The sequence below is a fragment of the Bacillus multifaciens genome, assembly GCF_030756675.1.
GTDB classification, from domain to species: Bacteria; Bacillota; Bacilli; order Bacillales; family Bacillaceae_G; genus Bacillus_A; species Bacillus_A multifaciens.
This window is the reverse complement of sequence record NZ_JAVBXD010000033.1, coordinates 1-57,671: the sequence shown is the minus strand read 5'-3', so window position 1 is coordinate 57,671 and position 57,671 is coordinate 1. Positions and strand designations below refer to the sequence as shown.

51 protein-coding genes, 5 tRNA genes and 1 pseudogene are annotated in these 57,671 nt (G+C 35.4%); 38 read left to right on the top strand and 19 right to left on the bottom strand.

All coding sequences use genetic code 11. The features are described 5' to 3' along the window. Positions 1 to 95 precede the first annotated feature (95 nt). The 6 genes from Q9306_RS18660 (at position 96) to Q9306_RS18635 (ending at position 3,110) form a co-directional block, all read left to right on the top strand. A tRNA-Gln gene (locus Q9306_RS18660) sits at positions 96 to 170 on the top strand. A 5-nt stretch (positions 171 to 175) separates the two neighbouring features. Next, a tRNA-Gly gene (locus tag Q9306_RS18655) sits at positions 176 to 250 on the top strand. 10 nt (positions 251 to 260) lie between these two features. After that, positions 261 to 334: transfer RNA gene (locus Q9306_RS18650), tRNA-Cys, on the top strand. Positions 335 to 340: 6 nt separating this feature from the next. Next, positions 341 to 422: transfer RNA gene (locus tag Q9306_RS18645), tRNA-Leu, on the top strand. Positions 423 to 573: 151 nt separating this feature from the next. Continuing rightward, positions 574 to 1,551, top strand: coding sequence for a tyrosine-type recombinase/integrase (locus tag Q9306_RS18640; protein WP_306201163.1), 978 nt, complete (start codon positions 574 to 576; stop codon positions 1,549 to 1,551). Between the two features lie 836 nt (positions 1,552 to 2,387). Continuing rightward, entirely contained in the window at positions 2,388 to 3,110 is a 723-nt protein-coding gene (locus tag Q9306_RS18635) for a Rha family transcriptional regulator (protein WP_306201162.1), read from the top strand. A gap of 109 nt (positions 3,111 to 3,219) precedes the next feature. Here the strand turns inward: Q9306_RS18635 and Q9306_RS18630 are convergent, their stop codons facing one another. From Q9306_RS18630 to Q9306_RS18595, 8 genes are all read right to left on the bottom strand, one after another. Continuing rightward, the gene (locus Q9306_RS18630; protein ID WP_306201161.1) at positions 3,220 to 3,573 is read right to left on the bottom strand and encodes a hypothetical protein; all 354 of its coding nucleotides are present in this window, start codon (positions 3,571 to 3,573) and stop codon (positions 3,220 to 3,222) included. A gap of 4 nt (positions 3,574 to 3,577) precedes the next feature. Beyond that, entirely contained in the window at positions 3,578 to 4,009 is a 432-nt protein-coding gene (locus Q9306_RS18625) for a hypothetical protein (protein WP_306201158.1), read from the bottom strand. Positions 4,010 to 4,213: 204 nt separating this feature from the next. Next, entirely contained in the window at positions 4,214 to 4,453 is a 240-nt protein-coding gene (locus Q9306_RS18620) for a hypothetical protein (protein WP_306201156.1), read from the bottom strand. After that, positions 4,407 to 4,574, bottom strand: a complete 168-nt coding sequence (locus tag Q9306_RS18615; protein WP_306201154.1) for a hypothetical protein — start codon at positions 4,572 to 4,574, stop codon at positions 4,407 to 4,409. Before Q9306_RS18615 ends, Q9306_RS18620 begins: the two co-directional genes overlap by 47 nt. A 319-nt stretch (positions 4,575 to 4,893) precedes the next feature. Next, positions 4,894 to 5,715 carry a replication/maintenance protein RepL gene (locus tag Q9306_RS18610; RefSeq protein WP_306201152.1) on the bottom strand — a complete coding sequence of 274 codons (822 nt, stop codon included), beginning with the start codon at positions 5,713 to 5,715 and terminating at the stop codon, positions 4,894 to 4,896. Then, the gene (locus Q9306_RS18605; protein WP_306201150.1) at positions 5,715 to 6,143 is read right to left on the bottom strand and encodes a hypothetical protein; all 429 of its coding nucleotides are present in this window, start codon (positions 6,141 to 6,143) and stop codon (positions 5,715 to 5,717) included. Before Q9306_RS18605 ends, Q9306_RS18610 begins: the two co-directional genes overlap by 1 nt. A 16-nt stretch (positions 6,144 to 6,159) precedes the next feature. Beyond that, positions 6,160 to 6,447 (bottom strand): hypothetical protein, encoded by a 288-nt coding sequence (locus Q9306_RS18600; protein WP_306201148.1) that lies wholly within the window; start codon positions 6,445 to 6,447, stop codon positions 6,160 to 6,162. 710 nt (positions 6,448 to 7,157) lie between these two features. Next, the gene (locus Q9306_RS18595; protein WP_306201146.1) at positions 7,158 to 7,733 is read right to left on the bottom strand and encodes a recombinase family protein; all 576 of its coding nucleotides are present in this window, start codon (positions 7,731 to 7,733) and stop codon (positions 7,158 to 7,160) included. Between the two features lie 653 nt (positions 7,734 to 8,386). On the opposite strand from Q9306_RS18595, the gene Q9306_RS18590 reads away from it, so the two are divergent. From Q9306_RS18590 to Q9306_RS18575, 4 genes are all read left to right on the top strand, one after another. Next, positions 8,387 to 8,986: a hypothetical protein gene (locus Q9306_RS18590; protein ID WP_306201144.1), complete on the top strand. Its 600-nt coding sequence runs from the start codon at positions 8,387 to 8,389 to the stop codon at positions 8,984 to 8,986. Positions 8,987 to 9,173: 187 nt separating this feature from the next. Beyond that, complete coding sequence (locus tag Q9306_RS18585; RefSeq protein ID WP_306201143.1) at positions 9,174 to 9,311, top strand: hypothetical protein; 138 nt, start codon at positions 9,174 to 9,176, stop codon at positions 9,309 to 9,311. A gap of 131 nt (positions 9,312 to 9,442) precedes the next feature. Continuing rightward, a complete protein-coding gene (locus Q9306_RS18580; protein ID WP_306201142.1) occupies positions 9,443 to 9,697 on the top strand; it encodes a hypothetical protein in 255 nt (84 codons plus the stop codon). 76 nt (positions 9,698 to 9,773) lie between these two features. Next, positions 9,774 to 10,526 (top strand): hypothetical protein, encoded by a 753-nt coding sequence (locus Q9306_RS18575; protein WP_306201140.1) that lies wholly within the window; start codon positions 9,774 to 9,776, stop codon positions 10,524 to 10,526. 708 nt (positions 10,527 to 11,234) lie between these two features. Here Q9306_RS18575 and Q9306_RS18570 read toward each other — a convergent pair. Together Q9306_RS18570 and Q9306_RS18565 are read right to left on the bottom strand one after the other, a co-directional pair. Further along, entirely contained in the window at positions 11,235 to 11,534 is a 300-nt protein-coding gene (locus tag Q9306_RS18570) for a Phr family secreted Rap phosphatase inhibitor (RefSeq protein ID WP_306201138.1), read from the bottom strand. Next, positions 11,534 to 12,649 carry a response regulator aspartate phosphatase gene (locus Q9306_RS18565; RefSeq protein WP_306201136.1) on the bottom strand — a complete coding sequence of 372 codons (1,116 nt, stop codon included), beginning with the start codon at positions 12,647 to 12,649 and terminating at the stop codon, positions 11,534 to 11,536. The genes Q9306_RS18570 and Q9306_RS18565 overlap by 1 nt, the downstream gene beginning before the upstream one ends. A 605-nt stretch (positions 12,650 to 13,254) precedes the next feature. Here Q9306_RS18565 and Q9306_RS18560 point away from each other — a divergent pair. From Q9306_RS18560 to trmL, 6 genes are all read left to right on the top strand, one after another. Then, entirely contained in the window at positions 13,255 to 14,049 is a 795-nt protein-coding gene (locus Q9306_RS18560; protein ID WP_371932403.1) for a transglycosylase domain-containing protein, read from the top strand. A 192-nt stretch (positions 14,050 to 14,241) separates the two neighbouring features. Then, on the top strand, positions 14,242 to 14,892 hold the full coding sequence (locus tag Q9306_RS18555) for a DsbA family protein (RefSeq protein ID WP_306201132.1): 651 nt from the start codon (positions 14,242 to 14,244) through the stop codon (positions 14,890 to 14,892). A gap of 114 nt (positions 14,893 to 15,006) precedes the next feature. After that, positions 15,007 to 15,080 (top strand) — tRNA-Gly (locus Q9306_RS18550). Positions 15,081 to 15,293: 213 nt separating this feature from the next. Beyond that, the gene (gene queG / locus Q9306_RS18545) at positions 15,294 to 16,433 is read left to right on the top strand and encodes a tRNA epoxyqueuosine(34) reductase QueG (protein WP_306201130.1); all 1,140 of its coding nucleotides are present in this window, start codon (positions 15,294 to 15,296) and stop codon (positions 16,431 to 16,433) included. 49 nt (positions 16,434 to 16,482) lie between these two features. After that, positions 16,483 to 17,379, top strand: coding sequence for an amidase domain-containing protein (locus Q9306_RS18540; protein ID WP_306201127.1), 897 nt, complete (start codon positions 16,483 to 16,485; stop codon positions 17,377 to 17,379). A 55-nt stretch (positions 17,380 to 17,434) separates the two neighbouring features. Continuing rightward, the gene (gene trmL / locus Q9306_RS18535; RefSeq protein WP_306201125.1) at positions 17,435 to 17,923 is read left to right on the top strand and encodes a tRNA (uridine(34)/cytosine(34)/5-carboxymethylaminomethyluridine(34)-2'-O)-methyltransferase TrmL; all 489 of its coding nucleotides are present in this window, start codon (positions 17,435 to 17,437) and stop codon (positions 17,921 to 17,923) included. A gap of 45 nt (positions 17,924 to 17,968) precedes the next feature. On the opposite strand, the gene Q9306_RS18530 is transcribed toward trmL, so the two are convergent. Then, a complete protein-coding gene (locus Q9306_RS18530; RefSeq protein WP_306201123.1) occupies positions 17,969 to 18,637 on the bottom strand; it encodes a CPBP family intramembrane glutamic endopeptidase in 669 nt (222 codons plus the stop codon). A 271-nt stretch (positions 18,638 to 18,908) separates the two neighbouring features. Between Q9306_RS18530 and Q9306_RS18525 the strand changes: the two genes are divergently transcribed. The 4 genes from Q9306_RS18525 to Q9306_RS18510 all read left to right on the top strand — a co-directional run bounded on the left by Q9306_RS18525 (position 18,909) and on the right by Q9306_RS18510 (position 25,647). Continuing rightward, positions 18,909 to 21,002, top strand: a complete 2,094-nt coding sequence (locus Q9306_RS18525) for an EAL domain-containing protein (protein WP_306201121.1) — start codon at positions 18,909 to 18,911, stop codon at positions 21,000 to 21,002. Between the two features lie 428 nt (positions 21,003 to 21,430). Further along, positions 21,431 to 23,326 (top strand): PrkA family serine protein kinase, encoded by a 1,896-nt coding sequence (locus Q9306_RS18520; RefSeq protein WP_306201119.1) that lies wholly within the window; start codon positions 21,431 to 21,433, stop codon positions 23,324 to 23,326. 482 nt (positions 23,327 to 23,808) lie between these two features. Continuing rightward, positions 23,809 to 24,981 (top strand): sporulation protein YhbH, encoded by a 1,173-nt coding sequence (yhbH, locus tag Q9306_RS18515; RefSeq protein ID WP_306201117.1) that lies wholly within the window; start codon positions 23,809 to 23,811, stop codon positions 24,979 to 24,981. Between the two features lie 198 nt (positions 24,982 to 25,179). Next, the gene (locus Q9306_RS18510) at positions 25,180 to 25,647 is read left to right on the top strand and encodes a GNAT family N-acetyltransferase (protein ID WP_306201115.1); all 468 of its coding nucleotides are present in this window, start codon (positions 25,180 to 25,182) and stop codon (positions 25,645 to 25,647) included. 109 nt (positions 25,648 to 25,756) lie between these two features. Here Q9306_RS18510 and Q9306_RS18505 read toward each other — a convergent pair whose 3' ends face one another. Then, entirely contained in the window at positions 25,757 to 27,019 is a 1,263-nt protein-coding gene (locus Q9306_RS18505) for a Rossmann-fold NAD(P)-binding domain-containing protein (protein WP_306201113.1), read from the bottom strand. A gap of 634 nt (positions 27,020 to 27,653) precedes the next feature. On the opposite strand from Q9306_RS18505, the gene Q9306_RS18500 reads away from it, so the two are divergent. The 8 genes and pseudogenes from Q9306_RS18500 to Q9306_RS18465 form a co-directional block, all read left to right on the top strand. Continuing rightward, positions 27,654 to 28,196 (top strand): NfeD family membrane protein, encoded by a 543-nt coding sequence (locus tag Q9306_RS18500; protein ID WP_306201111.1) that lies wholly within the window; start codon positions 27,654 to 27,656, stop codon positions 28,194 to 28,196. A gap of 311 nt (positions 28,197 to 28,507) precedes the next feature. Next, the gene (gene iscB / locus Q9306_RS18495) at positions 28,508 to 29,740 is read left to right on the top strand and encodes an RNA-guided endonuclease IscB (RefSeq protein ID WP_306201109.1); all 1,233 of its coding nucleotides are present in this window, start codon (positions 28,508 to 28,510) and stop codon (positions 29,738 to 29,740) included. Between the two features lie 50 nt (positions 29,741 to 29,790). Continuing rightward, positions 29,791 to 31,359 carry a flotillin lipid rafts scaffold protein FloT gene (floT, locus tag Q9306_RS18490; protein WP_306201107.1) on the top strand — a complete coding sequence of 523 codons (1,569 nt, stop codon included), beginning with the start codon at positions 29,791 to 29,793 and terminating at the stop codon, positions 31,357 to 31,359. Positions 31,360 to 31,669: 310 nt separating this feature from the next. After that, positions 31,670 to 31,924 (top strand): hypothetical protein, encoded by a 255-nt coding sequence (locus tag Q9306_RS18485; RefSeq protein WP_306201105.1) that lies wholly within the window; start codon positions 31,670 to 31,672, stop codon positions 31,922 to 31,924. Positions 31,925 to 32,507: 583 nt separating this feature from the next. Next, positions 32,508 to 34,490 carry a methyl-accepting chemotaxis protein gene (locus tag Q9306_RS18480; protein ID WP_306201103.1) on the top strand — a complete coding sequence of 661 codons (1,983 nt, stop codon included), beginning with the start codon at positions 32,508 to 32,510 and terminating at the stop codon, positions 34,488 to 34,490. Positions 34,491 to 34,796: 306 nt separating this feature from the next. Then, on the top strand, positions 34,797 to 35,342 hold the full coding sequence (locus tag Q9306_RS18475) for a helix-turn-helix domain-containing protein (protein WP_306201101.1): 546 nt from the start codon (positions 34,797 to 34,799) through the stop codon (positions 35,340 to 35,342). A gap of 5 nt (positions 35,343 to 35,347) precedes the next feature. Beyond that, positions 35,348 to 36,301 carry an alpha/beta hydrolase family protein gene (locus Q9306_RS18470; protein WP_306201099.1) on the top strand — a complete coding sequence of 318 codons (954 nt, stop codon included), beginning with the start codon at positions 35,348 to 35,350 and terminating at the stop codon, positions 36,299 to 36,301. A gap of 2 nt (positions 36,302 to 36,303) precedes the next feature. Further along, a pseudogene (locus tag Q9306_RS18465) lies at positions 36,304 to 36,408 on the top strand (serine/threonine protein phosphatase); the annotation flags it as partial. Between the two features lie 260 nt (positions 36,409 to 36,668). Here Q9306_RS18465 and Q9306_RS18460 read toward each other — a convergent pair. Continuing rightward, positions 36,669 to 37,088, bottom strand: coding sequence for a GNAT family N-acetyltransferase (locus Q9306_RS18460; RefSeq protein ID WP_306201097.1), 420 nt, complete (start codon positions 37,086 to 37,088; stop codon positions 36,669 to 36,671). A 98-nt stretch (positions 37,089 to 37,186) separates the two neighbouring features. Further along, a complete protein-coding gene (locus Q9306_RS18455) occupies positions 37,187 to 38,113 on the bottom strand; it encodes a DMT family transporter (protein WP_306201095.1) in 927 nt (308 codons plus the stop codon). Positions 38,114 to 38,241: 128 nt separating this feature from the next. Here Q9306_RS18455 and pdxR point away from each other — a divergent pair, with 128 nt between their 5' ends. Further along, positions 38,242 to 39,639, top strand: a complete 1,398-nt coding sequence (pdxR, locus tag Q9306_RS18450) for a MocR-like pyridoxine biosynthesis transcription factor PdxR (protein WP_306201093.1) — start codon at positions 38,242 to 38,244, stop codon at positions 39,637 to 39,639. Positions 39,640 to 39,679: 40 nt separating this feature from the next. On the opposite strand, the gene Q9306_RS18445 is transcribed toward pdxR, so the two are convergent. From Q9306_RS18445 to fdhD, 5 genes are all read right to left on the bottom strand, one after another. Beyond that, positions 39,680 to 40,195 carry a GNAT family N-acetyltransferase gene (locus Q9306_RS18445; RefSeq protein WP_306201091.1) on the bottom strand — a complete coding sequence of 172 codons (516 nt, stop codon included), beginning with the start codon at positions 40,193 to 40,195 and terminating at the stop codon, positions 39,680 to 39,682. A 275-nt stretch (positions 40,196 to 40,470) separates the two neighbouring features. Continuing rightward, complete coding sequence (locus Q9306_RS18440; RefSeq protein WP_306201089.1) at positions 40,471 to 41,847, bottom strand: HAMP domain-containing sensor histidine kinase; 1,377 nt, start codon at positions 41,845 to 41,847, stop codon at positions 40,471 to 40,473. 69 nt (positions 41,848 to 41,916) lie between these two features. Then, a complete protein-coding gene (locus Q9306_RS18435) occupies positions 41,917 to 42,594 on the bottom strand; it encodes a response regulator transcription factor (protein ID WP_306201087.1) in 678 nt (225 codons plus the stop codon). A 645-nt stretch (positions 42,595 to 43,239) separates the two neighbouring features. Further along, on the bottom strand, positions 43,240 to 43,746 hold the full coding sequence (locus Q9306_RS18430; RefSeq protein WP_306201085.1) for a GNAT family N-acetyltransferase: 507 nt from the start codon (positions 43,744 to 43,746) through the stop codon (positions 43,240 to 43,242). Between the two features lie 444 nt (positions 43,747 to 44,190). Continuing rightward, on the bottom strand, positions 44,191 to 44,988 hold the full coding sequence (gene fdhD, locus Q9306_RS18425; RefSeq protein WP_306201083.1) for a formate dehydrogenase accessory sulfurtransferase FdhD: 798 nt from the start codon (positions 44,986 to 44,988) through the stop codon (positions 44,191 to 44,193). 461 nt (positions 44,989 to 45,449) lie between these two features. On the opposite strand from fdhD, the gene fdhF reads away from it, so the two are divergent. The 9 genes from fdhF to Q9306_RS18380 all read left to right on the top strand — a co-directional run bounded on the left by fdhF (position 45,450) and on the right by Q9306_RS18380 (position 57,116). Next, positions 45,450 to 48,392, top strand: a complete 2,943-nt coding sequence (fdhF, locus tag Q9306_RS18420) for a formate dehydrogenase subunit alpha (protein ID WP_306201081.1) — start codon at positions 45,450 to 45,452, stop codon at positions 48,390 to 48,392. Between the two features lie 12 nt (positions 48,393 to 48,404). After that, complete coding sequence (locus Q9306_RS18415) at positions 48,405 to 48,890, top strand: helical membrane plugin domain-containing protein (RefSeq protein WP_306201078.1); 486 nt, start codon at positions 48,405 to 48,407, stop codon at positions 48,888 to 48,890. A gap of 279 nt (positions 48,891 to 49,169) precedes the next feature. Continuing rightward, positions 49,170 to 51,029, top strand: a complete 1,860-nt coding sequence (locus Q9306_RS18410; protein WP_306201076.1) for a glycerophosphodiester phosphodiesterase — start codon at positions 49,170 to 49,172, stop codon at positions 51,027 to 51,029. 113 nt (positions 51,030 to 51,142) lie between these two features. Next, complete coding sequence (locus tag Q9306_RS18405) at positions 51,143 to 53,482, top strand: xanthine dehydrogenase family protein molybdopterin-binding subunit (RefSeq protein ID WP_306201074.1); 2,340 nt, start codon at positions 51,143 to 51,145, stop codon at positions 53,480 to 53,482. Continuing rightward, positions 53,479 to 54,321, top strand: a complete 843-nt coding sequence (locus Q9306_RS18400; protein ID WP_306201072.1) for an FAD binding domain-containing protein — start codon at positions 53,479 to 53,481, stop codon at positions 54,319 to 54,321. The genes Q9306_RS18405 and Q9306_RS18400 overlap by 4 nt, the downstream gene beginning before the upstream one ends. Beyond that, positions 54,318 to 54,788, top strand: a complete 471-nt coding sequence (locus Q9306_RS18395) for a (2Fe-2S)-binding protein (protein ID WP_306201069.1) — start codon at positions 54,318 to 54,320, stop codon at positions 54,786 to 54,788. Before Q9306_RS18400 ends, Q9306_RS18395 begins: the two co-directional genes overlap by 4 nt. Then, entirely contained in the window at positions 54,785 to 55,747 is a 963-nt protein-coding gene (locus Q9306_RS18390) for an XdhC family protein (protein ID WP_306201067.1), read from the top strand. Before Q9306_RS18395 ends, Q9306_RS18390 begins: the two co-directional genes overlap by 4 nt. Beyond that, positions 55,744 to 56,376, top strand: a complete 633-nt coding sequence (locus tag Q9306_RS18385; protein WP_306201065.1) for a nucleotidyltransferase family protein — start codon at positions 55,744 to 55,746, stop codon at positions 56,374 to 56,376. The genes Q9306_RS18390 and Q9306_RS18385 overlap by 4 nt, the downstream gene beginning before the upstream one ends. Before the next feature lie 35 nt (positions 56,377 to 56,411). Then, on the top strand, positions 56,412 to 57,116 hold the full coding sequence (locus tag Q9306_RS18380) for an HAD family hydrolase (protein WP_306201063.1): 705 nt from the start codon (positions 56,412 to 56,414) through the stop codon (positions 57,114 to 57,116). The last annotated feature ends 555 nt before the right edge of the window (positions 57,117 to 57,671 follow it).

The following is a 57,671-nucleotide window of genomic DNA, read 5'->3' as shown; positions in this document are numbered from 1 at the left end:
AAAATAAATGAATTGTGATAAGATACTAAATGTCCTGATTGGATATTTAAAGTAATAAAATACGTAATACAACATATAATGTATTAAACATTCGGTGGGCTATAGCCAAGCGGTAAGGCAACGGACTTTGACTCCGTCATGCGCTGGTTCGAATCCAGCTAGCCCAGCCATTTTTGCGGAAGTAGTTCAGTGGTAGAATACAACCTTGCCAAGGTTGGGGTCGCGGGTTCGAATCCCGTCTTCCGCTCCAAATTTAATATGGCGGCATAGCCAAGTGGTAAGGCAGAGGTCTGCAAAACCTTTACCACCGGTTCAAATCCGGTTGCCGCCTCCATATTTTGCCGATGTGGCGGAATTGGCAGACGCGCACGACTCAAAATCGTGTTCCTTCTGGAGTGTCGGTTCGACCCCGACCATCGGTACTCAAAAGAGTTACATAAATATTGATATTATAACGGTTCTTACGTTCAGTGAGAGCCGTTTTTTGTGTTCTTAAATAGTTAACTACATACGATTATCTCCTTGTTAAATAAGCGTCATGAATCATATTCAAGAAGGAGGTAAATCATTGCTATGACAAGACGTAACAATGAATTAAACGTTAAAGAATTAGCAGTTATTCACGATTCTGTACAATTAGACGTACTTGACTACAAAACTGCTCTACATCTATTCCTCAATGATTGTGAGTTACGCAACTTGCGTGACCATACCATTCGTTATTATAGGAGTGAATTAACCACGTTTTATAAACTCCTTATGGATCAATCCATATCCACAAATCCAACTGAAATTACAAGTGATGTAATTAAAAAGAACGTTATTTTTTATATGAAAGAAATTTTACAAAGAAAGCCAATCACGATTAATACACGTTTAAGAGCCATTAGGGCGTTCTTTAACTTTCTTCATACTGAAAGATACATTAAGTCTAATCCAATGAAAGACGTTAAATTTCTGCGTGTAAGAAGACAAGCCATTCCGACATTTAGCAAAGAGCAAATAAAAAATTTATTAAAGCAACCTAATTTAACTACTTTTATAGGTTTTCGTGATTATACGGTCATGCTGCTCTTATTAGAAACAGGTATACGAGCAAATGAACTTGTTGGAATAACAATTACTGATATTAAATGGGAAGATTCATTTGTTCATATTCGAAATACAAAGGGATATAAAGAACGATTAGTACCAATTCAAGCATACATGAAAGAGGTATTAAAGAAATACGTCACTATTCGGGGATCAGTTGAAACAGATTTTTTGTTTATATCAATTGATAATCGTCCAATGACAAAACGACAATTACAAAATCGAATTAGCAAATATGGGGAAATGGCAAAGGTAAAAGACGTTCGTTGTAGTCCTCATACGTTTAGACATACATTCGCAAAACTTAGTGTTCAAAATGGTGCAGGGATTTTTGAACTGCAACAGATACTTGGGCATACCACAATGGACATGGTTAGAACGTATGTAAATTTATTTAGCAATGATGTGAAAGAGAAGCACAAAGATTTTTCACCATTGAAGATGTTTAAAAAGTACTAAAAAAGAAAAAAGCCACCTACTGCAATAGGTGACCGAAAATCAAAGCACAATTGAATATAGGAACATTCCGTACATTCATTACCTTCATTATAAATTTTTAAAAAGTATAATGCAAAGGTTTAGTTTCCTATTGTCTTTTTTAAGAGGTGTGTACAGGAATTTCCGAATGTGGGAATGACCTAACACCACGCTAAAAACTTGAACAGGTTAGCTAAGCCAACGTCATAAAGTTAAGCGTCCTAACATATAACGTTTCCTTGTTTGCGTTGTTAGGAGTCTAGGAGAGAACGTCCATAAACGGTTTGGTAAAGGTTGCTTGGTGTATTGCGATACAGGTAGCAACGAACAAGAAAGATAACATTAGGTTACGAGTAATTAAGTATATGTCAGCAGTACAATTCCTTCCCTAAATCTTTCAGCAAGTAGGACAAGCATTACTTGTTAAAAGTTCGTTGTAGGTGAAAATCTAGCGTTCAAACAAGGTGTTACTATACGGATTCCTTAACCCGATAGACCATGATGGAGTGACAATGAACGTCTGCTTTATGTTGCATTAACTTTCTTGTTTTTGCAATGTAAGGTAGTCATTCTCTGCCCTAGCCGTTGTCCTTTCCACTCATCCCATGATGAAGGACGGATAGCTGAAGTCAATACGTTTTATCAAAGTTAATTATGAAATGTCATTAAAAATTACTCTAAGTTAAATATGGAACTAAGTAATAACGAATGAGATCAAGAAGGTTAGTACATTAATTAACTTAGAAGTAGCCTTTGCCGAAACAGAAGCGGTTAGAGTTACATATAGGAGGAATGAAGATGAAAAGGATACTCATTTAGTGAGTACCCCCGGAGGAAACCAAGAAGTTTTAGGTAATCAATTTAAAATTTATGGATCAAAGGAAGAACCTTTATTCTTAGCTAAAGACGTTGCCGTTTGGATTGATTACGCTTTTAAGGATAAAGAAAAAGGTACAAGAAATGTAAATATGATGTTAAATACAGTTGATGAAGACGAAAAGCTGGTGGCAAGATTATTTACCTCAGGTCAAAATCGTGAAATGTGGTTCTTAACTGAAGACGGTCTTTATGAGGTATTAATGCAATCACGAAAACCAATCGCAAAACAATTTAAGAAACAAGTTAAAGAGATTTTGAAAGATATTCGTAATATGAATAACATCGTATTTATCGAAAATAACGAGGTAGTAACAGATAGTTTAAAAGTTGGTGAAGTTTTCAATAAGCGACACGATCATGTGATTAGAGATATTGAAAAAATCATGGAAGAATTAAAAGAAAAAGGAAAACCCAATTTTGGGGAATCCTATTATGAAGTAGGTAATGGACGTAAATACAAGAAATATAATTTAACAAAAGATGGTTTTACCTTGCTGGTAATGGGTTTCACAGGATCGGAAGCTATGAAATTTAAAATGATGTACATTGATGAATTCAACCGTATGGAACAAGAATTAAAGAATCGTAGTTTAAGTTCTTATATGATTGCTGATCCGGTTGCTCGTGCTGAAAAGTGGATTCAAGAACAGAAAGAAATTTAGATTGTAGTGTTGACTTTATTAAACGCAATTTTACGTTAAGTAATTACAAGGATGGGGGTTAGTACCTACTTAATAATAAAAAAGGCATGTCCACGAACGGACACACCTCTTAAAATTCCTCTAATTTAATTGTTCTAGAAGTAACAGTTAACTTAATGTTGTTCTTCTTCAATTCTTCTTTAAGTTCTGCTAACCTTTCTTCTGATTCAAAAATCTTACAAATTTGATGTAAATCTAACATAGCTTCTTTTGCAAAGTACTTTAAATCATAAACGGTTCCTTTAAAATTTGCTGGATAATGTTCGAAGCGATAATACTTTTTAATGTAATTCGCTAACCCTTTGGCTATCATTGTGGAGTTCATACAAGAAAAGTCCGACTTTGTGTTCATGTAACTATTCATATCAAAATCTTGACCAAATAAAGCCTTTACTTTTTTCATATCTCTCATTGTATAATTCATGTGTTTAACCCTCCAATTGTTCTAATGTCATGTTTGGAAAATCTGTTCTAAATTCAATTAAGTATTGAAGTTCTTCGAAATTTATAACTTTCTTATTTTTATCTTTACGTAGCAATTCAGTAATGCCATTCGTTTTATATATATCAAGCAATTTTTCCTTGTATTCGCTCTTTAGTTCCTCTTTAGAAGTGTTAAATATTTCGCTATTAGAGTTCTCAGCAGTTTCAAAAAGGTGAGCATATTCATTTTTATGCTGATTGATCTCTGCAAATTTTAATTTTGCTAATGGACTACTACTCCGTTTCATTCTTGTTGAAGCAATTTCATTACTATCACTGTCCATTAACTTAGATAAAATACTATCTCCCTTAACAGAAGCAGTTTCCTGTTTTGATAAATTTCCTTGCTCATTGTACCACCTTGATAAAATACTCATTAATAATCGTTCCTTTCGTTTGAAGTAAGTTCAACCATTTTCTTGTTGGTAAGGGCATTCTCATAGTTAATTAACTTTATTCATCTATTTGCTTTGTACTCGCCCTAGCCAACAAGACAGAAGGGGAAGTTTACTGCTATTCTTATCTAACAGTACCTTCTAATCTCAACCCTGTTGTATCGGCAAGGGCATTATGTACATTGATTAATTTTCAAAGACAAAGTAATTCATATTACCGATTAGTTTTACAACAATGCCATGTCGCTTTAATTCATTCATTAGATCAGTGTCTTGTTTCTTTAGTCGCAAATTATCAGATGTTGTACTAAGATATTCTGCAACTTCACTAAATGAAATAGGTTCATTATTATGCGCATAGTTACCACGAACAATAACGTTAACCTTGTTGATAAATTCCATTCGATTCATACGTTTCTTTTTCATAAAGTTTTTTCACCTCTTCCCACTGTTTTATTTTTAAATCGTATCTTTTAATTTGCTTTATAAAAAAGCGAATCATAAACAGTTCCAAAGCAATTGTTAGTACAATAAAAAACACACTCATCAATTAACATTCCTTTCTTTACCACTCAAATTTTTATCAAGTATATGTACGAACGTTAGTGAAATACTAAGCCTATCTGGCGCTTGAAGATGTATAATAAGCAATCTATGTATAACGGTAATTTTTACCGAAATTAATAAACTACTGCAATTTAAATCTATGTAAATGTAACTATGTGCAAAGTTAATATTTATTAAAGATATAAGAAGAAATTAACGCCCAAAACAACGTTCAGACTTACTGTCACAACGGATTGAGCGTGATTTGAAACAGGTCAAAAAAGTTACCTATTCAAGCAAAAAAGGGTCAAAAAAGTTACCTATTTTTTTGGAGCATATGGTGAAGCAGCAAACATACCTCGTAATGTATTATCAGGTTGTCCACTTTTTCTATAAAAGATATACGGATTTAATGTGATGAAAGTATGGCGTTTATCTTCCAATGTTGTTTCTGCAATTACTCCACCTTTTCTTAAACCTCTAAGAAGAGGGGATATTTTCTTTTGATGGATTTCAGTAATTTGTGCGATTGCTTCTATATTAAGGTACTTAATTTCCTTAGGATCAATTTCATGAGGATTAATACAAATCATGTTAGTTTCATAATGAACATATGGAAGTAACTTATATAAGAATCCAATTTCAGCAGGTTTTAATGCTTTGCATAGCTGCTTTAATGTTGTAGTAAATAGTTTGATTATCTTTTGTTCTTGAACTTGTCCTCTAAAGTGATAAGTAGGATTAATACAGTATCCACCTTTAACCTCTTCCAAAATCCCATTACTTTCAAGTGCTTTACATAAACGTTTATTAGTACTATTTGTAATACCTAATGTATGTTCAATATCCACTTTCTTAGTCATAACCGCCCCATCCTTTCCAATTAAAAACCCTGTTCCGAATTCCATATGACACTGTAATTGTAATAAATATCCAAGGTGAATATTTGTTAATTTAGAAATCACTTCTTTAATATTCTCCATATCCGCAAAACTGAAATGGCGGTTATCTCTTTCCTTTTCTAATTTGTTCTTATATGCTTGTTTTTGATCTTCAGATATTACTTGTGATTTGGGATTAATAATATCTTCACCCAATATTTGTCCTGTTTCCTTATCGACTAAATGAACTATTCTGGGCACTAGTTCTTCACCTCACTTTCATTTTGATTTAATTTATCAGTAGCCTTTTTCTCAAAAATTTTCTCTAAAAGAAGTCCAAGTTGAACGCGTGTCTTAGACATAAGTTCCTCACGCATGGCTCTTTGTATCTGTATCTGTTTTTTTAATTCGTCAATGTATACATGCAAATCTTCAAGCTGTTCTGTCTTGGATTTAATTGCAAATTCTTGTTTCATTTTAGCGATAGCACGAATTTCGTTTATATTCATATTTTTATAATCTGTACCATCTTCTAACATTAGTAATTCAAAATCAGAAGCGAATATAATTTTTTCTTTAGTTCCTGCTTTTTGATTTTCAAAAGAACATACAACAGGAGAACTTTTAATCTTTGTTATATGTGTGGATACATTTTTAATTTGATCATTATCTACAAGTAGTACAATCATCTTTTACGTCCTTTCATTACATTTGATTTTGATATTGTCTTGTTTTAAGACTGAATAAATAACGACAATAAGCTAATTGTGAACTTAGTGATCTAACGTTTAGTTGTAATGTATTTGCTTTATATCGTTCAATCATGTCATTAATTTCAGTATGTGAATTTTCCTTATACGCAATTTCAAATGTAACTAAATAACCATCATCACCTTTTCGTGTTACCGTAACGTGACCAAGTTTAGCGCCTTTAATTGTTGAAAGTGCAGCAGCTAATGTTAGATCAGCAGTATGAAAAATTCTTGTTTGCATAGTTACCATTCCTTTCGATTACCAATTTCTATAATTCAATAATGTATTGATACCTTGTAAATTTCTTAAATATGAAACTTGTTTTTAACGTAAGCAGTCGACATATCATATTCGAGCGTTATCGAGCGTCTATATCGAATAAAATTGGCGTCAATATTAGGTGTAACGACAATTTAATTGTCATATTCGTTCAGCGTATTTTCAGTAAGAAACAAAACTTAATGCTCGTTTTACTTACGGTTAAAGACATTTAAAAAATTACCCTGTACCTTGTTTGATACAGGGCGTTGCAAATAAAAAAACGGAAGGTTTTACTTCAATGTCCATTCAAATGAAGCTGACACATTTGAAAAACATATCGGTTATTTGTTAGAATTGTTTTAAGTTGCACTAACAACAACTAGAAATCGACTAATTTTATTTCGAAATAGGTGCTAATTTCCTACTTCTATATTCATTAATACCAATAAAATAGGCTTGTTTCTCACGTTACTTACGGATATGAAATGTAAATAATGAAGTGTTTAACGAGGTAAAGAATTATTCTTAATCCGGGGAATGAAAGTGGTCAGCAACTTGTGACATGTTAATACTTATGTTTGTGTACGTTAATTCGTAAATAAATGTAGGTGTAGTTATGTTGTGGTGTAAAAATAAAACGTAAGAATCGAAATAAACCACAAAAATAAAAACGCCTAATCTTCATTTGATTAGACGCTTCTTGTGATCCCTCTTCTTTTAACTTCTCGATAAATTGTAGCTTCACCAATCCCTAACAAATTGCTAATTTCTTTTACTGTCTTATCGCCTTGTTCGTACCATTCCATTGCTTGATTGATATTAGGATTGTTCTCTGTATATCGTTTAGGTCTACCTTTGTATTTGCCTTTCTGCTTAGCTAATTCAATCCCTGCTCGTTGCTTCTCTTTAATCATTGTTCTATCTAATTCACTGAATCCAGCCATGATAGTTAGAAAGAACTTTCCTGTTGCTGTACGGGTGTCTATGCTCATGTCCATTATTACAAGGTGTACCTTCTTCCGTTCTAACTGCTCGACTAATTCCAATAACTGCAATGTGTTCCTTCCTAATCTATCCATACGGGTAACGACAAGCACATCTTCAGATTCTAATTTATTAAGTAACTCATCAAGTTGTTCTTTCTTCTTTGATACTCCACTTATCTTCTCTGATATTATCTCGTCTACTCCATATTGCTTTAGTGCTTCTAGCTGCGTGTCTAGGTGTTGGTCAGTACTGCTTACTCGTGCGTATCCGTACATCATATACAATCATCTCCTATCGTAAATGAATCATCAAGTCTTATTGATAGTGTATCATTAATTATGATAGATGTAAATGATAGTTGATGAACGTTGATACAATCACATATCAAGTTGCTATCAAATGGGTACACTTATATGATAGTTCATAAATGATAGTTAGATATGAAGCAGCTAAAACGCCCTGTATTTATTCGAGTAACATGTGTAATTATGAAACGTACTGTTTTAGTTGGTGTCTATATATACATGGTGAATTGCTACTGATCCAACATGATTTATATTAGATGTGTACTTATAAGCGTGTGTATAGTTAAGGAATTTTATTGAAATGCCAATGGTGTAGTATGCTTTCCCTTGTTGTATCGGAAAGGGCATGAAGTAAGCTAATGACGGTTCAAATCTGCTTGTTTCGTGCGGTAATTGGTTTCATACATAGTGGTATTCATTAACCAATAGAAAAGGATTATGAATGAATCTGACATAAAGAATAAAGTGAATGAGTTCATATGTTAAAAAAATCTTGCCAACCCCTTCCAATGATAGGAGAATATAGGGGTGGGGTGGTTTACTTTCTGAACAATTGAAATGTGAAAAACGGGCGGTAGGAGGCCAACATATTTCACAGGGAGAATTTTAAAAGGGGGAATCAGTTAGTGAAACGATTGTTTTTATTGTTATCTGCAATTCTTCTTATTTCTGCATGTAGTAAAGAAACAACTTCATCAAATGAAAAAGTAAAAGATAAAGGAAACGAACAACAAGAAAAAAGTACATCAGAAACACAGAATCAAAATTCAGCACCAATGGAAAAAGAAACTCATGTGATGAAAGATGTGCAGTCATTTGATAAGTGGATGAATGTACATGCAAATGAATTTATCAAAAACGTAAATGAAGTAAAAGGTTTTTTTGATGGAAACGAAAAAGATTTAAATAAGTTAAAAGTTTCAATGACTAATATCGGACTACTGATTGATGAAGCTAATAATATTGAACCGCCTCAAGCTAGAAAAGAGATGTATCTTAGATATAGCTTAACTTTGAAAGATTGGAAAGACTTTATAGATAAACAACCTAATTTAGGACAACAAGTTTCAAATGAAGAAGCTACTAATTGGGTAAATTCTTATTATAAAGCAAAGGATTCTTTAGGTGATTTTTATAAATACTTAGACGAGTGGACAAGTAAGGCTAAAGAAAACTTGAAAATTATTGAAGATTACCATAAACAGAACAAACAAGGTAATCAATAAAAATTCTAACATTAGCATTTCCTTGTGAAGTGCTTTTTTTTATTTGTATTGTAAAAAGACCAACCTTTTTTATCGAAAAAATAAATTTTAAAAAAGAAAGAAATTACACATATATCTTGTGTCCTTTTTTAAAAAGTAATACAATATGTAGTGAAGAAAAAATTCCCAATAGAAAGAAGGTGAATATATGGCGAAGGGTTCAAAGAAAGTATCTAGTTCAACTATGGCTTCTAAGGCTTCAAAAGCATTGCAAAGTAAGAGTACTAGTAAATTAACAAAAAGTCTTGCTGCTTCTGTCTTAGCACAAGCAAAAGGAAAGAAATAATAGCTTAATTGCTTTAATATAAAATTTTTTATTGTGAATATGTATCAATCATTATTATAAATTGTACAAGCATATCGGGTTTAAATAGATTGTTAATTAGCTTTATTCATAAAAAGAAGGGAGTAATTTTTATGTCTTTAACTTTAAATAAGAGAAAAACTTTAAGAGAAAATTTATTAAAAGAACTTTATGATTATCATTTAAAAAGTGGGGGAGAAGCACTATATATTTATCTTGATGTGTACGTGTCTGAAGAGGATAAAGAAAAACATGTAGCTTATGAATATTTAAATGACAAGGGATTGATTGAATATAAATCTTTTTCTAAAGATAAATACATGGCTAAGATCACTTCTTATGGTATTGATACAGTGGAGAATAGTTAATTTTAAAGGCACTCTTTATTTAGGGTGCTTTATCTATGAAAAGAAATTGTTATTCTTTTACAAGGAGGAACAGAAAATGAAATTTGATGTAGTTGAATCAGTAAAAAATCTATTAGGAATTGAAGAAGGAAGTAATATTGAATTAGTTTTTGATAACATTGGAAGTGTTGCACCTTATATAAGTGGAGCGATTACTTCACATCGAATAAATCGTTTGAAAAAACGTTTAGAAGAACATCGAGAACGTCTTGGAGTTATTGAAAATAAAATAAAGGGAAAGGATGCTGCATTTACTGAATTTCTTAAACAAAAGGCATTTCCTATTATTTTAGAAGACATAATGAATGATGCGCAGGATGAAAAAGTTGAATTTCTTTTTAATGGTTTTGAAAATATTATTGAAAGAGAATTTAAAAATGAAGATCGTATTATTGCTTATTGTGATTTACTAAGAGAGTTAAGATTAGACGAAATTAAAAGGTTAGTTGAACTAACGCCAGATTATAGAAAGTATAAATTTAAATTAAGAATGGAAGGTAAGGCACCTGTATTTCCATTTGAAATTCCAAGTACAGAAGTGGAAAAGCAAGAGCATTATGAACAAGAAGCATATAATACTTATATTGAAAATAGATTAGAAAATTTAGGCTTAATTACTACTCCTTTAATTAAAACAAATAAGGAGTTAGCTGAATTTATAGGTAAGCAACTTAATCAAGATCAATTTCATCGACATGAGTATGAAAAAGATACGAAGATTACTAAATTTGGTGAAAATATAATTGATTTTTTTGAACTTGTAAGTCCAGCTATAAAAAGTAATTTATAGTTTTATTGAGAGAAAGGAATTTTATAAAGTAACTCTCTTTTTATTTTTGAAATAGTGGTTTGTTCGTCTTGAGTAGGGCGAAGCCATATTAAATAATGTATGCATTTATATAATAGGAAGAAACTCGTTTTATGTCGATATCCTCAACTTGACTAAGCGATTTAAACGAAATATACTTAATTGCAAGGTAGTCGTATGTGATAATTTTAAGTTAAATTAAATTCGAACGCTAAGAACATTTATATATCAATGTTTTCGATGGTTTGTGGGGAGGATTAAATTCCATAACCGACTCAAAATCGTGTTCCTTCTGGAGTGTCGGTTCGACCCCGACCATCGGTACTGTTTAGACGAGATTAACTCGTTTTTTTATGTTTATTTATCGAAAGTTATTCAAAGAAATAGCGTAATATCGACGTTTATAAGCGTTCCTTACTTCAAACAGTAGGGGACGCTTTTTTATTTATTTCTCCTTGTTAATTGTCTTCTAATATGTAGCACTGTTTTAGACGACGGAGAATGAGCCGTCATGCGTCGGAAAACGATAGTGTGAAACGTTGTTTGATGACGTAGTGAACTTCTTTCTTAAAGATCGTGATATACGTAATCTAATCATGTACAATGCGATATTATCGCAACGAACTCACAATTAGTGTAATTAAAAAAGCCATACTAGCTAGTATGGCTTTATTTCTAACTATTACATTGTTATGCTTGCTGTACTGGTGTGTCACTTTCATTGTTAGCAGGTGCAGGTGTATCGGCGTGACCTTCTTGTGTTACAATGCCACCACCGTCGCCCTTATTATCAGCAGGAGAACCACCAGTATTTCCAAGACTATAAGCTAAATCAGATCTTTGAGGTGACCACCCTTCTCCATGTGTTGATTGTAATTTATTAATGTTATCTATCTGTGCTGTTTGCTGAATTCCTGGAATGGTACTTAATCCGAAAGACAGAATACCTATAGCAGCTAAACTCATTACTGTTAAACCAAGATTTTTCATTACTTTAACGCCCCTTTAGCTAATAATTTTGTTCTTGCTTCAAGACCTAAACAGAAATATTCATTTGATGTTTGGTAATCACAAGTTGTATGCAATCTAGTTGCCAACAGCTCTGCGTATTCTTCTACATAATCCCAAAGTGCTTCTTTTTTGAAATAGGAAATGCTTGCAACAATTACACTTTTTAATTCTTCAATAGAAGCATTGTTATTTAGTACTCTTAAAATGGTAAAGTGATGTGTGTATTCTTCATTCTCTAGGTTTAAACAAATTTTTAAACCTTTTTCAACAAGATCAGAAGCAATATTTGTTTCACCTAACTTAGAATATTCTCTAGCTTGTAGGAAAATGGCTTTAAAATGATTAGGAATTTTCTCTGTTACTTCTGATAAGTGACGAATAGCTAATTCAGAAAGGCTTTGACTTGCATATAACCAACCTAAATTGTGACGGACTAATGAAATTAATGTTTCTTCATTAGTCTTTTGTAATAAGCTTAAAGCAGAATTTAAATGTTCCTCGGCTTGTTCGAATTGTTTTAGAAATACACAACTCATTCCAATTGTATTTTCGCAAGAAGCTGTATTACTTTCGTAGCCTTGGTATTTAGAGAAGACGTCTTTTGAAGTAGTCGCATAACGAATAGCTAAAAGTGGTTTGTAGGTATTATGGTAAAATAACGATAACTTAGATTGAAATTCAGCTTTTTCAATTTCATCTGGAACGTATTTCAAAAGAGATTCAGCTTTTTCATAATGTTTTTGTGCCTCGTTATAGTTAGTAAGCATGGTAGCATGTACAGCTTTATAAAAATGGTAATAATAAGCTAAGAAACTGTCAGTCGGAGTGTTAAATGATTCGATTTTATCAAAACTACTTTTTGTGATATTGAATCTATCGGTAAGTGTTTTGAAGCGGAAATCTAGTAAAGAGTAATACAATAGTAAGTTTTGGTCGTGTAGTTCTGTGTTCTCTTCGGCCTTTAAAATGATAATATATTCATCAAGTTCTTGTTTTAAGTTTGTTGCTTTTAAAAGTTGTTGTTTTAACATTACTTGATACCAGTCATTAAGTAACTTTGTAACCTTTCCATTCCCCTTCACTGGAACGTACATATAATCCCTCTCTTTTCTGAATAGTCTTATATTAAATAATAACAGAAGAACATTTATTGGAAATTATTTTATATATTTCTCAACATTTATCTGACAATTTTAAATCTCAATACAATCGAAAATGGCAATTATGTTATAAGAGGAATTCATTCTTTGCAACTATATAAATCCATTTTAATTTTTCGACATATAAATTGTTGCTATGTAGAATACAACATGATTTGCACTTGCTCCCTCCTTTTGTTTTAAACCTCGCATGTGACAGGAAAAGGACCTGCCGCTTCTATGCATGGCCAGGTGCTCTCGTCCTCCTCTAAAAGAAAGGGGTTTTTATGTCGTTTTTTAAAATTGAATATATAGTAAGTTAAATAGGTTGCATAACAGCAACAATTCATGTAATATCTGAAAGGTTAGAATAGGCCCGAAAACGGTAAATTCTCTAAGAGGAATGTAAAAAAGGATCATAAATAACCTACCAAGTGTTTTCTACCGTAGTAGAAGATGCTTTTTTCTTTTCAGGCCTTTAAATTACAAATTTGTAAGGAAGTTGTAAGAGAAATGCATTGGATATTTTTAAAAATAAAGGTATGCTTAAATTAAGAGCAATGAATGCTGAAAGAAATGGGGTGTCTGTTGTGAAGGAAAGAACAGCATATCGCACTTTGCATCATAATATTTCTTTAACTCCAATTGCAAAGTTTTTTTATAAAGCCCTTATATTATTAGTATTGCTATGTTCTATACTGCTGTTTGCTGGAAATAAAATGATTGAAAGCAAGGATATAAGTAAATTGACAGTACCGACTCACTTTGAGTTACCAGAACAATTAGGGGATGCATTTATCGCAACTGAAGATAAGAGATTCTATCATCATAATGGATTAGATTATATTGCAATTGTTAGAGCCACAATCGAAAATATAAAGGCTGGTGGTGTTGTACAAGGCGGTAGTACAATTACGCAGCAGCTTGCAAAAAATGTTTTTTTAACAAGTGAACGAACATTTTCACGTAAGTGGGATGAAGTTTTCTATGCTAAAAAAATTGAACGAACATTTACGAAAAATGAGATTTTAAAACTTTATGTAAGCAATATTTATTATGGAGAAGGGGCATGGGGAGTTGAGAAAGCTGCGAAATTATATTTTGGTAAGCAGGTGGATCAATTAACATTAAGTGAAAGTGCTATGTTAGCAGCTGTTGTGAAAGCACCAGCTTATTATTCTCCTATAAAAAATTATGATAAGGCTGTAGAAAGACGTAATGTTGTGTTGAAGCTCATGGAGCGAGAAGGGTATATTACTCATGCTGAATATGTACAAGCTACAAGTGAAAAGCTCGTTATTCGTCATGACATCCCTAATAACCAACCAGTAGAGCGTGAGAAAGCTGTCAGTTAAGAGTGAGTTCAAAAAGAACGCACTCTTTTTTATGTGAATAAATGGGAGAGAAGTGAGACACAATATTGTCACATTTATTTGATTTTGTTTATTTTATGAGCAACTTCAATGGACTGTTTATATGAGAATTGCTATCATAAATATTGTATATATAGTGGTATACAAAGAATAAAACATTAAAGAGGAATGTATATGAAATCAAAAAATATTATGGTTCTCGGTGTTATTTTTTCTGTTGCAGTACTTATTGTAATCGGTACAATTGTATATAGTCTTGTGAACGATAAGAAGGAAAAAGGAAAAGATACCTTTTTATATGGTACGCAGCAATCTTTAGGAGAGAAAGATGCTCCAATTCATATTGTTGAATTTGGAGATTTTAAATGTCCAGCTTGTCGTACATGGGATGCAACTGTATTGCCACGCTTAAAGGAAGAGTATATTAATAAAGGAAAAGTTCAGCTTCATTTTATTAATTTTCCTTTTATCGGGAAAGACTCTGATCTAGGCGCAGCAGCTGGAGAAGCGATTTATAAGCAAGATCCAAAAGCGTTTTGGACATTTTATGATGAAATATATCAAAATCAAAAGAATGAAAAAGAAGAGTGGATTACAGAGGATCTAGTGGTCGATATAGTAAAACAAAAGCTACCTACGATTGATGTAGAGAAGTTTAAAAAGGATTTAAAGAGTAAGGAAATAAAAGATAAAGTACAGAAAGATTTTGACCTTGCTCAAAAATTAAAAGTACAAGGTGCACCATCTCTATATGTAAATGGTAAACTTGTTAATCCAGATTATGATAGTATTAAGGCGGCAATTGATAAAGTTACGAAAAAGTGATGAGATATTCATCACTTTTTCGACTTTTTTCGATAAAATTATTGCGCTACCTTATTATTACATGTTATACTTCTTAACATAAGTTAACAGAAAGTTAATATTTTCTTAATATTTGCGGGTGTAGTTTAGTGGTAAAACAAGAGCCTTCCAAGCTCTGGTCGAGAGTTCGATTCTCTTCACCCGCTCCAGAAATTATTCCGTATTTTTATAATCATTGTGATCAACGCAGTGTTTCGTTTCTCAGATAAACGAAGCATTGCGTTTTTTTATGTTTTGAGTGTATGAATATATGCAAAAATAGTAATGTGTAAAATGAAATGGATCTTTTGGCTAATGAATAATGGAATCCAAATGACTGCTTGTGAAAGAAACTAAATATGCATGCTATAAGGAGAGTAACTGTGAATTTTGAACAATTAAAACAAGATGTTATTGCGTATAGTAAAACAATTGGTATTGATAAGATAGGCTTTGCGAGTGCCACCCCATTTGAGGAATTAAAGCAGCGTCTTATTCAGCAGCAACAATTAGGATACCAATCAGGTTTTGAAGAGTCAGATATAGAAAAGAGAACGAACCCGGAGTTATTATTGCCAGGTGCAAAATCAATTATTGCGATTGCTTTGGCGTATCCTTCCAAGTTGAAAAATGCACCACAAAGTAAGCGAGGAGAGAGACGAGGCATTTTTTGCCGCGCTTCTTGGGGACAAGATTATCATCTTGTTTTGCGTGATCGTTTAGAGAAGCTGGAGGCATATTTAATTGAACGTTTACCAAATATAGAGGTCAAATCCATGGTAGATACGGGAGAATTAAGCGACCGGGCTGTTTCAGAGCGAGCAGGCATTGGGTGGAGTGGAAAGAACTGTTCCATTATTACGCCGGAATTTGGGTCGTATGTTTATTTGGGTGAGATGATTACAAATATTCCTTTTCCACCAGATACTCCAATTGAGGATCAGTGCGGGAGCTGTACAAAGTGTATTGATGTTTGTCCGACAGGAGCGCTTGCCCAAGGGGGACAATTAAATTCTCAAAAATGTATTGCGTTTTTAACGCAGACGAAAGGATTTCTTCCGGAAGAATATCGAGATAAGATTGGAAATCGCATTTACGGGTGCGATACGTGTCAAACTGTTTGTCCAAAAAATAAAGGAATAGATTTTCATAATCATCCGGAAATGGAACCTGATCCTGAACTTGTAAAGCCTTTATTAACACCTCTTCTGACCATTAGCAATCGTGAGTTTAAAGAAAAGTATGGAATCATGTCCGGATCGTGGCGAGGGAAAAAGCCGTTGCAGCGAAATGCAATTTTGGCACTCGCTCATTTTAAAGATGAAACGGCCATTCCAGATTTAATTGCTGTAATGAAAGAAGATCCTCGCCCAGTTATTCGCGGCACAGCGGCGTGGGCATTAGGGAAAATTGGCGGAGAAGGGGTGCAAGAGGCGATTGAAAAAGCGAAAGAGCGGGAAAAAGATGAAGAAGTGATTCATGAGATGAACCGTGGTCTTGAATTATTAGCTGAGAAAAAATAGCAGATTATCCTTTAGTCCTTCATATTGTAGTAAGGGGAGGGGAGACTCTATGTCTATAAAACAGCATCTTCAACAGTGTCTGCAAAGGCAATTGGATTATATAACAAATGAACGTATGAGCGAAGCAGAAATTTCAGATGATATTGTTGACATGTTACACCGTAAAAAGAAGCTCTTTAAAAAGCGAAATGCCGAGATAGTGAAATGTAATGCTAACGTATCTTTTATGAGACAGTTAAAAGGTATTAACTATGATGAAGTAGATTATCAAATTCATTTTCAGTATTTTATTCGTCATCATCATTTATTTTATGTAGAGGAAGAACAAATGGAGAGGCGTTTACGATTAGAAGATGGATGTATTAAGCAAGATATCGTAATTGGAACGCCGATAGATGAGCAGAAAATTGGAACGTTGGAACGTGAAGTAACAAAGGGAAAAGGACAATATATTCCATACAGTTATAATCGCTTAGAGGCAGTGAAATATGCAGAGCGGTGGTGGGATGATCGGAATCCAGCTTATCAGAACTTCCAAGATAATTGTACAAATTTTATTTCGCAATGTCTGCATGCTGGTGAAACACCAATGAATGGATATCCGAATATTCGTAGTGGATGGTGGCAGCAAAATCGCCAATGGAGCTGGAGCTGGGCGGTAGCCCATTCTTTTCATTGGTATTTATCGAGTGACTCGATGGGACTTCGAGCGAAACAAGTTGAGAAGCCGCAGGATCTTATGCTTGGAGATATCATTGTCTATGATTTTGAAAATGACGGCAGATGGAATCATACGACAATTGTCGTAGCAAAAGATGCAAATGGTATGCCTCTTGTAAATGCACATTCTGCCAATAGTCGCAGACGGTATTGGGATTATGAAGATTCAAGTAAGTATACACCGCAAATGAAGTATAAGTTTTTTCATATTCTCGATAATGACTAGAGATTTTTTATCCAAGTGGTATAATACGTAGTAGAAAAAGATTGAGGTGAACATTGTGGGAATACATGTTGTTTTATATCAACCAGAAATTCCAGCGAATACAGGTAATATTGCGCGTAGTTGTGCAGCAACAGGTGCAGAATTACACTTAATTAGACCGCTTGGATTTTCTACTGACGATAAAGCGTTAAAACGTGCTGGATTAGACTATTGGGAGCACGTAAAAATTACGTATTATGACTCTATTGAGGAATTTTATGAAAAAAATGCAAATGGTGAGTTTTTCTACTTAACAAAGTATGGAGAGAAAGCACACACAACATTTGATTATAGCAACGTAGAAAAAGATTATTATTTCGTATTTGGAAGAGAAACAAATGGTCTTCCAGCAAACGTGATTGAACATAATTTTGATCGTTGTTTACGCATTCCAATGACTGATAAAGTTCGTTCTTTAAACTTATCTAATACTGCAGCTATTTTGATTTATGAAGCATTACGTCAACAAAATTTTCCAGGATTAGATGTAGAAATTGTTTATTAAAAGCCGTCTTATGACGGCTTTTTTTAGTTTTAAAATAAAGTTTGATTACATAATACTAACAAACAAATTGTGAAAGGAATGCAATATAACAACTGACCAAAGCGATCCTGTCTTTTTAAATACTAGTCCAAAGAATATGCCAATTAGAAAAACATAGATATGACCCCAAAGGTCAAAGAATACGCCATCATAGATCCAAATAGCGTAGTGTATGATTAGAAATAAAAAAGAAGTGAGTATGTTAGCCTTCCAAAAAGATAATCTTTTGTTAAGTTCTTGTAAAATGAAACCTCGGTATACAATTTCTTCAGTAATTCCAACCAACAGAATTCCATTCATATAGTTATTTAAAGATAATTTAAAATGAAAAGGTTGATCATTTAAAAAGGATACTTCAAAAATAAAATAAAGACCTAGAAATAGCAAAAGAAATGTTCCCCAAAACATACCTTTATTTACATTTTCCATTTTTAAATACTTAATTGGATTAGCGTGTAAGTAATACTTTATGTATAAGCAGACAGGGAATATCCATATGAGAATCTTAATGGCTGCATTTAAAAATGTGGATGTAACTTCACTCAATGGCTCAATATACTGTACTAACCATAATTCTCTAAAAATCCATACAAAGTTGAATATAAATAGATAAATTAATAATATTTTCACATCATTTATTATCGGCTTACTTTCTGGTTGTAATTTTATCTCCATTATTCCCCTCCCAAAATGTGAAAAACTAATATTGCAATCGCGAAAATTATACCACAATTTTCCTGTTATAATAATATGAAGCTAACCTACTTCTTTAGTTAGATATGAAATTCTTAATATGTAGGCTTTAATATCAATCTTTAGTCTAAACCGGCACTTTTTTGATAAGAAAATGAATATTTTTTTATAAAGGCTTGCACCTGTTTCAAAAAAAGATATATTCTATTAAAGTAGAATATATAAATATAGCATAAGGCAGGTTGCGATGTTGATGAAGGAACTATTTGCAAATAAGAAAGATGTAGTGAACCCTTTACAGGGAATAGATATGACTTTAATTCACCAAGGATTGCTTCATGCCATTCAAGATTTAGTGTTTATTGTAAAAGTTGTAGAAAATAAATGGTTTCAATATGTATATATAAATGAAAAAGGGCTACAACATTTGAATGTAGATACAAATTATCATGGAAAGACATTTCAAGAATTGTTGCCTTCAGATGTCGCATCTGTATTGCAAATACAATATGAAGAGGCTTTAAAAAAGAAAAAAACAAGTACTTTTCGTGATTATATGACTTTAGATACAGGAGAAATTTTGCATTATGAGTCATTATTAAACCCTGTATGTTGTAATAATGGTATATGTAAATATATTATTTGTATTACGCGTAACATTACAGCGCATGTACAGGAAAAGACAGAGATGCAGGATAAGCAAATGTTATTCAAATCATTATTAGAATACAATGATGATGCAATTATGTCACTTGACTTAACAGGAAGAATTATGTATGCAAACCCTGCAACATATAAGGTTTTTGGTCACGAAGCTGCAGAGTTAAAAAATCAGTCTATCTTTCAATATATTGAAGGAGATTATATAAATGAGTTTCAAAGCATGTTTAAAGAAACAGTGCAAGGTCATTCTACGCAACTTTTTGGACATAAATATGATCATAAAAATGGCTATGAATTGTATGTATCATTTCGAACAGTTCCTATTATTATTAATGGCGATATAATCGGTGTATACGTCATCGCCCGAGATGTGACGAAGCAAATATTAAATGAACAAAAGACAGAGTATTTAGCTTATTATGATCAATTGACGGGCTTATTGAATCGTATTGCGTGCACAGAGATGTTAACTCGTTTGTTCAAGGAGAACAAGAAATTTACACTTATGTTTGTAGATTTAGATCACTTTCATTTCATTAATGATACATTTGGTCATGAAACTGGAGATAAAGTATTAACCAATGTAGCAAGACGTTTAGAATCCCTTATTCCAAACGGGGCATACCTCTTCAGGGCACATGGTAATCAGTTTGTCATTATAATAGAAAATGCAGATAAAGAATATGCAGAAGAATTTGTTCCAAGGCTGTTAAAAGAAATGGAGAAGCGTTTTGTGATGAAGGAAGGAGAAGTATATTTAAGTGCTTCTGCTGGAGTTGTCACGTCTCCTTTAGATGGAAAAGATGAACAAACATTATTTAAGCGTGTTGATCTAGCACTAGAATGTGCGAAAGAACAAGGAAAAGGTAATTATAGTTTTTATTCTTGTGATCTTAGTGCGCAGCGTGAGAAACAACTCATCATTGAAAATCAATTATATCAAGCGATAGAGCGAAATGAATTCCTATTAAATTATCAGCCGCAAGTTAACATCATGACAGAAAATTTGGTCGGGATGGAAGCTTTACTTCGCTGGAATAATAAAGAACTCGGAAATGTTTCACCAGGAGAATTTATTCCAATTGCCGAAAAAACGGGGTTTATTCTAAAAATTGATGAGTGGGTATTACATGAAGTATGTAGACAAATGCGTGAATGGCTGGATAAGGGACTTACTCCTGTCCCGATTGCAGTAAATATCTCAGCAAAGCACTTTTGCTCTTTTACATTAATAGAGGTTATTACGGATGCTTTAATGACATATGACATTCCACCGCATTTATTAACAATTGAAATTACAGAAGGAGCATTAATGCATAAAGAATTATCAGAGCAAGTGCTTCTTCGTTTGAAGGAAAAGAACTTGAACATTCATCTTGATGACTTTGGAACGGGATATTCGTCACTGAGTTACTTAAAACGATATCCAATTGATACTTTAAAAATTGATCGCTCTTTTATGCAAGAAGTAGGTGCTGATGAAAAAGGGGCAAATATTACGACAGCTATTATTCATCTTGCTCATACGTTAGGCTTAAACATCATTGCTGAAGGAGTAGAGGACGCAGAACAGGTTCAATTTTTGAAAGAAAAAAATGCGATTGTAGCCCAAGGGTATTATTTTAATAAACCTCTTTCTGTAAGTGATATGGAGAGACTTTATTTTATGACAGATAAAAAGTGATGAGCATGCTCATCACTTTTTACCCCGCATTAACGGGCAGTAAGACCCCCACCTCAAGAGTCAGAGAGAATCGAAGAGGATAGGAGGTGAATAACTGCCCGTAAAAGCCCGATTGGTTCAACTAACCATCAGGACACCACTGATGGAAGTTTCACTTTACTTTGCTCTTGGTTTATCATTGTATCCTGATGTAAAAATAGCAGTAAGAAATGTGAGCATAACACCTAAAATTAATAAAAGCTTCATGAGCATAGCCCCCATTCATATTATCTCTATCATTTGTATTATACCGAATTTTCTTTCAATTTTGGTAATAAACTTTATAAAGTTTGTGTACAATTTCATTTTGATTCGTATGAATGTTTAAGGACATCCTCGCATACGTTTATAATAATCCGCTTGAACAAGGAGATGGGGGAGGAGCTATAATGGATATTTTAAAGAAAATTGAACAGCACCGGGAAGCAGAAGAGCGTTTAAAGTGGGAAGGGACATTTGCTGAATATTTAGAGCTTCTGAAAGAAAGACCATGGGTGGCACAAACAGCGCATTCTCGTATTTATAATATGGTAAAGGATGCTGGAATTGAGGAAGTAGACGGCAGACGAAAATATAACTTCTTTAGTAATCAATTATTTGGATTAGAAGAAGCATTAGAGCGTCTTGTAGAAGAGTATTTCCATCCATCTGCAAAACGATTAGACGTAAGAAAACGAATTCTATTATTGATGGGCCCAGTTAGTGGCGGGAAATCTACATTAGTTACAATGTTAAAGCGAGGATTAGAGGCATATTCACATACTGATCGCGGTTCGGTTTTTGCCATAAAAGGTTGCCCGATGCATGAAGATCCGCTACATCTTATTCCGCATCATTTACGTGAGGACTTTTATGTAGAGTATGGAGTGCGGATTGAAGGGAATTTATCACCATTAAACTTAATGCGTCTAGAACAAGAGTACGGCGGTAGAATTGAAGATGTAATTGTTGAGCGGATTTTCTTCTCGGAAGATCGCAGAACAGGGATAGGAACATTTAGTCCATCTGATCCGAAATCGCAAGATATTGCTGATTTAACAGGTAGTATTGATTTTTCTACCATTGCCGAATTTGGTTCAGAATCTGATCCGCGCGCTTACCGTTTTGACGGGGAGTTAAATAAAGCAAATCGCGGAATGATGGAATTTCAAGAGATGTTAAAATGCGATGAAAAATTTTTATGGCATTTATTATCACTAACGCAAGAAGGAAATTTTAAAGCAGGTCGATTTGCATTAATCTCCGCAGATGAGCTAATTGTTGCTCATACGAATGAAACAGAATATCGTTCCTTTATTTCGAATAAGAAAAATGAAGCACTTCATTCACGGATTATTGTAATGCCAATTCCATATAATTTACGGGTAAGTGAAGAAGAGCATATTTATGAGAAAATGATTCATGAAAGTGATGTTTCCGATGTGCATATTGCACCGCATACACTTCGCGTTGCAGCGATGTTTACCATTTTAACACGCTTAAAAGATCCGAAGCGACCAGATATCGATTTAATTAAGAAAATGCGTTTATATGATGGTGAAATGGTAGAAGGATACAATTCTATTGATATAGAAGAATTGCAGCGGGAATATCAAGATGAAGGTATGAGTGGAATTGATCCGCGCTATGTCATTAACCGTATTTCCTCTACGATTATTCGTAAAGAAGTAGCATCCATTAATGCTTTAGATGTATTACGTTCTTTAAAGGATGGATTAGATCAACATCCATCCATTAGTAATGAGGATCGTGAACGCTACATGAACTTCATTTCATTAGCGCGTAAAGAATATGATGAAATTGCGAAGAAAGAAGTACAAAAAGCGTTTGTATATTCATATGAAGAATCTGCGAAGACACTGATGGATAATTATTTAGATAACGTAGAAGCATATTGCAATAAGTCGAAACTGCGTGACCCGTTAACTGGAGAAGAAATGAGCCCAGATGAAAAACTGATGCGTTCAATTGAAGAACAAATTGGTATTTCGGAAAACGCAAAGAAAGCGTTCCGCGAAGAAATTTTAATCCGCATCTCTGCATATGCCCGCAAAGGGAAGCGATTTGATTATAATTCGCACGAACGTCTTCGCGAGGCAATCCAGAAAAAACTATTTGCTGATTTGAAAGACGTTGTCAAAATTACAACGTCAACAAAAACACCAGATGAGAATCAATTGAAGAAAATTAATGACGTTGTAGCAAGGTTAATTGACGAACATGGCTACAATTCCACATCGGCAAACGAATTGCTCCGCTATGTAGGTAGCTTATTAAACCGATAATTATCATAGCAGAAAAGCTGTCTCTTACTTGAGGCAGTTTTTTTGTATATTGTGCTTGTTAGTTGCTATGTAGACACAACATGCCCGCTACTTGCTTAAAACATGAAAGGGGTCCTGACCGCTCCAATGCATGGCCAGATGCACTCGCCCACAAAAAAAGAAAAGGTTTTTTTCTGTCGTCTTTCAACTTTAATTTATATAAAGGCAATGCTTGTCCACTATGAATAAATTAAAATGCAATCTTATGAATTTATTTGTCAATTATTTTCACAACCAGCATATGATAGAGTAACCAACCATTCATACAGAAAAAAGTCAACACAATACAATATGTTGCAGAGCCGTAAAGTGTGCAACAATGCATTGTGTTTCTTTCTTAATTATGAAGTGTATTTCTTCATAATTTATTTTCTAACGAAGAAGCTCATGTTTTAGGATGTGTTTTCATGAAAGCATAAAAAACTATGTAAGGAGGGAAAGGAATGACAGAAGAAAATCAAAACAATTATACAATCTCACAGGAAAATTGGTCCCTCCATCGTAAAGGACACGATGATCAGCAACGTCATCAAGAAAAAGTACAAGAGGCAATAAAAAATAATTTACCAGACCTTGTTACAGAAGAGAGCATTATCATGTCCAATGGCAGGGATGTTGTAAAAATACCAATTCGTTCACTAGATGAATATAAAATTCGTTATAACTATGATAAAAATAAGCATGTTGGTCAAGGAACAGGCGATAGTAAAATCGGTGATGTTGTCGCGAGAGATGGCTCTGGTCAAAAACAAAAAGGACCAGGAAAAGGGAAAGGCGCCGGGGACTCTGCAGGAGAAGACTACTACGAGGCAGAAGTATCGATTTTAGAGCTGGAGCAAGCATTTTTTAAAGAATTAGAGCTTCCTAATTTACAGCAGAAAGAAATGGACGAAAATCGCATTGAACATATTGAATTTAACGACATTCGCAAAATGGGCCTTTGGGGAAACATTGATAAAAAACGGACGATAATCTCTGCTTATAAACGAAATGCAATGAATGGTAATCCGGCTTTTCATCCAATTAAACGAGAAGATTTAAAATTCCGCACGTGGAACGAAGTTTTAAAGCCAGAATCAAAAGCTGTTGTGTTAGCAATGATGGATACGAGCGGTTCGATGGGGCTTTGGGAAAAATATATGGCCCGCAGCTTTTTCTTCTGGATGTCTCGTTTTTTACGTACAAAATATGAAACAGTTGATATTGAATTTATCGCGCACCATACAGAAGCAAAAGTTGTTACAGAAGAAGAATTTTTCTCAAAAGGTGAAAGCGGTGGAACCATTTGTTCCTCAGCATACCGAAAAGCATTAGAACTGATCGAAACAAAATACTCTCCAGAACGCTATAACATATATCCATTTCATTTCTCAGATGGAGATAATTTAACCTCTGACAATGCACGCTGTGTCAAACTGGTGCAGGAGTTGATGAAAGTATCTAACATGTTTGGGTATGGAGAGGTGAACCAGTACAACCGCCACAGTACACTCATGTCAGCATATAAAAACGTAAAAGATGAAAAGTTTCGCTATTATATTTTAAAACAAAAAGCTGACGTGTTTCATGCGATGAAGAGCTTTTTCCGTGAAGAATCGAATGAGAAGATGGCTTGAACCCCTAAGTGTAGGGGTTTTTTGTTTGTAACGACTGAGTACATTAAGCACAACTTTGATTCAGGCCCAGCTCAATTTAATAAATTATACTTTAATATAATTTTTATATCGGAATCTCCTATGTATTTTCCCAACTAATTCCCTCTTTATACTACAACACAGAATTTATTACAATATATTTATAAAGGGGGAGTTAAAATGAATACACGTATTAAACAACTTAGTAAGGAACTAGATTATCAAGAGTTTATAAAAAAAATTATAGAATTATGGAATATGAATGCTATAGAAACAGCAGAATGTGAATTGGACGAAAGCGATAGAATGGGCATTCATGAGCAATTAGAACAATTTGTACAATCAAAATATGGCGCTGTTTTTGTAGTAACTGATGAAGGCCAAGATATGATTGGTTATGGAATAGCTTCTATTAAACAAGATCTAGTTACCGATACGCTATATGGTCAAATTGATGAGGTTTATATAAGGGAAGAATATCGAAGACAGCAAATTGCTAAAAATTTAGTAGAATATTTAACACATTGGTTGAATCAAGAGAGTATTTCTTCTATTCAAGTGTATGTTGATTTAGATAATAAATTGGCTTTAAACTTTTGGGAGAATACAGGTTTTGAAAAGGAGTTTTTTCTTTTATCAAATAGTTAATTTCTATGGGAGACATGAATTGAAAGTAAGAGCTTTTTTCATGAAGAATCGCCTACTAAATGTAAGGTGTTTTGTTTCTAAGTGGAATCAAAAAGATTGAGTAGAAAAACTACTCAATCTTTTTTATACGATCAAATAATAACCCATCTGTCGTATGATTTTCTCCTATTACAAAATCTTTCATATAATAAGAAAGATATTCTCCATATTTTGAATCTGTATTTAAAAGAAGTTCGTCTACGAAGTAACAGCCAAGTGGTAAATTGTCGAGTAAGAGGCTAGCAAGTGCACCGTAAACGCCGCATGCGACTTGAAAGTAGGTTGCGTTTGTTCCATATTGGTTGTACACATGTTGGGTGGCAGTTGTATTGTACATATAGACTTCTTTGTCTTTATAGACAAGTAATACACCGATTAAATCTTCACCGAGGAGTTGTCCAGTTTCGGGATTTAATACGTGATGATCCCAGTTCCATAGTTCATCAATGTTCTGCTGATTGTCATGAATTACTTGCGTCATATAATCATTAATACGATATAAGAAACCGACTTCTATATCGTACAATTTTCCGAGATTAATTACTTCTTCGTGTCCCATTAAACAACCGAAAAACTGTTTATCTCCTAATGTTACTTTAAATTCTTGTTCATAAGCAGTGTTACATAAGAGCATAGGAGTTTGATGTTTCATGAAAAGAGGATAGTTTAAAATAGCTTCTTCTAAAAATCCCGCAGGAGACCATGTCGAGTATACAGTTTTTTCTTTTATAAGAGTTGGATCCTGATAGAAAGTTGTATCGTGTTCGACGATGAAACAAGCGAGGGGAATTTCCTCAGGATTTTGCTCCATTAATTTAACTGCCATCCATTGGACGACGCCAGGATTCATACCAGAACAAATAACGCCTGTCATTTGTGTGAAGGCAGGTTTATGCTTTTCAAAGAAATTTTGTCTTTCTAATAAACTGAAGCGTTTAATATGTTCATTCGCATCGATTGCTGGTGATTGCAATGCTGTATTAATATAATGTACATTCGCTTCATTGCAGCATGTTAACAGTTCTACTGCATCTGCTAAGGAAGCATCAATGACGATACTTGTCCCTGTTTTTTGTAGATGATCTCGAAATAATGTGTTATCGCTTAGATCGAACACATGGAATGTAAAGCTTTCGTATAATGCGGGATACATATCCTGAAAATAAGACTTTGGTTTTTGCCTTATATCAATTAAATGAATGGAACAGTTTTGCAACTGAGCGTATAAAGGATTATGAGTATCTTTCACGGCATGATTTAATAGAGATAAAAATGCGCGAGCAGCGCCGCCGCTGCTTCCAAGTATAGTAAGAATGAGTTGTTTTTCTTTCATGTTTTCCCTCCTATGTGATTAAGATATTCAGTTCACATGAAAGAGGATTATTTGTTTGTCCATACATGCATAAAAATCCACTGTCTATTTTGTTTTGGGTTGGTAGTACCCCTTATATATAAATCTAAGTTAAAAAAACGACCTAAAAACCCTTTTCTTTTTAGGTGGGCGAGAGGGTCTGGCCATGCGTAGAAGCGGTCTGCCACATGCGATGTTTAAAACACAAGGAGCAAGCAAGTAGTGGCCATGGTGTATTCTGCATAGCAGCGACTTATATGCTAAAAAATTAACATTCTATAGGTGAATCGTAAAAAAGTAACTTCCAATATATATATGACTTTACTTTTTGTGTAAAATCTTGTATTATATAAATATACCATATATTAGTTTATTTTCAGGAGGAGGCTGTCACTATAGCTTTCTCCTGTTCTTTTTTTGAGGGCTGTAGTAACAGCCTCTTTTTTAAAGATTAAATGTTAGAAAATTAAGATAACTAAAAGGGAGGAGGAATATATATTAGAAAAAGAGCTGTTATTTTGTTAGATCTCACTATTAATAAGGAAAGGAATTGAATTGAAGATAAAGAAAGCTACCACTAATGAAAGTTTCACTTATGTCGAAAGGAGTGAAGCGTATGTTGTTTAACGTTCCAATTGAAACCATTTATTTATATGGGCTTATTATAACGGCAGCTATTGCCATTCTTTATTTGCTTTTTGGTGATATTTTAGAATCTCTTTTTAGTATATCAAGCGGAGCTACTTCGCCTTTTACGCTCTTATTTAGCTTTCTGGCGATGTTATGTGGATTTGGTTACATACTAGAATATTTATTTCCTTGGGGTAGTATTGCGATTTTTGTTATTTCTTTTTTCCTTGCACTTGTTGGTGTGATTACGATGAAAATGCTTGTGTTAGCGCCCCTTTCTAAAGCGGAGCAAAATACAATGCACCGCATGGAAGAGTTTATTGGCTGCAAAGGAGAAGTGATTATTACGATTCCGAAAGAAGGACTAGGTGAAGTTTTGCTAGTTTCTCAGTTTGGCAGTAATGCGATGCCAGCTAAAACGATAGGAAAGAAAGATATTTCACAAGGATCAGATGTCATTGTTGAAGCAGTGGAAGATGGTGTTTTACTTGTACAAAATTTAGCGGTTTCTTTAAAGAAACCGAAATGATAAGGACTAAATCAATAGTAGTCATTTTCATATAAAAAAGTATACAAACGTGGGCAAATATGCTCGTATACTTACTATTGATTCGGTTTCAAGCCTAAGTGAGTGCGTTTTGACGAAAGTTAAATTGCATGATGAACTACGATTGATGAGTAAGTTGAAGACTTACCCTCGGATACACGCTTTAGTCCGTTGCTCTAAGAGTGTGGAAGGATGACCGACTACTACTGCCCTGTAGTCAAACACCGAAACACATGAACTCTCATCTGTCATTGGCAAAAAGCGAAATTCTCCGAAAGGATGGTTGGTCAGAGATGACTAAAAATAAAAACAAAGAATATTGTTTTGTATTGGATGTAGAAGGAGGAAAATTAGCTCCTACAAGTGTCAACAATGGATGGTACTTAATTAGGAAGAAAAGAGCAAAACTTGTTGCAAAATACCCAATGGTAATTCAACTTCATAAGTCAGTGGAAGATGTAGATTATAAAATTAGGTTGGGGATAGACGATGGTAGTTTACATGTTGGGGTTGGGTTAGTACAAGAATGTAAAACAAAAAACAAACCAATCTTTAAAGCTACTATTGAACATCGAAAAGATGTATCAAAGCTAATGGAGCAAAGAAGAGGATATAGACGATACAAAAGAAATCACAAACGGTATCGTCAAGCAAAATTTGATAATCGTGCAAGTAGTAGAAGAGAAGGAAGAATCGCACCTAGTATACTTCAAAAGAGACAAACGATTATTAGGTTTGTAAATAAGATTTCAAAATGGATAGACATTGCAAGTATTCACTTAGAAGATGTTGCGATAGACATACGAGCATTGATTGATGACAAGAAGTTATACAACTGGCAATATCAAAAATCCAATCGGCTAGATGAAAACATGAGAAAGGCTGTAATTATACGAGACAAATATGAATGTATGGAATGCAGAAAATCAAACTGTATGTTAGAAGTACATCATATTGTCCCTAGGAGGTTAAGAGGCTCTAATACATTAGATAACCTGATTACACTGTGTAGTAAATGTCACCAAAAGACAGAAGGTAAAGAAGAAAAGTTTGTTGATAAGTATCAAAAAATGATTAACGGAAAGAGTTTACGGCTAGACTTTGCTCAACACGTTATGCAAGGTAAAAACTGGTTACAACAACACTTATCTCAGTATGGTACTTTGCTTTTAACAAGTGGTGGAGATACTGCAAATAGGAGAATAGATTGGAGTATTGAAAAGGCACATTCTAATGACGCTTTAGTTATTTGTGGGTTAGAGATCCATGATACAAACATAAAAGACTGGGTCATTAAACCAATCAGAAAGAAAACGAAAGCGATACATTCTGAAACTTATGGGTTTAAACATAGAGATATTGTACAATACACAGACACCAAAAAGGTAACTCATGTTGGCTATATTACTGCAATGTACCCAGATAAGTTACAAATTAATATCCAAACAAAAGAGAAACATCTAAAAAGAGTAAATGTAAGAAAAAGTGTACTAAAGTGGAGATTTAGAGGGTTGTATTTCCTATGAATGACCACACATGAATACTTTTGTGTATATTTTTTGAAGGAGGAGTTACTATGGTTCTATTAATTATCGGTGGTGTTTTATTAGCAATATTAGCAATTTTGATTTTAGTCTTTATTACAAAGTATCGTACAGTTGGTCCAGATGAAGCGTTAATTGTAACGGGAAGCGGTTTAGGCAGTGGGAAAAATGTCGTGACAACAGATGATGGTAAGAAGATTAAAATTATTCGCGGCGGCGGTACGTTTGTTGTGCCGATTATGCAGCAAGCAGAGCCTCTTAGCTTATTAAACTATAAGTTAGAAGTAGGAACACGTGATACATATACGAAGCAAGGTGTTCCAGTCACAGTAAATGGTGTTTCAATTATTAAGGTAGGTTCTACAATTGAGGAAGTATCAACAGCAGCAGAGCAATATTTAGGAAAAGAAACAGAAGAACTGAAAGTAGAGGCAAAGGAAGTATTAGAAGGACATTTACGAGCGATTCTTTCTTCTATGACAGTAGAAGATGCGTATAGTAACAGGGAACAGTTTGCTCAGAAAGTACATGAAGTTGCTTCCACTGATTTGAAGAAGATGGGATTACGTATTGTATCATTTACAATTAAAGAAATTAGTGATAAAAACGGCTATTTAGATGCACTTGGCCAGCCGCAAATTGCAACGGTAAAGCGCGATGCACAAATTGCAAACGCAGAACGCGAAAAAGAAGCACGGATTGAAAAAGCACGTGCTGAAAAAGAAGCAAAAGAAGCAGAGTATCAGCGTGATGCGCAAATTGCGGAAGCAGAGAAACATAAAGAGTTAAAGGTGCAATCATATAAAAGGGAACAAGAACAAGCGCGTGCCGATGCTGACCTTTCCTATGAATTACAGCAAGCGAAGGCTCAGCAAGGTGTAACAGAAGAACAAATGCGAGTGAAAATTATTGAGCGTGAAAAACAAATTGAATTAGAAGAAAAAGAAATTGCTCGTCGTGAAAAGCAATACGATGCAGAAGTGAAGAAAAAGGCAGATGCTGATCGTTATGCAGTTGAGCAAGCGGCGGAGGCAGAAAAAGTGCAACAAATGAAAAAAGCTGATGCCCAGCAATATAAAATTGAAGCAGAAGCAAAAGCGCGTGCAGAAGAAGTACGAGTAGAAGGTTTAGCGAAAGCCGAAATTGAAAAAGCACAAGGACAAGCAAAAGCAGAAGTACAAAAAGCACAAGGTACAGCAGAAGCGGATGTTATTAAGCTGAAAGGTCTTGCTGAAGCGGAAGCAAAACAAAAAATTGCTGAGGCATTTGAACTATACGGCCAAGCAGCAATTATGGATATGGTATTAAAAATGTTACCAAGCTATGCAAAAGAGATTGCAAGCCCGCTTAGTAATATCGACAAAATTACTGTTGTTGATACCGGCGGCGGTGGAAAAAATAGCGGTGCTGGTAAAGTTGCCGGCTATGCGACAGATTTAATGGCAACGATGCAAGAAACTTTGAAGGCTTCTTCGGGAATTGATTTAAAAGAGTTGTTAGAAAGTTTTGCTGGGAAAGGTGCAATGCAGCAAAGCGGAGAGATAAAGGCTGCGATTCCAAGTCCAGAAGAGAAAAAGCCGGAAAATCATGAAAACCTCTAGAAATTTCTAGAGGTTTTTTGTAACTATTTAGCATGAATTCCTCAAGATTACTTTTGTCTCATGAAAGATAAAAGAGAACACATATTATTCATATATAATATATGTTCTCTTTTATTTTGTAAGCTTTTTATCGGCAAATGGGCAAGTAGCTTATCTCTAAAACTACAAGGCCAAGCAGCAATTTATATATTGAAAAATTAAAATCAATTTGTATAAATAAAAGAATTTTTAAAATACAATTTGATTTTCATAACAATGTTAGAATAGGTGAGAAATATAACACTGAAATGTAATGAGGAGAAAAGTTTAGATGAAAGATGTAATTGAAAATGTTTATAGCCCATGCAATGGAGTGATTGAAGAAATACTTGTTCAACAATCATCTTACGTATACGAGTGGGAAAAGTTATTTGTTATTAAAAAAAGTGATGGAACATTAGAAGAAGCCGCGGTTGGCTTTAGCGGTAATATATTAGCTATCGAAGTAAAATTAGGCCAGGAAGTAAATGAACAAACATTGTTGTGTAAATTAGAAGATGATTGGTTGATCACTGGTTGTGAATAAAAAAAGTAGATTATGAAAAACGGCATCGTATATATAAATCCAAATTAAAAAACGACATGAACCCCCTTTTCTTTTTAGGTGAGCGAGAGCATCTGGCCATGCGTAGAAGCGGTCAGGACCATTTTCTGCCACATGCGAAGTTCAAACAAAGGGAGAAAGACAGTAGTAGAATCTTTTTTTCTACATAGTCGCAATTTGTATGTTGAAAAGTCAAAATGGATTTATATATAGATGTCGTTTTTTTATATAGATTCAATATATAAATTCAAATTGAAAAATTGACGTAAACCGTAGGGAAGAGCGAGAGCATCTGATCATGCATAGAAGCGGTCAGGGCCTTTTTCTGTCACATGCGAGTGCAAGTCACGTTTTGCTTTGCATTACTAAGATACCCACAATATTAAGCCCCTCATATGTTCTTATTTTACAAACAGAAATTATCGAAATATTAACAAAAATATTTGTATATTGTTTTATAATGATATAATGTATAAAATTTAAAGTAAGTTTTAAATATTTAGATAGATGGAATAAAGGGTATGGTTTTGTTATTAAAAAAATAAAAGATAAGGAGTTGTTATGTATGAGGAGTGTATTGAAACGAATAGGAAACATTAGTCTAACAAGGAAATTAATTGTATCTTTTCTTCTTATTTTAATTGTACCTGGGGTTATTATTGGCGGTGTGTCATATCAAACGGCAAAAACAAATTTTGAACAGCAAATTATTGTAAAAGCAAATGAAAATATTGATGTTCTAGATAGTGTTATTACGCAAAATTTAGATGCGAAATCTGTGGATGTCGCTTATTTTGCGGATATATTAACAGAAGATGCGTATAAAGATGGAAATGTAGAAAACGTAAAAGCGAAATTCGCACAATATATAAAGATCCATCCGGAAGTAGAAGGGCTTTATATCGGGACGCAAGATGAGATGTTTTTAAGAGAGCCCTATGTGCAAATGCCTGAAGGGTATAAACCAACGGATCGTCCATGGTATAAAGACGCCATGAAAGATGGTGATAAAGTAATTATTACCGCACCATATGAGTCTTCTTCTACAAAAAACATGGTAGTAACAGTTGCGAAGAAGACGAAAGATGGAAAAGGTGTTGTTGGTGTTAACTTAAATCTTGAGAACATATTAAAAACGACAAAAATGTTTAAACTTGGAGAAAAAGGCTATGCAGTAATTTTGGATCAAAACAGACAAGTTGTCAGTCACCCTACTCGAAAAGGCGGTTCTAAGGTGACAGAAGCTTTCATTAATTCGGTTTACGAGAAAGAGAAAGGTTATTTTTCATACGATGATAAAGGAGACAATAAGATTCTTTCCTTTAAAACAAATAATAAAACAGGTTGGAAAATCGTTGGTGTTGTGTATGAAGATGAAATTATTAAGGCTGCTGAACCAGTATTCTTTAAAACAGTAATTGTAGTTGTCATTTCTATGTTGTTAGGTGGCATTCTTGTTTACTTCATCATCAAATCAATAACAAATCCATTAAGAAGGATTGTTACTTCTGCACAAAAAATTAGCCAAGGCGATTTAACAGAAGAAATTGAGGTTCGTTCTAACGATGAGATTGGAAGATTAGGAGCTTCCTTTAATGAGATGTCAGCTTCTTTACGAGATGTAATTTCTAAAATGAGTAACTCAGCAGAGCATGTTGCTGCTTCAGCGGAAGAGTTAACTTCAAGTGTACGACAGGCAAATGAGGCGACAGATCAAATTACAATTGCGATGGAACAAGTATCCATTGGTGCTCAGTCACAAAGTCAAGGAGTTGAAGAAGGAGCGGCACTATTACAACAAGTGAATACGGCGATTCAAAATGTAACAGATAGCTCACAAACGATTTCAAATTCTTCAGCATATGCAAGACAAAAGGCAGAAGAAGGCGGGAAATTAGTACAACAAACAGCGACGCAAATGCAATCTATTCACCAGTCTGTTTCACAATCAGATACGATTATTAAATTATTGGATGAAAAGTCCAAACAAATCGGTGCTATTTTAGAAGTGATTCAAAATATTGCACAGCAAACTAATTTATTAGCTTTAAATGCAGCAATTGAAGCAGCAAGAGCCGGAGAACAAGGACGTGGATTTGCAATTGTAGCAGAAGAAGTTAGAAAGTTAGCAGAGCAATCGGGAGAATCATCAGGAGAAATTGCGAAACTAATTACAGAGATTAAAGATGACATAGAATGCACTGTACAATCGATGAATGAAGTGAAAATAGAAGTACAATCTGGCCTTGAAGCTGTTGATGAGACAAAAACAAATTTTGCAGAAATATTAAAGGTTACAAATGATATCGTATCTCAAATTCATAGTATGGCAAAAACGGCAACAAACATGTCAGAAGATGCAAATGAAGTTACAAATGCAATTGATGAAATTGCAGCAGCAGCAGAAACAAATACAGCAAGTATGCAAAACGTCGCTGCTTCTTCAGAAGAACAAGTGAATTCGATGGAAGAAATCAGTTCTTCTGCTCACAATTTAGCGAAAATGGCAGAAGAATTACAACTTATGATTGAAAAGTTTAAAGTGTAATACATGAGAAGTAAGTAAGGCAATTTATTGTCTTACTTATTTTTTTGTATATAAATTGAAAAAACGGCATAAAAACCTTCTTTTTTAGGTGGGCGAGAGCATCTGGCCGAGCCTAGAAACGGTTAGGGCCTTTTCCTACTACATGCAAGGTTTCAAACAAAAGGAGAAAGCAAGTAGTGGTCATGGTGTATTTTGCATAGCAGTGACTTATATGTCGGAAAAATATAGATTATTTTGTGTGTATTTTTGTTATCATTTTTGATAATATAATCATAAGGTGTAATAAAAGAGAGTAGGTCTTACTATATGAAAGAAAAAAAGATGGATATACTGTTTCATCCGATTCGTTTTCAATTGATTCAAGAGTTTATCGGAGGAGAGAATTTAACAGCAAAGCAGCTTGCGAAAAAGTTGCCGCACATCCCACAAGCGACGTTATATCGCCATTTAGATAAACTAACGACAGCACATATATTACAAGTTGCTCAGGAAACGCAAATACGAGGAACGATTGAAAAGTTATATGCCTTAAATTTCAGTGTGGCTAGTGTTTCACAAAAGGATTTGCAAGACGTAACGAAAGAAGAACATATGCAATATTTTATGATGTTTGTTACACAACTTATGGCAAATTTAAAAGATTATTTACAGCAAGATCATATTGATTTTGAAAAAGATGGAGTCGGGTACCGACAAGCAAGTTTTTACATGAGTGATGAGGAGTTTCAAGAGTTTGTACAGGAAATGAGTGGAGTATTTTTAAAAGCGATGGAGCGTAAACCATCTCCAGAGCGAAAGCGAAGAACGATTTCAACAATTATTATTCCTGAAAGAAACGGGAAGGGAGAATAAACAATATGGGGAAAGAATTGTTCGTGACAATTGAAAGTGCAGTTTCAATTCAAGGAACGCTAACAATTCCAGCACATGATGCAGCAACATACCCAGCTATTATACTTATTGCTGGAACAGGAAAAGGAGACCGAGATGGAAATGTTCGCGGTTTACCACTACGTTTATATAAAGATTTAGCGGATTATTTCACTTCGTTAGGATTTGCGACTTTGCGTTATGATAAGCGTGGTGTGAACAAAAGTGAAGGCGACTATTATGAAACAGGCGTGACAGACTTAATTGATGATGGCGTTGCTTGTGTACGTTTTTTAAAGGAACATCCGCAAATTGATCCGAAGCGAATTGTAATTGTAGGTCATAGTGAAGGAGCATTACTTGCACCAGCGATTTATGTAAGAGAATCCGTTGCTAATTTAATTTTACTTAGCGGTGCAGCTGAGCCTTCGAAAACATTACTGCCAAAACAAATGAAAATGGTAGTGAAAGAATTAGAAGAAACATCTGGATTTCGAGGATGGCTATACCGCTTTTTAAAACTTCCACAACGTATTCAGAAACAAAATGAAGCACAGATGGAAAAAATACAACAATCATCAAAGCCTGCTTTGCGAATCAAAGGAGTAAAGGTAAATGCAAAGTGGATACGTGAACAATTTCAATACAATGTTGTAGAGTATTTAGAGAGAGTAACATGCCCTGTTTTAGCGATTACTGGAGATCGAGATGTACAAGTGCCGCCCGAACAGGCACGAGAAATTGCGGAATATGTAGCAGGCGAGGCAGAATGGCATATCATCCCAAACATGAACCATATTTTACGAGAAGTCGAGAAAAACCATACCATGTTAGGGCTAATGAAAGAATATAAAGGACTTGTGAATAAAGGGATTCAAGAGGAATTATTGAATGTTATGAAGGAATGGTTGGCAAAGTATAATCTTCCTTTTAAAAGTTAAGTTATTTTGGCGAAAATCGTATCATTAGTATTGATGGAGGTGCTGTATACGGCGGTCAACTGAACTGTTTAGAATTGCCAAGTCAAAAAGTATATGCAGTGAAATAAGAATGGTTTCTCTATATAAATGAACTGATGTAGGAGAAAAGAGGAGATAAGGAGTGTATTCATCAATTAATTGTTATTTTATTAGATAATGCAATTGGAAAGTAAATTAGCACAAAAAAGCTTGGAGACTGTTATGGCTCCAAGCTTTTTATTTGCCTGACTTTTTTGAAAGAAAGCACCCGATAGCTTAACAAAGTTGTTTGGAGAAAAATATTAACATTGATTGATTTTTTCTCCGAAAATTATTTAACATATTATGTCTATTTTTTTGAAATTACAGTAAACATCCCTGTCATATTGGGCGAGAAGTCTTTAAAATTATATTTCTCATAGAACGGTTCTTTACCTCCAGATGCAAACAAACCAACAAATGCCTTGTCTGGAGCATTTTGATTTAAATATTCAATCAAAAGATTCATTATTTCATTTCCAATACCATTTTTCTGATAATCTGGATGAACCACTATATCTTGGATATAGAAATAAATAGCCCCATCGCCAACAATTCTGCCCATACCCACAATTTGTTCATTATCCTTGACTGTGATGCAGTGAATAGAATTTCTTAGGGAAGTCTCTGCCACATCAAAATTCATATAATTAGTCCATCCCACAGACTCACACAAATATTTGTATTCCTTCAATGTGGGAATATTATTTTCAAACTTATAGTTTTTCAAAATGTTTCCTCCAATGTCTCAAACTTCACCAAACTATAATATGCTTTCTTTTAGTTTAACATAAATATCCAATAATCCTTCTTAAAATTAGCCACACTTTACATGTGTTCGGTTGCTAATTTTTGCTTTACTTCTTTTTCTGGCATGGTCAAAAAAATGACTGCGACAATAATGAAAGCACCGCCTAATAATTGATATGCTCCAAACGACTCATTCAACCAAATAATCGAAACAATAGCTGCTACGAGTGGTTCAATACTTGATAAAATGCTCGTTTCTGTTGCAGATAAATATTTTAGACTACCAATATAGAGAAGAAAAGAAAGTGTACCACTTATAATGATGAGAATAAGCATAGAAAATGTACTCATCGTTAATGTATTTGCTATATGTTGAAAATGGAATTCTTGATTATATAGAAACAAGGAACATCCCCCGATTAACATTCCCCAGCCAACGATTACCGATGTCCCCCACTGTTTAATAAGTGAAGCAGGATGGAGCGTGTAAAAGGCAAAGCCGATTGCTGTTAAAATACCAAATAATATTGCTTGTTTAGAAAGAATAATATTTTCAATAGATCCGTTCGTAATCAGGAAATACGTCCCCGCTAATGCAGCTATGATTGCTATGAATTGCATAGTGGAAGGAAGTCTTTTGTGCTGAAGTGTAACGTAAATCGTAATAAGAACGGGACCGAGAAATTGAAATAATGTCGCGGTTACAGCATTGCTTATATGAACGGTTTCAATGAATGCATACTGAGCGCCAAGCATGCCAGCAACTGAAAAAATTAGTAGCTGAATCCAATGCCGTGGATACTTCCAAATTCCAAGTATATTTTGTTTTGTAAATAGTAAGGAACATAAAATAAATATGCCTGCTAATAGAAGACGAATGACTAAAAAGTCACTAGATGATAGTTCAATATGATGAAATAGCCATTGGATCATAGGACCAGATAGCCCCCATAATGTTGCTCCGCTAATAATCATCATTAAACCGAAGCGTCGCGATGATTTCATGATGTACCCTCCTTTGTATGAAAGTTCTTGATTTTTTCTAAGGGAAATGATAAGCATGAAAGTATTATATATAACTTCTGATACTATCGAAAGTATCAGTTTTCTACAAAATAAAGGGGTCAGTTTGCATGTTAGAATTAACGCCAAAACTTGATGTTCATAGTAAAGAACCATTATATGTACAACTATATAACTACATGAAAGAGGAAATGAAATCTGGAAATGTAAAGCCACATACGAAATTACCATCTAAGCGTAAACTGGCTCAATATTTACAAATTAGTAAAAATACAATTGAAGCTGCTTACAGTCAGCTTATTGCGGAAGGATATATAGAGGCTGTCCCGCGTAAAGGGTATTTTGTATGTGAAGTGGAACAAAGTATATTGCATACGGAAGAACATAAGCATCATGTAGAAGAAATAGTTCGTCATGATCGTGATTATGTATTTGATTTTACACATACAGGTGTTGATGCTCGCTCATTTCCATTTGTTTTATATCGCAAATTGGCCAATGAAGTACTGCAAGTTGAGAACGAGCACGTACTACTGCTTGGACATCCACAAGGTGAAGTTGGATTAAGAAAAGAAATTGCACAATACATGTATGAATCGCGCGGTGTACAATGTTCACCAAGTCAAATTATCATTGGGGCAGGAACGCAATATTTAATAAGAATGCTATTTCAATTGTTAAAAGAGAGTACATTTGCAGTAGAGAATCCAGGATACCACCGGAAAATGGTTACGTGTGAAAAGGGGACAGAACATGTAGAAATGCTGCCGCTTGATGAAGATGGGATTATGATTTCGAGTTTAGAAGAAAGCGATGCAAATGTGGTGTTTGTGACGCCATCTCATCAATTTCCATGCGGAATGATTATGCCGATTTCGAGAAGAATGCAGCTCTTGCATTGGGCTGAGAAAGATGAAGGGCGCTATATTATAGAAGATGATTATGATAGTGAATTTCGCTATTCAGGGAAACCAATTCCAGCTCTCCAAGGGTTAGATACAAATGGAAAGGTTATTTATATGAGTACTTTTTCAAAAGCATTACTTCCATCGTTACGTATCAGTTATATGGTGCTTCCAAAAACACTTATTGAAGTATATCAAAAAGAATATTCCTTTTATGCACAGACTGTATCGCGCATTGATCAAGAGATTGTAAAACGATTTCTCGAAGGTGGACATTGGGAAAAGCATATTCATAAGATGAGAGTTGTGTATCGTAAGAAGAGGGATACATTGGTTTCGGCAATTTCAACATATTTCCCGAAATGCATAGAAATAATTGGCCAAGATTCAGGGCTGCACATATTATTACGAGTAAATAATGGGATGACAGAGCAAGAGCTTATTGAGAAAGCGGCAGCATATAGTATAAAAGTATATCCAGTTTCTATGTACTATGATGAGATGAAAGGCGATAATAAAATAATCTTGCTTGGCTTCGCGATTTTATCAGAGGAAGAAATTGAGGAAGCAGTTCAATTGCTTGGAAAAGTGTGGTTTAGTTGAAGGTATAAGAAAAGGGACTTTAAAAACGAGTCCCTTTGTCTTATTTGTTTTCTTCATGTAAAAACAGCATCATATGCTCTTCGTCCCAATATTGGTCATTATATTTTAACGAACGTTCTTGTACGCCAAATGTTTTAAAGCCTAACGATTCGTAAAGCTTTTTTGCACCTTCATTGCCAACGACAACATCAAGCATAAGTTGTTCTACTTCTAATTCTTTTGCTTTTTCAATAGCTGCTTGCATCAACGCTTTCCCAGCGCCCATTCCACGCGCCTTTGGAGAGACATAAACAGAACCAATTTTCGCTTTATGTTCTTGCTTTAAAAATGATTTTGTTTCTAAGGTTGCCACGCCAATTAAATCGTCGTCTTTAAAAGCACCAAGCGTGTAATTTTCGTTTTGGTCTAATATTTGCGCTTTATATTCAACAGGATCTTCCTTATTAATAATATCTTCATAAGAAGAACTGAACGCTTCTGGATTTTGCTTTAATCCCTCGACACGAAGTGCTAAATAAATTTCTGCGTCTTTTTTTGTTAATACACGAATTTCCAATTGTATCATCCTCCAATTCTTTGGTGGTAATGTTATATTCTATATTAAAATCTTAATACTTTCAAAAAATAGGCCTGATATATAAAATGTTTTAATATTTCTACATATAAGTCACTGCTATGCAGAACACACCATGTCCTCCACTTGCTTACTCCTTTTGTTTGAAACCGCGCATGTGGCAGAAAAAGGCCCTGACCGCTACTACGCATGGCCAGATGCTCTCGCCCACCTAAAGAGAAAAGGGTTTATATGTTATTTATATAATTAAAAAATGGCTACTTAATAGGTAATTCTATCGAAAATGTAGTTCCGACTCCGACTGCGCTTGTTACATTTATAGAACCACCATGTAATTCTACAATTTCTTTTGCAACAGCTAAACCAATACCTTTTCCTCCAGTTGCTCGTGTCCGCGATTTATCAACCCGATAGAAACGGTCAAAAATATGTGGTAAGTCTTCACTTGGAATTCCTTCCCCTTCATCTTGCACTTGTATAAGAAAAGTATGCTCTTTTTTTAATACTCGTACTGTAATACGAGTATTTTCGTGAGAATGCTGATGTGCATTATGTAATAAATTAAGCATGACTTGCTCCATGCGGCGGTCATCTATGCAAGCATGTAAATCTTCTGGGCAGTATAAAGAGATATCCATTTGCTTTTTTTTAAGAGATGGTTTTATTTTTTCAATCATACGCTCGGCAAAGGGTAACAGTGAGATTGGCTGTTTTTTTATTGCAAATTGGTGCTGCTCAAGCTGCGCCAGTTCAAATAAGTCTTGGACGAGTTCCGTAATATTTTCTGTTTCTTCTTCAATGATTTGTAAATATTCTTCCCGTTCTTCTTTAGATAAAGACTCTCTTTTGGCAACTTTTGTGTATCCTTTTACATATGTGAGCGGAGTGAGCAATTCATGTGCGACGCTGGCTAGAAACTCGTTTCGTTCTTTTTTCATATATGTTAACTCACTGGAAAGCTGTTCGATTGTTTTTGCTAAGCTTCCTAACTCATCATTACTTTTAATATCTAACGTAATGGGCTCATTTTGTTTCATCATTTTTTCCGTTGCTTGTTTCATCTTTATAAGTGGATTTGTAATAACCCTTGAAAATAAAAATACTAAAATTGTTGTGAGAGCTACTGTCAATGCACCGACAGTAACAAATTGTTGCGTTAATCGAAAAATCATTGCTTTTATAGATGCAGTTTCTAAAAACATATGGACATAGCCAATTACTACCCCACGTTTTACAATAGGGCTAGCTGTTGAAATATATTTTGATTCTTTCCAGCGGTCTTCTGTGATCATTCCGTCTCTAGGAATGTATGTAATCTTTTGTTCAAGCTGTTTGCGCATATCTTCTGTAACAGGATCAGAAGAGTCGATAATATGACCTGTTGCATCTGTTATGACAAGTTTTGTATGAGAAGGCGAATTAGATTCCATCGTTGCTACGCGTTCAAAAATTCCTTCTCTATAGCGTTTTTCGATAATGTTACGATACCAAGTTCCTTTTTCTAATAAGGCCGTAGTTTCTTCATCTACACGCATTTGTGCCAATGTTGTATGAAAGGATACAAATAGTACGGATTCAATGCAAAGAGCTAATAATAAAAAGTACGTCCCAAGCTTTATAGAAAGTTTATTCATTATGATTCACAACCTTTTTCTGTACTAACAGGCAGTAAGACCCCCACTGATGGAAGTTTCACTTTATCTTTATGAGGGTCCGCTTTTCCATTTGTAACCTATTTTATAAACAGTTTCTAGATGATCTTCGATAGGAAATCCTGCTTTTCGAAGCTTTTCGCGTATGTTACGAATGTGAGAATCAACAGTACGATATTCAATATCTGTTTGAAATCCCCAAATAATTTCAATAAGCTCATCACGGCTATAAGCACGGTTTATATTTTGTAAAAAGAGTCCAAGTAAGGAAAACTCAATTGGTGTGAGAGGGAGTTTTTCATCATTTACAGTTACTGTATGTCTAGTTTTATCCCATTCGATGCCGTTAAAGTTTACAAATCCCTCTTTTTTCGTACGGCGGAGGACAGCTTCGATACGAGCAATTAATACTTGTTCATCAAATGGTTTTGTAATATAGTCATCAGCACCTAATGTGAGTCCTTTCACCATGTCATAATTTTGATTACGCGCTGTTAGCATAATAATGGGAACGTCACTGATTTGCCGAATTTGAGAGCATGCTTCCCAGCCATCCATGTTTGGCATCATTACGTCTAATAAGATAAGATCAAAATCTTTTTGCTGAACGAATTCAAGTGCCTCTTGACCTGACGTTGCTTTCATACAAAAATGTCCACGCGGACTTAAAAATAAATCTAATAAGCGAAGCATGCGTTCTTCGTCATCTACTAATAATAGTTTGGCCATAACGATGTACACCTCAAGTTCTCATTATTTATTCCGCTATTCGCGGGCAACTCCTACCTCAAGATTGAAAGAGAAGCGAAGAAAATAGGTGAGAGATGAAGAAAACCCCCACCTATGGAAGTTTCACTTTACTCCTGCATTAAGGGTTAGAAGTTTCCTTTATATTATTCTACATGAACTTTACAAAAAACACTGTTTATATCGTAAAGAAAAGGACAATTGCCATAAAAAATGCACTACTTTTGCACATTTTTCTTTTATAATAAACAATGTAGCAGCACAAAAATACCCTATGTTGCGACATAACGTCATGTCATTTTGATTTCAAAATGGCAAATTCCATTCTATTGTGTACGTGGGATAGAGAACATTTTTCGTATTCACCTCGCATCGGATAAGAAAAATTTCTATCTCACGGCTTTTTTTTTGAGTGTAGATAAAGGGGATTTGGAGAGTGAACAAGAAAGACCTTGAAAAGCAGAAACAAGAACGAAATGTCGTCATAATCTGCATTGCGGTATCAATGATGATTATCGTTGTTTGTGCTAGAAAGTTTTTTTGGTTGTTATAAAATAAATTAGTTTGTTATAGATGAAAAGCCTCGCACCTATTGTGCGAGGCTTTTGTAATGTAAACAACCAGGCGTTAAGCATTGAGAAATAAAACCATATGTTCTTCATCCCAATATTGTCCGTTATATTTTAAAGCACGTTCTTGTATGCCAAATGTTTGGAAGCCAAGTGATTCATATAGTCTCTTTGCCGGTTTATTTCCGACAACAACATCAAGCATAATTTGTTCTATATCTAATCTAGGGGCATTTTCAATGATTGTTTCAATTAATGCTTTTCCAGCACCAAGACCGCGTGCTTTTGGAGAAACGTATACAGAGCCAATTTTCGCTTTATGCTCCTGTTTGACAAATGCTTTTATTTCAAGAGTGGCAATACCGATTAATTCATCTTCCTTAAAGGCGCCTATCGTAAACTTCTCAGGGTTATCCAACCGTTTTGCAATTGCAGCAACGGGATCTTCTTGCTTCATAATATCTTCATAAGAGGAACTAAATGCTTCTGGATTTTGCGTTAATCCTTCCATGCAAAGCGGTAAATATATATTTGCATCTTCTTTTGTTAATACACGAATGTTCATACCAGTTAACCCCCTAATGGTTTTATGTAATGAAATTATATATTAACTTTATTAACTATTCAATGGATATATATGTTACATTTTTATAACTATACGTTTACAAGGAAAAAAACGACATAAAAACCTTCTTTCTTTTTAGGGAGGAGACCAGAGAATTTGGCCGTGCATAGCAACGACCTATATGCCGAAAATGAATTTATATAGAAGCTGACCCAAAGGGCACATAAGTGCCTTTTGAAGTCAGTCCTTTTTTCTGTTATCGACCGTTCTTTGCAATATATCGGCGCTTTTTATGATATATCGACCACTCTTTAGAATATATCGGCGCTTTTCACAATATATCGGCGATTCGACATGATATAAAGATCCTTCGACGACAATCGACATACAGGTAGTCGATTCGCTGAGTTAAATCATACCGAACAATGAAACTCATTGTTGTGTTTATTTATACCCTTCGATTCGTTCTGGGTGCGTGTAAATATTACAAGAATCACCGCGAATAAAGCCAACAACAGTAATTCCTAAATCATGAGCAAGTTCTAGTGCTAATTTTGTCGGAGCGGATTTGGATAGGACAATTTCACAGCCGATTTTTGCAACTTTAAGTAAGATTTCAGATGAAATGCGTCCGCTAAAGGCAATTACTTTTCCTATTATCGAAATATTGTTCCGTAAGCAATAGCCGTAAATTTTGTCTAAAGCATTGTGACGACCAATATCCATTCGTGAAACGAGAATTTGTTTTTCATCACATAATGCGGTGTTATGTACACCGCCTGTTTCTTGGAAAGTAGTAGAGGATTGTTGCAATTCATTCATGAGGCGAAAGCAATCTTCAGGCCTCAAGGTAATATGAATATCGTGCATTGTTTTTGCTTTTGCGGCATCATTTACAAAGACAAATCCTTGTCTGCTTTTACCGCAGCACGATGTCACATATCGTTTATTATAGCAAGTTTGATAGAGTGGATTTGTTTGCATTGTTGTGACGTGCGCAAATCCTTTTTCTTTTTGGATCCATAATTGTTCAATATGTTTATAGGAAGGAATAATACCTTCTGATATTAAGAAGCCAACGACCATATCTTCAATATAATCAGGTGTACAGACAATTGTTACATATTCTTCACCATTTAGTTTAATTGTAAGTGGATATTCTGTTACAACCTCATCATCTTTTTGATGAAACGTTCCACCTTGGTAACGAACCATTGTATATGTACTTTGAACAGACTCCATATGATTTTCCCCTTTATTAATTATTCTCCCATATTTATCATAAGACACTAAAAAAAGAAAAGCATGCATTTTATATATATCCACTTTAATTTTTCGACATATAGATTGCGGCTATGGAGAAAAAAGGAGCCTACACTCGCTTTCTCCTTTTGTTTTAAACCTCGCACGTGACAGAAAAAGGCCCTGACCGCTACTATGCACGGCCAGATGCTCTTGCCCATCTAAAACAGGGGTTTTTTATGCTATTTTTTCATTTTGTACTTCCATACATTCCTTGGTTATTATTTGTGTTCTACGATATAATAGAATCGTAGTCATATACATCAATTGTAAGCTTATTTTATACATCAAGAATCTACTTCTAAGAACTTTTTTCTATTTTGCAAAAGAGCGTATAGCAACAGCGTTTTGAAAACGTATTCATAAGGTGTTGTACGGTTGGTTGTAAGGAGAGGGTAAAGATGTCAGAACAGAAAATTCGTGTAACTGTCGATGGTACAGAGTGTATTTCATCTAGTAAGAAAACGATATTGCAGTTATTAAACGAAAGAGAACTTGAACACCCGCAAATTTGTCACGTACCAGAAGTGGATCCAATTCAGACATGTGATACATGTATTGTTGAAGTGAATGGAAAGCTGATGCGCGCATGCTCAACAAATCTTGAAGAAGGCATGTATATTGAGAGAAAGTCGAAGCGAGCGGTTGAAGCCCAAACAGAAGCGATGGATCGCTTACTTGAGAATCATTTATTATATTGTACTGTTTGCGATAATAATAATGGAAATTGTAAAGTCCATAATACAGTGCATATGATGGGAATTGAAGAACAGAAATATCCGTACGAACCGAAAGTGAGCGCTTCGGAAGTCGATATGTCCCATCCGTTTTATCGTTACGATCCAAATCAATGTATTGCATGTGGGCAATGTGTAGAAGTATGCCAAAACTTACAAGTAAATGAAACCTTATCGGTGGATTGGAGTTTAGAGCGCCCGCGTGTCATTTGGGATGACGGCGTAGCGATTAATGATTCTTCTTGTGTAAGTTGCGGACAATGTGTAACGGTTTGTCCATGTAATGCCTTAATGGAAAAATCGATGCTTGGAGAAGCTGGTTTTATGACAGGGATAAAACAAGATGTGCTAAATCCAATGATTGATTTTGTAAAAGATGTAGAACCGGGTTATAGCAGTATTTTAGCTGTTTCGGAAGTAGAGGCAGCGATGCGTAAAACGAAAATTAATAAAACGAAAACCGTTTGTACGTTTTGTGGTGTCGGCTGTTCATTTGAAGTATGGACGAAAGATCGTCACATTTTAAAAGTACAACCGTCATCAAATGCACCGGTGAACGGAATTTCAACGTGTGTAAAAGGGAAATTCGGCTGGGATTTTGTAAATAGTGAAGAGCGTATTACAAAGCCGCTTATCCGTAAAGGAGACATGTTTGTTGAAGCAACTTGGGAAGAGGCGCTAGAAGTTGTTGCAGCAAATATGAGTCATATTAAAGAGCAATATGGCAGTGATGCGTTTGGCTTTATTTCTTCTTCTAAAGTAACGAATGAAGAAAATTATGTAATGCAAAAGTTAGCGCGCCAAGTATATGGAACAAATAATGTGGACAACTGTTCGCGCTACTGCCAATCACCAGCAACAGATGGTTTATTTAAAACAGTAGGTATGGGCGGTGATGCAGGAACAATTAAAGATATTGCAGAGGCAGGACTTATCATTATTGTTGGTGCAAATCCAACAGAAGGTCATCCAGTTCTTGCAACGCGTGTGAAACGTGCCCATAAACTGCATGAGCAAAAATTAATTGTGGCTGATTTGCGTAAGCATGAAATGGCAGAGCGTGCAGATTTATTTGTTCACCCAAGTCAAGGTACAGATTACGTTTGGCTAGCAGGTGTAACAAAATATATTATTGATCAAGATTGGCATGATCAAGCATTTCTAGCTGAAAACGTAAAGAATTTTGATGAATATAAAACAATGTTAGAGAAGTATACGCTTGATTATACAGAACGTGTAACGGGCATTTCGAAAGATACATTAATAGAAATGGCAAAAATGATTCGTGATGCAGATGGCACATGTGTACTTTGGGGTATGGGAGTGACGCAAAATACAGGTGGAAGTACGACATCAGCTGCAATCTCTAATTTGCTTCTTGTAACAGGTAACTATCGCCGTTCTGGTGCAGGAGCATACCCGCTGCGCGGACATAATAACGTACAAGGTGCTTGTGATATGGCAACATTACCAAACTGGCTGCCTGGTTACCAAGCGATATCCGATGATGCACTGCGCGCGAAATTTGAAAGAGCATACGGCGTTTCGATTCCGAAAGAGCCAGGATTAAATAACATTGCAATGTTGATTGCGGCAGAAGCAGGGAAATTACGCGGTATGTATGTGATGGGAGAAGAAATGGCATTAGTCGATTCTAACGCGAATCATGTACAGCACATTCTAGAAAATCTTGATTTCCTTGTTGTACAAGATATGTTTTTAACGAAAACAGCTCGTTTTGCAGATGTCATTTTACCAGCAGCACCAAGTTTAGAAAAAGAAGGAACATTTACGAATACAGAACGTCGTATTCAACGTTTATACGAAGTTATGCCGCCGCTTGGTGATTCGAAACCAGACTGGTGGATTCTGCAGAAGGTAGCTCGTGCATTAGGCGCAAATTGGAACTATGAACATCCAAGTGAAATTATGGATGAAATCGCATCACTTGCTCCTTTATATTCGCAGGCAACATATGATCGTTTAGAAGGATGGAATAGTTTATGCTGGGGTAGCCATGACGGCAGTGATACGCCGTTATTATATGTAGATGGATTTAATTTTCCTGATAAACTAGCACGTCTATCACTTGATGAATGGGTACCGCCAGTCGAGGCACCGGAAGAATATGATTTATTATTAAATAACGGCCGCATGCTCGAACATTTCCATGAAGGGAATATGACAAAGAAATCGGCAGGTATTTTATCGAAAATGTCAGAGGTATTTGTTGAGATTTCCCCTGAGCTAGCGATGGAGCGAAATGTGAAGGATGGAAGTCTTGTAGAACTTGCATCACCATTTGGAAAAATTAAAGTTCCAGCGCTTATTACAGATCGGGTAACTGGAAACGAACTATATTTACCGATGCATGCAACAGTAAATGAAGAAGCAATTAATATTTTAACAGGAACGGCAACCGATCTTTTTACATGTACACCAGCATATAAACAAACGCGTGTTAAAATGCGTGTGCTGCGTGAAAAAGGAAATCGTCCACTTCCTGCTTCCAATCCGCGAAATAAAAAGCGTCATCCACAAAATGGTGTCGAAGTGCAGAAGAAATGGCAACGAAAACAATATGTATCACTTGTGGATGAAAACTAGGGGGCGAGCATTGTGGCAAAAGAAATTACGATGATTCAAAAAACGGTTGTAACAGAGGAGCAACAGAAGCAACAAGTTTCTGAAGAATTATTACAACAATTAGGAGAGAACCAACAGGCAATTGAAGAAACGATTCATTTGTTAGCACAGCTTCAAAAAGCTGGTTTGTTAGATGCTGCAGTGAGCTTACTTGCAGCGAAAGAAGATGTTTCGAAAATTGCGATTGAACAACTAAACCGTGAACCAGTAAAAAATGCATTAAATAATATGATGGGTGCAGGAGAAGCGCTATCTTCAGTAGAACCAGAAGTGACGAAGCAAGTCACATCTAGTTTAGTTACAGGTTTACAATATGCAACAGATGAATTGGCAAAAGGCAAGAGAACAGGTGTGATGGATTTCTTTAAAGTATTACGAGATCCAGACATAAACCGAGCGATTACATTCGGGTTTAACTTTTTGAAAGCATTTGGTCAAGAACTAGAGAAGAAGAACTAATAAGAAAAAGAGCGGTGGATTTAGAATCTATCGCTCTTTTACATGTTTAGTAGAATATATTATGATGAAAGAGATGAAATTTTAATATATAACTATTTTCATTTTCCGACATATAAGTTACTGCTATGCAGAATACAATATGACCTGCACTTAAATCTTGCATGTGGTAGAAAAGGCCCTGGCCGTTTCTATGCGCGGCCAGATGCTCTTGCCGCCCTCAAAAACAGGGGCTTTATGTTGTTTTTAACTTATATATAGTTTTAGAACATGGAGGGATTTATGCTACACCGTAAAAAACTATCTATACCAGGGGTAATGAGACATTCCTTTCAGACAGTAAGATTTGCCTTTGGAAATGTATTATCGTTTCAACTCATGTATAAGCTCCTAGCCGCAATTGTTTTTATCCCGCTATTCGGTATTATTTTTAATAAGCTATTATACTGGGGTGGATATGCAAATGCGACAAATGATGAATTACTTGCGTTTTTTAAAACACCGTACGGAATTGCAGCTATTTTCATTTTATCTATGCTAGCACTTTTTCTTATTTTTATTGAATTTGCAGTACTTATTATTATTTCGTATTTTGCCCATAAACGCCAAAAGGTGAGACTGCGTCCAATCTTATATAAAACGGTAACGTATTTACCTTCTTTTTTCACATATTGCTTACCAGGATTTATTTTGTATGTAGTGGTTTTACTCCCTCTTTTAAGCATCGGTTATAAATCTGCACTTCTTCCTGAAATTCAGATTCCTAATTTTATTTCAGGCGAATTACTGAAAACAACAATGGGACAAGTTGGATATTATACCTTTTTCGGCGTAGTTGCCTATTTCAATCTTCGGTGGATTTTTGTTTTACCCATCATTGTTTTAGAAGAAAAGCCGTTTCGCGTAGCTGCTCGTCAAAGTGCAAGGTTAGTAAAAGAAAACTTTTTGAAAGTCCTGTTCTTTTTAGTGGGATTCTTTATTTCTATAGGCGTCGCCTTTCTACTTTTTACAGGTGTTTATTTATTGTTACTGCTTGGGGTCTATGAATTTACAAATCCAGAAGGAACATTTGCTTTATTAGCACAATCGACTATATCTGTCTTTGTAACGAGTGCATTGTATATATTTAGCTTTATTGTTACGCCGTTTTATATTATGGCGCTGACAAGACTATATTTACAGAAGGTTCCCGTTGAAGCTGTTTTAGTAGAAGAGGGTCTTGACTATTCGAAAACAAAAGTGGAGAAATGCTTCTTTCAGAAACATCGATTGAAATTTATTGGTGTATATCTTGGCGGGGTTGTTGTAATTGGAATGGTTTTGGCTTTTATTGTAACGTTTATTACGAATTCTTATAAAGAACCGATTATTATGGCACATCGTGGTTACGTATCTAAAGGAGTGGAGAACACAAAAGAGTCGGTCCAAGGAGCTATTGATGCGAAAGCGGATTATGCCGAGATTGATGTATTGCAAACGAAAGATGGCGAGTTGGCCGTTATACACGATTTGAAACTAAAGCGTCTTGCGAATGCAAATGTACAAGTGTCAGAATTAACGATGGATGAACTTCGAAAGCTTACTCTCAGCCAAGATGGATTTTCAGGGAAAATTAGTACGCTTGATGAGATTATTAAACTCGCAAAAGGAAAGATTAAGCTTAATATAGAAGTGAAGCTCCATGGAAATGAAAATGAAAAGGATTTTGTAAAGAAAGTTTTAAAAACCATTGAAAAAAATGATTTTGAAAAGCAATGTGTGATTCAAACATTACATTACCCGCTTATTAAAGAATTTAAACGTGCAAATCCAGATATAAAAGTAGGATATGTCCTATATGCAAATGCAGCAAATTTAAAAAATGTTCCAGCAGATTTTTATGTAGCAGAAGAATACATGTTGAATAAGCGCTTAGTACAATCCGCTCGTAAATTAAATAGACCAATTTACGTCTGGACTGTAAATGATATGGAAAACTTAAAGAAGTATTATAAATTGAATGTGGATGGAATTATTACAGACTATCCAGAAGATGCGAGAGCCACGATTAAAATGCTCAAAGAGCAAGAGGAAAATGAAACGGATATGTTTGAGAAAATTACGGAAACAACCGAAGACTTATTTGCAAAGTTATTTCCGTAAAAGTAGGCTGCTAGCTAAATGCTAGTAGCCTATTTTTTTGTATGGAGAGATCTGTACTAAATTGTTAGTGGTGTAAATAGGATGGTAGAAGAGCAGAGCAAAGGAGGCCGGGAATGGAACGGTATCGAGTCATAGGAAAAAGTGTGAAGCGGAAAGAAAGCGCTGATAAAGTAACGGGGAGAGCGAAGTATATCAATGATGAAATAGAGATTGGTACGCTATATGCGAAACTGCTTACGAGTCCATATGCGCATGCTTATATTAAGAGTATAAATATTCGTGAAGCGCAAAAAGTACAAGGCGTACACGCTGTGGTAACGGGAGCAGATTATCCCATTCTCGTCGGTTCAAGCATCGTTGATCGTCCTCCGTTAGCCTTTGAAAAAGTACGGTATTTTGGTGAACCGGTTGCGCTTGTTGTAGCGGATACTGAAGCGATTGCAAAAGAGGCAACAGCACGAATCCGTGTTTTGTATGAAGAACTCCCGGTTATTCGTTCCCCTTTACAAGCCTATAATGAAACGAACATATTAGTCCACGAGCATGTGGAACAATATAAATTAGAAGAGAAAGTATACCCAAAGCCGCATACAAATATCGCAAATCGGACGAAAATTCGTAAAGGTGATATTGAAAAAGGATTTGCGAACAGTGATTTTATTGCCTGTGAAACATTTTCTTTTCGGCAATCTGATCATGCGGCAATGGAAACACGGTGCGCGAGGGTAGAAATGAAGCCGAACGGAGATGTAATTGTTCATTCTACCTCACAGGCTCCTTTTGAAATAAAGAGGCAGTTAAGCGAAGCGTTTCAAATTGATGAAGGGAAAGTTATTGTACATGTGCCGTTAGTCGGGGGCGCATATGGTGGGAAAACAGCGGTGCAGCTTGAATTTTTAGCATATATTGCTTCAAAATCGGCCGGGGGAAGACGGGTTACTCTTCGAAATAGTAGAGAGGAAGATTTTATAACATCTCCTGTTCATATCGGTTTACAAGCAAAAGTAAAGCTAGGGTGTACAAAAGATGGAAAGCTGCAAGCAGCCGAAATTTTATATTTATTTGACGGTGGTGCTTATGCCGATCGAGCGGTAACGATGAGTAAGGCAGCTGGACTGGACTGCACAGGTCCATATGCGATCGAAAACGTATGGTGTGATTCGCTTGGTATGTATACAAACCATACATATGCAACGTCGTTTAGAGGGTTTGGACATTCGGAGTATACGTTTGTAATGGAACGAATGATTGATATGCTTGCGAAGAAGTTAGGGATGTGTCCGCTTATGTTTCGTCTGAAAAATGCTATTAGACCAGGAGATACAACGCCGACACAAGTGCCTGTCACACCGAGTAATACGGGAGATGTAGTGGCGTGCTTACAGAAGTTACAATCGCTTATTAATTGGGAAGAGGGAAAGAAAGTGATTTTATCTAATGGCATGGTACGTGCAAAAGGGGTTAGCTGTTTCTGGAAAAATTCGACTACACCAAAACATGCCGGAGCAGGTGCTGTGTTAACCTTTAACGGTGATGGTAGTGTCAATATTAATTGCGGCGCTGTTGAAATTGGGCAAGAAACAAAAACAGTGCTAACGCAAATGGTTGCGGAGAAAATGAACATGAATGTTGATGATGTGCATGTCATGATGGAAGTTAATACACAAGTTTCTCCAAAGCATTGGAAAACAGCTGCGAGCCGAACAACACTCCTTGTTGGAAATGCGGTTGTAATGGCGGCAGAAGACGCAATGAGGCAGCTCTGCCAAACGGCTTCAAATTTACTTGGGTACCCGGCAGAAGAATTAGAGATTGCAGGAAAAGAAGTCTATGTCAAAACGAATCCGAATCTGCATGTACCTTTTTCTAAAATTGCACTTGGGTATGTAGATGCAAGTGGGAATGTAAAAGGAACAGAAGTGGTAGGAAGAGGGAGTTACGTAATGGAAGGAATTACAGACATTGATTATGAGACAGGGAAAGGGAAACAAGGACCGGAATGGGGAGTAGGAGCACAAGCGGTAGAAGTGGAGTTTAACCCTAAAGATTATACATACCGATTGTTGAATGCTGTAACAGTTGCAGATGCAGGAACCATTTTAAATAAAAAAGGAGCAGAGACGCAAATTATGGGAGCCATGAGTATGGGGCTCAGTTTTGCAACGCGAGAAACATTTCATTATGATGCGAAAGGAAGAAATTTGAATCATCAGTTTCGTTCTTATAAAGTCATCCATTACGGGCAACAACCAAAATATATTGTCGATTTTGTAGAAGTACCACATAAAGAAGCCGCATTTGGTTCAAGAGGACTTGGGGAGCATGGAATTATTGGCATGCCGGCAGCTCTAGCGAATGGCTTATCCATTGCAACTGGTATTTCATTGCGAAATTTACCGCTTACGCCGGAATTAATTTGGAAAGAGACGCAAAAAGGGGAAGGGATGGAATGATACCATTTGATTTTGAGTATTATCGTCCGGATTCTATTCAAGAGGCAATTCGGTTATTTCATCAGCTAGATCAAGAGGGAAAGAAGCCGCTCTACTACGGAGGCGGCACAGAAATTATTACAATGGGACGCTCACAGCGCATTCGAACGAAAGCTGTTATTGATATAAAAGATATTCCGGAATGTAATGTTTGTGAATGGAAGGACGACAAACTTTTACTTGGTGCAACATTAACGATAACAAATGTTCAAGATGCAAAAGTATTTCCGCTCCTTGGGGAAACCGCTGGCCGAGCCGCAGATCGCACAGCAAGAAATAAAATTACGATTGGTGGAAATGTTGCGGGAAGGATTCGATATAAGGAGGCTGTTCTGCCTTTTTTACTAGCTGATAGTACATTTGTCATTGCAGGAATAGAGGGGATTCGCTATGTATCTGCTCATCAAGCTTTTGTGGAAAAATTACAATTACAAAAGGGTGAGTTTCTTGTACAAATGATTACAGAGCTGCGATATGTGACAGCACCGTATTATAGCGTGAAGAAACGCCAACTAGAAAAAATTGATTATCCTCTCGTAACGGTTGCGGGGATTAAATATGATGACGAAATTCGAATGGCGTGCAGCGGTTTATGTGCTTTTCCATTTCGTTCATTTCGGATGGAAGTAGATTTAAATAATAAGCGTATTCCATTTGAGGAAAGAATTGAACGCGCTTTAACCCATATTCCTGCTCCTATATTAGATGATATAAGAGGTTCGCGTGCTTATCGGACATTTGTATTTCAATCTGTACTGCAAGATCTATTGCGAAATTTTGCAGAGGAGGAAGAAGAATGAGGAACGTGCAGCTCATTTTGGATGTCAATGGAGAAACGCGAGAGGTAGTTGGAAGAATGGCTGATACACTATTACATATATTACGTCATGAATTGGATTTAACCGGAGCAAAGCCAGGCTGTGAAAATGGTGATTGCGGTGCTTGTACTGTTCTTGTTGAAGGGACACCAATTAAGTCTTGTATTATGTTAGCTGTTGAAGCGATTGGAAAGCAAATTACAACGATTGAGGGGTTACAATCAGCTCCGATTCAACAAGCCTTTGAAGAAAAATGGGCTTTCCAATGCGGATACTGTACACCGGGATTTATTATGAATTGCCAAGGACTTGTGTCACAAAGGCCTGATGCAGATGATCGCGTCATCGAAGAATGGTTAAGTTCTAACATTTGCCGTTGCACGAGTTATCAAGAGATTGAAGAAGCTGTAAAGTCTGTATTACAAAAGCAGCGAGGGGATTCAAAATGACTTCCGTATATGATGTATTAGAAGCGTTGTTATGTTGTGAGACACGCTGTGCGTTAGCGACAATTATTCATGTTGAAGGATCGGCATATCGAAAAGAAGGAACGATGATGCTGTTTCAAGAAGATGGTACAAAAGTGGGAATGTTAAGTGCAGGGTGCATTGAAGAAGAACTGTTCTACTATGCTGCAGATGTTATGGAACATAAAACGTGGGCGATTCATACATTTAACACGAAAGCAGAAGATGATTTGTCTTGGGGAGTAGGATGTAATGGTGTTATTCATGTATTAGTGGAACATATAGATGATACCTATAAAGCGATTTTACAAGACTTATATATTCACCTTGCTAATGGTTCCTCCGCTTGGGTGGTGAAAAACCTTTCGTTAGGGCAAACTGTACTTCTGTATAATAATGGCAATATACTTGGGAATTGGGAAGGGGCCATTCCGAAGGTAACTGGCTTGAAAAATGGATTACAAGATGCATATTATAGCCAACATTTTATACCGAAGCCCCGCCTGTTTATTTTTGGAGCAGGAGAAGATGCCAAGCCACTCGTTCGTTTTGCGAAGGAAACGAGCTTCTTTGTAACAGTTTGCGACTGGCGGGAAGGCCTATGTAATACTGATCAATTTCCAAATGCTGATGAATGTGTAGTTGGGTTTCCTGTAGAAATGATTAAAAACCTTTTCTTACATCCAAGTGATTTTCTTGTCATTATGACGCATCACTTTGAAAAAGATCGGCAATTACTGTCGCTCTTATTAGAAAAAAGTGTTCGTTATATCGGTATTTTAGGCCCTCGTCATCGTACGGAGCGCTTATTAGAGGGGAAACTAATCCCTCATCATCTTCATTTTCCTGTTGGAATTTCAATTGGTGCACAAGGTCCAAGTGAAATTTCCATTAGCATCATGGCTGAAATTATCGGGGAATTGCGGGGGGAAGTGAGATGAAAATCATTGGTGTATACTTAGCAGCGGGAAATAGTAGACGAATGGGACCAGGAATTCATAAACTTTCTCTTCCTTTCCATCATGAACCACTTGGTAATGCAGCCCTCCAAACAGCTTTGTCTTCCAACCTCGCAGGTATGATTATTGTCACAAATGATGCGAGCTGGGCCCTGCAATCATTACGACAAAAGAACGTACACATTCTTCCTTGTGTTGATTCTATTCAAGGACAATCATATTCACTGCGCTGCGGTGTGAAGAAAGCAATGGATATGAAAGCGGATGGGATTGTTGTTTTACTTGCCGATCAACCCTTTATTAAAACAGCGATAATTAATGAATTAATAGATTGTTATAAGCAACATAAAACGGTCTATTATGTCGCAGCAAAGCATCGCGGCATTGTAAGACCGCCTGTTTTGTTTGCAAAGAAAACATTTCCTATCTTACAAACATTAGAAGGCGATCAAGGAGCTCGTGCTATTTTTCAAAAGTCATGTGTAAAGGGGATAACGATATCGTATGAAGAACCGGCTCTTTTTTATGATGTGGATAGTTGGAGTGATTATAAGGAACTATTGCAATATTTGATGGTTTATGAACCCAATTCATCACAACGTTACAAGTAAGAAGAAAACATGATATGAAGGTTTAGGAGGTAAGAATGAATAAAGCAATCATTTTTGATAAAGATGGAACACTAATCCAGTTAGATTCTGTTTGGTACAAAATCGTTCATCGTGTTTTAGATGATATCTTTCAAATGTACCCAAACGAAAAAAATAAGCGAGATGAATACTTGAAGATTATTGGTATGAGTGAAAACGATTTTGAGAGTACGAGTTTGCTAGCTTGCCGAACAAATTACTTTATTGCGGCTGCATGGTTTTCGTTACTAGAAAATCAAAATGTAAGTAAAGAGAACTTTATTCATGATGTATGTGCATTATTCAAAAAACACTCTACAGCAGATGATCTTGTCTTTACAGAAGTGGAAGGGGCAAAGGAAACATTACAATATTTAAAAGATCATGAATATGTTATTGGGATTGTGACAGCGGACGACGTTGATGCAGCTGTTCATTCCCTTAAAATGACCGGATTATATGATTATGTGGATTTTTTAGGTGCAGATGATGGCGTCAATAAAACAAAACCAGAAAATGATTTTTATCATATATTTAAAGAGAAATTTTCACTGGCTGAAGAAGATGTATTAATGGTAGGTGATACATTAACAGACGTTAGATTCGCAAGAAATAGCAACATTAAAGTGGTCGGCGTCCTGTCAGGTGCGAGCGGGAAGGAAGATTTAGAAGAAGCAGATTACATTTTAGACAGCGTGAAGGATATTGCCGCAATTTTATAAAACAACTGTAGCTGATAACTTTCAAAGCTAAAATTATTAAGAATAAATTGCATTATTTTGACGCTAAAGCTGAAAAACAAATTGTTTTATAGAGTATTTACAATCAAGTAATTGAAACTGCAATATCGGGCTTATTCCAAACAGGGATAGGCCTTTGTTGTTTAACATACATAACTGAAAACCTTCTCCTTTTTAGGTGGACGAGAGCATCTGGCCATACATGGGAGCGATCAGGGCCAGTTCCTGCCACATGCAATGTTTAAAACAAAAGGAGAAAGCAAGTAGCGGGCATGTTTTGTTCTGCATAGCAGCGACTTAGATGTTGAATGATTAAAATGGAATGGTCTATCTATATATATCCAAATTAAAAAACCGACATAAAAACCGCTTTCTTTTTAGAGGAGGACGAGAGCATCTGACCGTGCATAGAAGCGGTCAGGGCCTCTTCCTGCCACATGCGATGTTTTAAAACAAAGGGAAAAAGCGAGTACAGGTGGTGTTGCAGTCTGCATAACAGCAACTTATATGTCGAAAAATTAAAATTGATTTATATAG

Excerpts from the sequence above, each read along its gene's own strand:
- Q9306_RS18640 (WP_306201163.1), top strand. The coding sequence starts at position 574 with ATGACAAGACGTAACAATGAATTAAACGTTAAAGAATTAGCAGTTATT.
- Q9306_RS18630 (WP_306201161.1), bottom strand. The coding sequence starts at position 3,573 with ATGAATTATACAATGAGAGATATGAAAAAAGTAAAGGCTTTATTTGGT.
- Q9306_RS18625 (WP_306201158.1), bottom strand. The coding sequence starts at position 4,009 with ATGAGTATTTTATCAAGGTGGTACAATGAGCAAGGAAATTTATCAAAA.
- Q9306_RS18620 (WP_306201156.1), bottom strand. The coding sequence starts at position 4,453 with ATGAAAAAGAAACGTATGAATCGAATGGAATTTATCAACAAGGTTAAC.
- Q9306_RS18615 (WP_306201154.1), bottom strand. The coding sequence starts at position 4,574 with ATGAGTGTGTTTTTTATTGTACTAACAATTGCTTTGGAACTGTTTATG.
- Q9306_RS18605 (WP_306201150.1), bottom strand. The coding sequence starts at position 6,143 with ATGATTGTACTACTTGTAGATAATGATCAAATTAAAAATGTATCCACA.
- Q9306_RS18600 (WP_306201148.1), bottom strand. The coding sequence starts at position 6,447 with ATGCAAACAAGAATTTTTCATACTGCTGATCTAACATTAGCTGCTGCA.
- Q9306_RS18595 (WP_306201146.1), bottom strand. The coding sequence starts at position 7,733 with ATGATGTACGGATACGCACGAGTAAGCAGTACTGACCAACACCTAGAC.
- Q9306_RS18585 (WP_306201143.1), top strand. The coding sequence starts at position 9,174 with ATGGCGAAGGGTTCAAAGAAAGTATCTAGTTCAACTATGGCTTCTAAG.
- Q9306_RS18580 (WP_306201142.1), top strand. The coding sequence starts at position 9,443 with ATGTCTTTAACTTTAAATAAGAGAAAAACTTTAAGAGAAAATTTATTA.
- Q9306_RS18575 (WP_306201140.1), top strand. The coding sequence starts at position 9,774 with ATGAAATTTGATGTAGTTGAATCAGTAAAAAATCTATTAGGAATTGAA.
- Q9306_RS18570 (WP_306201138.1), bottom strand. The coding sequence starts at position 11,534 with ATGAAAAATCTTGGTTTAACAGTAATGAGTTTAGCTGCTATAGGTATT.
- Q9306_RS18565 (WP_306201136.1), bottom strand. The coding sequence starts at position 12,649 with ATGTACGTTCCAGTGAAGGGGAATGGAAAGGTTACAAAGTTACTTAAT.
- Q9306_RS18560 (WP_371932403.1), top strand. The coding sequence starts at position 13,255 with ATGAATGCTGAAAGAAATGGGGTGTCTGTTGTGAAGGAAAGAACAGCA.
- Q9306_RS18555 (WP_306201132.1), top strand. The coding sequence starts at position 14,242 with ATGAAATCAAAAAATATTATGGTTCTCGGTGTTATTTTTTCTGTTGCA.
- Q9306_RS18540 (WP_306201127.1), top strand. The coding sequence starts at position 16,483 with ATGTCTATAAAACAGCATCTTCAACAGTGTCTGCAAAGGCAATTGGAT.
- Q9306_RS18530 (WP_306201123.1), bottom strand. The coding sequence starts at position 18,637 with ATGGAGATAAAATTACAACCAGAAAGTAAGCCGATAATAAATGATGTG.
- Q9306_RS18525 (WP_306201121.1), top strand. The coding sequence starts at position 18,909 with ATGAAGGAACTATTTGCAAATAAGAAAGATGTAGTGAACCCTTTACAG.
- Q9306_RS18520 (WP_306201119.1), top strand. The coding sequence starts at position 21,431 with ATGGATATTTTAAAGAAAATTGAACAGCACCGGGAAGCAGAAGAGCGT.
- yhbH (WP_306201117.1), top strand. The coding sequence starts at position 23,809 with ATGACAGAAGAAAATCAAAACAATTATACAATCTCACAGGAAAATTGG.
- Q9306_RS18510 (WP_306201115.1), top strand. The coding sequence starts at position 25,180 with ATGAATACACGTATTAAACAACTTAGTAAGGAACTAGATTATCAAGAG.
- Q9306_RS18505 (WP_306201113.1), bottom strand. The coding sequence starts at position 27,019 with ATGAAAGAAAAACAACTCATTCTTACTATACTTGGAAGCAGCGGCGGC.
- Q9306_RS18500 (WP_306201111.1), top strand. The coding sequence starts at position 27,654 with ATGTTGTTTAACGTTCCAATTGAAACCATTTATTTATATGGGCTTATT.
- iscB (WP_306201109.1), top strand. The coding sequence starts at position 28,508 with ATGACTAAAAATAAAAACAAAGAATATTGTTTTGTATTGGATGTAGAA.
- floT (WP_306201107.1), top strand. The coding sequence starts at position 29,791 with ATGGTTCTATTAATTATCGGTGGTGTTTTATTAGCAATATTAGCAATT.
- Q9306_RS18485 (WP_306201105.1), top strand. The coding sequence starts at position 31,670 with ATGAAAGATGTAATTGAAAATGTTTATAGCCCATGCAATGGAGTGATT.
- Q9306_RS18480 (WP_306201103.1), top strand. The coding sequence starts at position 32,508 with ATGAGGAGTGTATTGAAACGAATAGGAAACATTAGTCTAACAAGGAAA.
- Q9306_RS18475 (WP_306201101.1), top strand. The coding sequence starts at position 34,797 with ATGAAAGAAAAAAAGATGGATATACTGTTTCATCCGATTCGTTTTCAA.
- Q9306_RS18470 (WP_306201099.1), top strand. The coding sequence starts at position 35,348 with ATGGGGAAAGAATTGTTCGTGACAATTGAAAGTGCAGTTTCAATTCAA.
- Q9306_RS18455 (WP_306201095.1), bottom strand. The coding sequence starts at position 38,113 with ATGAAATCATCGCGACGCTTCGGTTTAATGATGATTATTAGCGGAGCA.
- pdxR (WP_306201093.1), top strand. The coding sequence starts at position 38,242 with ATGTTAGAATTAACGCCAAAACTTGATGTTCATAGTAAAGAACCATTA.
- Q9306_RS18440 (WP_306201089.1), bottom strand. The coding sequence starts at position 41,847 with ATGAATAAACTTTCTATAAAGCTTGGGACGTACTTTTTATTATTAGCT.
- Q9306_RS18435 (WP_306201087.1), bottom strand. The coding sequence starts at position 42,594 with ATGGCCAAACTATTATTAGTAGATGACGAAGAACGCATGCTTCGCTTA.
- Q9306_RS18430 (WP_306201085.1), bottom strand. The coding sequence starts at position 43,746 with ATGAACATTCGTGTATTAACAAAAGAAGATGCAAATATATATTTACCG.
- fdhD (WP_306201083.1), bottom strand. The coding sequence starts at position 44,988 with ATGGAGTCTGTTCAAAGTACATATACAATGGTTCGTTACCAAGGTGGA.
- fdhF (WP_306201081.1), top strand. The coding sequence starts at position 45,450 with ATGTCAGAACAGAAAATTCGTGTAACTGTCGATGGTACAGAGTGTATT.
- Q9306_RS18410 (WP_306201076.1), top strand. The coding sequence starts at position 49,170 with ATGCTACACCGTAAAAAACTATCTATACCAGGGGTAATGAGACATTCC.
- Q9306_RS18405 (WP_306201074.1), top strand. The coding sequence starts at position 51,143 with ATGGAACGGTATCGAGTCATAGGAAAAAGTGTGAAGCGGAAAGAAAGC.
- Q9306_RS18400 (WP_306201072.1), top strand. The coding sequence starts at position 53,479 with ATGATACCATTTGATTTTGAGTATTATCGTCCGGATTCTATTCAAGAG.
- Q9306_RS18395 (WP_306201069.1), top strand. The coding sequence starts at position 54,318 with ATGAGGAACGTGCAGCTCATTTTGGATGTCAATGGAGAAACGCGAGAG.
- Q9306_RS18390 (WP_306201067.1), top strand. The coding sequence starts at position 54,785 with ATGACTTCCGTATATGATGTATTAGAAGCGTTGTTATGTTGTGAGACA.
- Q9306_RS18385 (WP_306201065.1), top strand. The coding sequence starts at position 55,744 with ATGAAAATCATTGGTGTATACTTAGCAGCGGGAAATAGTAGACGAATG.
- Q9306_RS18380 (WP_306201063.1), top strand. The coding sequence starts at position 56,412 with ATGAATAAAGCAATCATTTTTGATAAAGATGGAACACTAATCCAGTTA.